The sequence below is a fragment of the Streptomyces glomeratus genome, assembly GCF_021462825.1.
GTDB lineage: Bacteria > Actinomycetota > Actinomycetes > Streptomycetales > Streptomycetaceae > Streptomyces > Streptomyces glomeratus.
This window is the reverse complement of record NZ_JAKEEB010000021.1, coordinates 1-57,671: the sequence shown is the minus strand read 5'-3', so window position 1 is coordinate 57,671 and position 57,671 is coordinate 1. Positions and strand designations below refer to the sequence as shown.

Genomic DNA, 57,671 nt, shown 5'->3' with positions numbered 1-57,671 from the left:
CGGCACCAACCCCGCGGGTCCCGCGGCCTCGCTCCAGCAGACCTCGGCCGGACAGCCCTGGACCACGCTCTACAACTGGGAGCGGGACCGCGAAGCGGTGGTGCAGACCCAGGCCCAGGAGGAGCTGCTCGACCGTCTCCGCTCTCGCCTCCGCCTCGAGACCGTGGGCAGCCTCTTCTCCAGCGGAGGCCGTGACTTCGAATCGCTCGGGCTGGGATGGCTCTGCCTGCGCGATGACCGCTCGCCAATTGAGATCGGCACGGACAGCGATCAGGCCGTGGCGCGGGCCAGTCTGCGGATTCTCGGCCTGATGCGGCGCTTCACCAGGATCCGCGGTTCTCTGCAGGGACCTCCCGCGCCCCTGAAGCGTTTTTGGAAGCAGGTCGCCGAAGGCCAAGGCACCGATCTGGAGACGATCACGGACCGGGTGCTCGGCGTCTGGAAGGACGCCGTGGTCGATTACGTGATCAAGCCGGAGAAGGTGGCGCTCCGCCCCGGCGAGAACAAGACCTGGACGTGCCGCTCCTGCCACCGTCCGCATCTTCACCCGGGCGCGGGGCTGTGCACCAAGTGCCTGACCCCGCTGCCTGCCCTACCCCAGCAGTACAGCGGCGTCCTCGAGGACGACTACTACGCCTGGAAGGCGGCCCACCGCACCGGTGACTTCCCCCTGCGCGCCGCGGAGCTGACCGGCCAGACGGACCGGCTGGAGGCCCAGCGTCGCCAGAGCCTCTTCCAGGACGTCTTCCTCAGCGACAACGACGTGCCGCAGGCTGACGGCCTGGAATTGCTCTCCGTGACCACGACCATGGAGGCCGGTGTCGACATCGGCCCCCTCAACACCGTGATCATGGCCAACATGCCGCCCACCCGTTTCAACTACCAGCAGCGGGTGGGCCGCGCAGGCCGACGGAACAGTCCGGTCGCCGTGGCACTCACCGTCTGTCGTGGCCGCAGCCACGACGAGCACTACTTCGCCCGCCCGGAAGCCATCACCAACGACCCGACCCCGCCGCCCTACCTGGTCCTCGGCATGGTCTCCGTCTTCCGGCGGGTGCTGCTCGGAGAAGTCCTGCGCCAGGCCTTTAGACCCCTGCAGCCGGACGACGTGAGGAAGGGGCCGGACATGACGACGAACGTCCACGGACAGTTCGGCCTCGCAGCCGACTGGCCGATGCACCGTGGTTTTGTCCGCCGCTGGATCGCCGAGCACCCGGAGCGCATCACGGCCGCTGCCGCTGCCCTCCAGGCCGGAACGCCGGACAACATCACCGCCATCGACCCGGTGGCCTCCCTCCACGAACTCCTCGACCAGGTCGACGAGGTGGCAGCCCGGACCGTCGGCCACTCCGACCTCAGCCAGCGTCTGGCGGAGGCTGGTCTCCTGCCCATGTTCGGCTTCCCGACCCGCTCCCGCCTCCTTTACCGGAGCATCCCGAAGAAGACCTTCCCCTGGCCGCCGGCCGACTCCGTCAACCGCGACCTGGCCGTCGCCCTCAGCAAGTTCGCGCCAGGCAGCGAGACCCCGCAGGACGGCTCACTGCTCCGCTCTATGGGCGTGGTCTCCCTCGTTCCGAGCGGCCGCGGAGTGCAGGCCGCCGCGGACCCCTTCGGTCCGGAACAACTGGTCGCCATGTGCCGGATCTGCTCCCACGTGGACCCACAGGCCGGCGTCGACCCGGAGACCGGTAGCGCCGGAACCTGCCCCGCCTGCGGTGCGGAGAGCAAGTACTACAAGGCCGTCCCCTTTCGGGAGCCTGCAGGCTTCCGGGCCGCCCCCGAAGCACGCGACTACGACGGCTACCGGGAGCTTGGCTCCAACGCTACCAGCGCACGGACCGCCACCGACCTGGAGAAGACCGCCCCGCGCATCCACCGCGCCGCCGACGACTGGATGGTCGTCCACACCGGCAGCGGCGACCGCTACATCGTCAACACCAACGCCGGCAAGCTCTTCCGGTTCGTCAAGAACCAGGGACCCTGGGGCGGGTACAAAGCCGTGGACAACCCCAAGGCGGAGGCCGACCTGGAGATCGCACTCGGCGCCACCCAGCACACCGACATGCTGTTCATCGGGGCAAAGGACGCCTTCGACAACACCCGGGGTCTGCGCTTCGACATCTCCAAGTCTCAGCAGATCGACGGCTTCCCCGAGGCGTACCACGGCCGGCGCGCCGCCTGGTACTCGCTGGCGGCCCTGCTGCGCCGTGCCGCAGCCCCGCACCTGGACGTACAGCCGGAGGAACTCCTCAGCGGCATCCACGGCTCGGACGCCCCGGTGGCCGCTCCCGTCATGGCCTACCTGGCGGACACCCTCGACAACGGCGCAGGCTTCAGCACCTACCTCGGCTCGCAGGAACACATCGAGGAGTTCCTCCAAGCAGTCGACCAGTACGTAGATGACCTGGAGGGCAACCACCATGCGCTGAACTGCCGCAGCTCCTGCTACGCCTGCCTGCGCGACTACTCCAACATGCGCCTGCACCCGTTGTACGACTGGCGGCTCGCCCGCGACCTGACCGACTCCCTGCGCGGCCTGAAACTCCCGATCGATCCAGGCGAGCACGCCGTCCTACTCAAGGGCTGGGCGGAGGAGGACACCACGGTCAACCTGGCGGAAACAGCCGCCGGACCGGTGGCGCTGTTCACCTCGGACTTCACCGGCGAACCCGTAGCAGTCGCCGTCAAACATCCGCTGGAGTCCGCCACCAAGGAGTGCACGAACGAACGACTCCAGGCCCTGCGCGAGGAGGTCCTCTCCAGCAACCTCGCCACCAAAATCGCCTTCGCTGACGCCTACAGCCTGGACCGGACCCCTGCCGCGGTGATCGAGCAGGTGCGCAGCTTCGCGGAGGACTTCTGATGACAGCAATCCCGCTGGGAGCCGGCCCGGACGAGCAGGCCCGCGTGGAGGAGCTACGGCAGCGCGAGATCGCCCGCCGCCTCGCTCTACGCCAGACCCGCACCAAGGACCGGACCGCTCCTGCACAGGCCGTGACCACCGGGCAGCTCCCGCACGTCACGGAAGCTACAAGCAGCCCTGCCCCGGCCGTTGTGCCCGAAAAGCAGCCGGAGCCGGTCCCCGAAGGGTTCGCCCACCGGGACGCCTGGGAACGCGCCAGATCCTTCGCCGAACTCGCGCTGCCCGACGTGGTGAAAACACAGTCCAGAACGCTTACCGCACAGAAGCTGGCCCGGGCCGCGGCCGATGCAGCCTCCGGGCACAACGACCCGGTCGAAGGCGTCTCACTGCTCGTCATGGCCCAAGACCATGGACTGGACGTCCTTGACGACCGGCTCGATGACCGAGCCCGCGCGCTGCTGGAGGACAAGCCGCTGCCGCTTTTGGGCGAGCCGGGCAGCATGTGGCAGATCTACCAGGACGACCGCCGCCTGATGGAGACCAACCTGCCTGTCCCTCGGCAGAAAGCTCTCCTGGCAAAGCTTCCCCGACCGCTCCTGGACGACTACATCGACGAGGAGTGGATCGGTGCCGTCCCCGATCACGACGGCACCTCCCGGGCAGCCTACTTCCGTGCCCGCCTGGACCCAGCGTCCCTCACCGATGAAGAGATAGACCTGCTGGCCTGGCCCCTGGAACGAGAACGACGCGAGGCCAGGCCGGGAACGGAGCCCGGCCCCGACTGGCCGCCGGACTGGCGCCTGCTAATAAGGCTGCAGGCAAACGACGCCCGGGCCATTGCCGAGGAGTGGACCGATCTCCTGCCGCCGACGCAAAAGCTCCTCGACGCCCTACGCGAGGTGCGGCGGACCGGAGAGGCTCCGGACGACCTCGTCACCGATGAGCGGCTGTGGGCCCTCCTGGAGCGGATCAACCCCCGGGTGCGCAGCGCAAGCAGCAAGAAGTTCAACAGCTGGATCGGCGTGCGGCTCCTGATCAGGGCCGTGCGGCAGATGCACCGTGCCTTCCTCCGCAGCGACGACGTCACTGCCGAGCAGCGCAGGAAGACGGCGCTCACCGTGGCCGCGAGACTGCGGCACCAGTCACAGCCCGTGCGCTGGGAGGCCCAGAACATCCAGGCCTACCTCAGCGTCGGCCCGGATGCGACCGAGTCCCTCAAGCTCTTGGAACAGGACGCCGAAGGCCGACCCCCGGTAAGCGAACAGCTGGGCGGAGGCGTCATGGCTGTGCTGCGCAAGAACCGCAGCTTCCTGGAGGACCGGACGCCCGGGGAACACGAGCAGCCGCTCAACCCCTACCTTGTGCTCGATGTGCCCGACGGGGCAGGCGATTGGAAGCAGGCCTGGCGCATCCTGAGGAAGAAACTCGACGACGGCGGCCGCGTCCAGATCAACCGCGCCAAGGACATGATCGAGAAGGCCGAGCGGGAACAGCAGGAAGTGCCCCGGTTCGCCGTACCGCTCGCCCGGCATCGCTGGGAAGCCCTCACCAGCACAAGCCACCGGCTGGAGCTCCCGCCCGAGCCCCTGCAAAGGCTCACCGAGCCGCCCACGGACAGCGACCGTGAGTGGTCTCGCACCCAGGCGGCCCGAGAAATAATCGCCAAGGCGACAGAACGAATTTCCCCGGCTGCTGAAGACACCGCGGCCTTTGAAGATCCAGGGAGCAGCACATCGTGACTAGCGGTCGTAGGGCGCGCGAAGCCCGGAAGAAGCGAGCATCTTTTGCAGGGCGGGAACAGTATTCCGGCAACGACGAACCCAAAACAGCTGATATGCAGCCATGGAAGTTTACCGCTAGTGATATCCCTAAGATTGCCGCGGGAGCCCTGGATGCGCCGGCGATCCTCAAGTCCATCAACGAAAAACTCCTGCCTGCAGTGGAAGAGGAACTGGAGCGCGTAGCTGAGACCTTGGGTGCCCTTCTGGAAGGAAAGGAGGCAGAGGGTGATCCTGTCGGTGCCATCCGGGCTGAGTTGATGAGGCGTGTCCTTCCTCAAATTTCCGATTCTGTACGCAGTGGTGTGATGGAGGGAATGAGGACCCGCCAAATGCACTTGGCCCAGTTGGCAGCTATTCATCGTCAGACTCTGGAGTCCAAGAGCCTGAGGGTCGTATTGGCGCGGATCGACCATGAGTTGTCGCGGGCCGGCCTGGAGATTGTCGGGAAGGCTGATGATCATTCACAGTTCAATGTGGTGGAAGATCCGCCGGGGGCGATGAGCAGTGGACCGGTTGCATATGAAGTTGCAGCGCCTGCTTATGTCGACAGGGAATCCGGGAAGCTTGTCGAGCGTGGGTGGCTCAGAGCCGTTCCCAAGAACTCGGTGCCGGTACCTGTAGCGGAAAAGATGAAGCCGGGGCAGAAGCGCAGGGCCACGCATACGGAGACGGGTGACAAGCAGAAGAAGGACCTCAATGGGGGGCCTGGTGGTTCTCCGCACAAGAAGAAGGTTCATCGAGGTCAGGCGCCCGGTGTTCAACAGGAGTCCAGCGATTTGCCAGTCCGGGAGATCGCTATACGTGACCGAGGCGAGGCCGGTGACGGGAATGTTGAGGACAGGCAGGTTGCGGAAACCAGCAGCGCGAGTTTTCACTCTGAAATGAAGAAATCAGTGGATCCGTCTCGATCGCGGCCTAGGGGTAAGGAGTCAGAGCAGGGCACCATGTCCCCTCGCTCTAAGGAAAGTAGGGATCGGCAAGTTCCCGAGGAGGGATCGCGTGGCGATTCCTCGTCTCCAACTGGTTCGCAGGATATGACGACAGGTGGCCGTGCGCAGAAGAAGACGAGTTATCGGCAGTCGTTGCGCGCTGCGGCTAGCAAGCAGATGAACCAGAGAGGCAAACGATGAGTTTTGGTATCGACTTCGGAACGAGTAACTCGGTTGTTGCTCGCTGGAACGGGCACACCACCGAGGTGCTGCCGATCGACAGTGACAACGTCCCATCCCAGTGGCGTCAGCCGGAGTTCGAGCAGCTCTTCCCCTCCGTGCTGTCCGTCCGCGACCTGCAGCGAACCCTCTGCTTCGGCTGGGAGGCGAAGACCGGCACCAGCGAGCCACTCGACGCCGTGAAGCGCATGCTCGGCACGCGCTCCAGCGCCGAGAAGGACGGTGATATCGACGGCATCGAGGTCGCAGCCCAGCTCGAGGAACACCACGTCTGGGTCGGCTCGGAAAAATTCCACAGCACGGTCGCGGCCGCCTCTCTCTTCAGCCGCATGAAGGAAGGCGTCTCCGCCCAGCTGCTCGACCTCTCCGACGCGGTCGTCACCGTCCCCGCCAACGCGACAGGCGGCGCCCGCTACCGCACCCGTGCCGCGGCAGCGCTCGGCGGTGTGAAGGTTAGGGCACTACTCAACGAGCCCACGGCAGCGGCGATCTCCTACGCCCACGACGTTCCGATCCCCGGCCGCTTCCTCGTCTTCGACTGGGGCGGCGGAACCATCGACGTCACCGTCCTTGAATACGACGACGGCCTCTTCGAGGAGCAGACCTCCCGCGGTATCACCGCCCTTGGCGGTCTGGAGTTCGACAACGCCCTGGCCACGCGGATCCAGCAGAAGATCGGCCTGACCGCGGATCGCCTCACCAAGGCCGAGCGACGCCGGTGGCGCCGGTCGGTCGAGCTGACGAAGATTGCCCTGTCCTCCGTGCCGATGGACGGCGCGCTCTTTTTCGACCTCCCCGTCGGACTCGCCTCCTCGATCTCCAAGCGCGAGGTCAAGATCACCGCGGCCGAGTACACCGACGCGATCACCCCGCTCATCACCCGCGCCCTGGAACCGGTCCAGCAGGCGCTGGAAGACCTGGCCATCACCCCGGACGACATCGACTCGGTTTTGATGATCGGCGGAACCTCGCAGATACCCCAGGTGCGTCACGCCCTGGGCGAGCTGCTCGGCCACGACCGCATCGTCGACAGCGGCCTGTGCCGACCCATGACGGCCGTCGCCCGAGGCGCGGCCATCTACGCGGCCTCCCTCGACGGCGAGCTCGGAGACGACAGCGATTTTTCCCTGGTCACCAGCTACGACCTGGGCACGGCTGTGAGCGCGGGCGAACAGACGGGTTTCCGCGCCATTATCCGGCGCAATGCCACGCTCCCCGCAGAGGGTTCGGCCACCTTCTACCCGGACACGCCGGGCGCTTCCTTCGCGCGTGCGACGGTGCTCGAGGGCGAGGTCGGCTGCTCGGCCGACAGCGACAGAGCCTTCCCTCTGGCCACCATTGAGGTGCCTCTTCCGACCCGGGAGCAGGACATCCGCCGAAACAAGATCGAGATCAAGTTCCGCTACAACGAGAGCGGCATCCTGCGCTTCACCGCCACCCATGCGGCCACCGGCAAGCTGCTCGCCGAGCGCGAGATCGACTCCTTCGGCCCCGACGGCACCCCGCTGCAGCACGGTCTCGAGGACGAACTGACTCGCCTCTTGGCCCATACCATCCGACCCTTTGCCGACGGCTCCTCCAATGTCCAGCACCTCTCGGCAGCCGAAACAGCCAACGCCCGCCCCGCACCGATCGACATGTCCGTGCGCGTAGTGGAGGCCGACCCCGCGGTAACGGTCAACGGCGAGCCGCAGGGAGTCGTGACGGGGGGACTCTGACCAGCCTCTGGCCTCGGCGGCTCGGTCGATCGACCTGAGCGCGCCGCACTGCGCCTGCACACCGGCGGCGGCTCCCCCGCCTGGCTGCTGCCCCTCGTCCTCGCCGGCGCCCAACACGACCGGGAAGCACTGACCGCACTGAGCGAACTGTCCGACGGCGAACTGGCCGCCCGATGCCACGACGCGGTGGCCGAACTCGCCGACACCGTTCCGGGCGCGGACACGGTCACCTACACCCCGGCCGACGCTCCCGTGCTCCGCGCGCTGCTGCACTGCGTGCGCGACGAAAGCGGACAGGCGGCGCTCGACGTCCTGGCCGAGCGGGAACTGGAGGACAGCGCCGCCAGCGGCGCCTACCAAACCCCCCGAGCAACTGGCCGACCTGATGGCCCGCTTGCTCACCCCGCACCCCGACGCCCCTACCCCGCCCGGGTGTTGGATCCCGCGTGCGGCAGCGGCAGCTTGCTCGCCGCAGCCGCCCGGCACGGCGCCACCGGCCTGTTCGCCCAAGACTTGCTGCCGGTCCAGGCCCAACGCACCGCCGTACGGTTGCGCCTTGCCGCTCCCGAAGCACACGTCGCGGTACGGGTCGGCGACACCCTGCGCGCGGACGCCTTCGCGGACCTGACCGCGGACGCGGTGCTGTGCAACCCGCCGTATGCGGACCGCGACTGGGGCCACGACGAACTCGCCTACGACCCACGCTGGGCCTACGGCCTGCCGCCCCGTGCGGAATCCGAACTCGCCTGGGCCCAGCACGCCTTGTCCCATCTGACCCCGGCGGCCTTCGCGGTGATGCTGCTGCCGCCCGCCACCGCCTCCCGCGCCTCCGGCCGCCGCGTGCGCGCCGAGCTGCTGCGCAGTGGCGCACTGCGCGCCGTCGTCTCGCTGCCGCCGGGAGCGGCGACACCGTTGCACATCGGACTGCACCTGTGGATCCTGCAGCGCCCCCAGCCGGGCGGCGGTGACCGGCAGACCGTCCTGTTCATCGACGCCACTGCCGAGCCGCGTCCGCACGACCCATCCACCCTGCACGGCTCCGCGAACCTCGCCACCCGGTCGCGGGGCGGAAGGGCTCCACTGGACTGGTCCGCGCTGAGCACGGCTGTGCTGGATCACTGGCAGGCGTTCGACGCGGGCCCGGCGCACTTCACCGACCAGCCCGGCACGGCGTGCGCCGTGCCCGTCGTCGAACTCCTCGACGACCTCGTCGACATCACCCCCACCCGCCAGGTCCGGGTCACCCCGCCCAGCGCCGACCCAGCTGCGGTGGCCAAGAACGCACGTCATCTCGAGGACCGCTTGAAGGAGAGCGCCCTCGCCCTGGCCGAAGCCGGCGCTCACACCGCGTGGACGACGGCCGATGAGGAATCCCGTTCCTGGCGCACGGTGACGGTCTCCGACCTCGCACGGGGCGGCGCACTGACCGTGCACCGCGCCGTGCCCGCAGCACGCGGCTCCCAAGACACCCCCCTCCCACCGGGGCAGGCGGGCCTGAGCACCCTCACCGGACGCGATCTGGCGACCGATCGAGGCGGGAGACGTTCTGATCCCGGGCATCCGCGCCCCCCAAGGCGGCCCCGCCCGCGTCGCCGACGACGAGCACGCGGGATGCCTACTCGGCCTGCACATCCACCTGATCCGGCCCGATCCCGAACGCCTCGATCCCTGGTTCCTCGCGGGCTTCCTGTCGGCCGAGGACAACGTCAACAGCGCCACCACCGGCTCCACGTCGCTGCATATCGACCCTCGGCGCCTGCGGGTCCCCCTGCTGCCGCTTGACGAGCAACGCAGGTACGGCCTGGCGTTCCGTCACCTGCACACGCTGCGGGCCCTGGCACGCGAGGTCGTGGAGCTGACCGAGGAAGCCGACGGCTTGCTCACCCAGTCCCTCACCAGCGGGGTCCTGCTACCGCCCGAAGCGGCCCCTCCGGGCTGACAACGGCAGGCGGATTCGCAGCGGTTTTTCTTGCGGCACAGGGCTCAACGGCGGCAGTAGAGGGAGGGGAGCGGTGCGCGAGCGGGTCGTCGTGAGGGGGGTGTCTGTCGTGTCGACGCTGTGCCACCACCGACACCTGGTTGCCCGACCCTGTCGATGTGAAGAATGTGCGTGCAGAGTTGGGGGGAGGCGGGGAGAACGGCTTGAAACTGTTGGTACCCTCGCCATCGATTCACTATGCACGCAGATGGCAGGGCTGCAGAGCCGCAGACGCCGGGGGACGGGGCTGAAAGTGCTGGAACCGCTCAGGGAAGCCGATCCACGCAGCATCGCCGGCTTCCGACTGACCGGCAGGCTCGGCCAGGGGGCGATGGGGGTCGTCTACCTCGGTTACCGTTCGACGCGTCCCGTCGCCGTGAAGGTCATCAAGGCCGGGCTCGCCGACGACCCGTATTTCCGCACCCGCTTCGCCCAGGAACTCGAGGCGATCCGCCGCGTCGGCGGCTTTCACACCGCAGCCCTGGTCGATGCCGACTGGAAAGCGGAGCAGCCCTGGATCGCCACCGAGTACGTTCACGCCCCCTCGCTGCTCAGCCTGATCGAGGAGCACGGAACGGTCAGCGAGCTGGGAGCGTGGTGGCTCGCGGCGGGCCTCGCCGACGCCCTGATGCACATCCACTCCGTCCGGCTGCTGCATCGCGACCTCAAGCCCGGCAACGTGCTGGTCGCGGGCCACGGAGTGCGGGTCATCGACTTCGGTATCTCGCACGTCGGAGGCGCAACCGGACTGACCACCGCCGACGCAGCCCTCGGCACGCTCGCCTACATGGCCCCCGAACAGGCAAAAGACTCACGCAAGGCCAGCGAGGCCGCCGACGTCTACAGCCTCGGGGCGACCCTGGTCCACGCGATGACCGGACATCCCCCCTTCCACGCCCAGGTGGTCGCCCAGCGGACCCTGGACGTCGCCCCAGACCTCACCGGGATGCCGCGAGGACGCCTGTATGACCTGGTCGCCCACACCTTGGCCTACGAGGCCGAGGACCGGCCGACCGCCCACGACGTCCTCGAGGAGGCGATGGAGCGGCTGCTGGAAGAGGGCATGCCCACGGGCAGCCAGGCCTACCCACCGCTGCCGAAAGCGTTCCTCACCGGCGTCCTGGAGCGGCAGGCGGCCCCGCTGGATCCGCCACCCGCCACCCCGTCGATGCCCGCGCCATCCGCACCCAGAAAGCCGGAACGCCGGCCTCTGGCACAGACACCTGCGGCGGATCCTCCGATACCGCCGCAGCAGGACGACCCCTGGAGCGAACGCTGGCGGGGCCGGATTAACAAGCGACGTGGTGACTACGGAGGCTGAGCGAGTGAAGGCATCCGCAATCAAACGGCCCAGGCCACCCAAACCGCCAAAACCTCCCACGCCGCGACAGCCACGCAAGCCGAAACGGCCACGCTGACCATCGAACCCCGCAACATCAAGGAGATCGCCGGTGACCACCGCCGTAGAGGGCGCGGCAGGCGCTGCAAAGTTCGCACCCGGCATGCAGGTCAGAGCCAGGGACGAGGACTGGCTGATCGTCGAGGTCTCCGAGACAGCCAAGGACGGAACCCGCCTCGATGTGCGCGGCACCTCCCCCCTGGTCCGTGACCAGCGCGCGGTGTTCTTCGCCCACCCCGACCTCGACCAGGTCACCCCACTGCGCCCCGAAGACACCGAACTGCGGGTCGACGACTCGCCTGAGTGCCGCCGCTCCCGGCTCTTCATCGACGCACTCATCCGCAAAACCCCGCTGCCGCTGTCCGAGCAGCGCCTCGCCACCGTCGGCACCCACCTCGTCGACGACCTCACCTACCAGCGTGAGCCCGCCAAGGCCGCACTGCGGGGCCTGCGCCCCCGGCTGCTGATCGCCGACGCGGTCGGCTTGGGCAAGACCCTGGAAGTCGGCCTGCTGCTGTCCGAGCTGATCCGCCGCGGCCGCGGCGAGCGCATCCTGGTCGTCACGCCCAAGCACATTCTGGAGCAGTTCCAGCACGAACTGTGGACCCGCTTCGCGATCCCCCTGGTGCGCCTGGACTCCGCAGGCATCGAACAGATCAAGCAGCGCATCCCGGCCGGCCGCAACCCCTTCTCCTACTACAAGCGCGCGATCATCTCGATCGACACACTCCGCTCCGACCGCTGGCGCAGCCACCTCATGCAGGTGAACTGGGACGCCGTGGTCATCGACGAGTCCCACAAGCTCATCAACACCGGGACCAAGAACAACCGCCTCGCCCAGCTCCTCGCCCCCAAAACCGACGCCCTCATCCTCGCCAGCGCCACCCCGCACAACGGCGACCGGGCGTCCTTCGGTGAGCTGCTGAGCCTGCTGGACCCCACCGCCATCCCCGACACCAGCGACTACGACGAGAAGCAGCTGGAGCACCTCTACATCCGCCGGCACAAGATGTCCCCGGACGTCTCCGCGGAGATCGGCCACAAATGGGCCACCCGCAAGAAGCCGATGTCCATCGAGTGCACGGCCTCGGCCGCCGAGCAGCACGTCTTCGACGAGCTGTACAACGTGTGGATCAACCCGCAGAACGGGCAACCCGCCCCGGTGACCGGCAAGGGCGCCCGGCTGTTCCCGTACACGCTACTGAAAGCGTTCCTCTCCTCCCACGAGGCACTCGCCGAGACCGTGCAAAACCGGATCGACTCCATCGACGGCAGCAGGAACCCTCAGGAGCGCGCCCGTGAGCGGGCCGCGCTCGTCACGCTGGGGAAGCTGGCCGCCGAGGTCAAGGTGGAGCAGGCCAGCAAGTTCCAGCAGCTGGTCAACGAGCTGAAGAACACCATTCGGGTCGGCCCGCACTCGGACACCCGCGTCGTGATCTTCTCGGAGCGCCGCGCCACCCTGCGGATGCTCCAGGACGCCCTGCCGGCCGCCCTCGGCTTCACCCAGGGCACCAAACTCACCGGCGCCGTCCGCCAGCTGCACGGCGGACTCTCCGACGACGAGCAGCAGCGCATCGTCAAGGACTTCTCCCTCGCCGGCAGCGAACTGCGGGTCCTGCTCACCGGCGACATCGCCGCAGAGGGCGTCAACCTGCACCGCCAGTGCCACCAGATGATCCACTACGACCTTCCCTGGTCGCTGATCACCATCGAGCAGCGCAACGGCCGCATCGACCGCTACGGGCAACAGCACTCCCCGGAGATCCGGGCCCTGCTTCTGCTCCTGCAGAACGAGAACCCCGACGACCCGTCGGCGGACCGCAAGGTCTCCAAGCGGCTGCTGGAGCGGGAGGACGAGGTCCACCGCACCCTCGGCGAGGCCGCCTCTATCCTCGGCCTGCGCGACGAGGAGGCTGAGAGGACCGCCATCATGGAGGGCCTCGCATCGGGGGCCTCCTTCGACACCGTGCTGCCGGATGAGACGTCCGACCCGTTCGAGCTGTTTATGGCCGAGCACACCCCAGCCGGCGACGCCGAGGACTACCGGGTGCCGCAGCTGTTCGCCTCCACACGCGCTTTCGTCGAGGAGGCGCTCGCCGAGGTCTACGGCAACCCCGAACAGAAGATCGACAAGCGCTGGGATCCCGACCACCCCGAGATGCTCGTCTTCACCCCCGACCGGGAACTGCAGCGCCGCCTGCTCGTGCTGCCCAAGTCCTACCTCGACGAGCGCGGCGTCCTCGAACAGCTCCGCCTCACCTTCGATGCGGGCTTCGCCCAGCAGCGCCTGGACCGGGCCCGCGAACTCAGCGGCAACCGGAACAAGGGCGCCATCACCAAGCAGGAACGCACCGAAACCTCCGGCTGGCCGGACGTCAGCTACCTCACCGACCAGCACCCGGTCGTGGAGTGGCTCACCGACAAGGTCCTCGTCCGCCTCGCCCGCAACACCGCACCCGTCATCACCGCGCAGGTCACCCAGCCCGTCTTCCTGATGCAGGGCATGTACTCCAACGCCAAAGGCCACCCCACCGTGCTGGCCTGGTCCTGCGTGACTGGCCTGGACACCGGAACGCCCCGCTTTGACGACGACCTGGTCGGCGTCTTGGAGCGGGCCGGAGTCAAGCCGAAGATGCTCAACAGGCCCTTCACCGGCGACCTCACCGCCCTCCAGGCACTCGTCCCGGCCGCGGTCCAGGCGATGCGCGCGCACATGGCGCAGCTGCAGGCCGTGCAGGAGGAACCGCTGGTCGAGCAGCTGGACGAGTACGAGAAGCGGCTGACGGCCTGGCGCATCGCGAGCGAGTCGACGTACGAGCAGGCGACCGGCGTCCGTCGGCGCCACGCCGAACAACGCGTACAGAAGACGGCGATAGAGGTCGAGCAGCTCATCGAGCAGCTGGCCACTCAAGGCGAATCCATGGTCCGGCTGATCGGGGTCCTGGTCCCGGCCGCCGGCACCGAGCAGAAGGGCGCGTGAACACCGTGGCATTCGAAGCGATCATCAACCGCGGTGAGTACATCTCCGCCCACTACCTCGCCGAGTTGTTCACCAGGGACCTCGCCGACCTGCGCAAGCGCTGGGCCGCTGCCGACCGGGCCGGGGCACCGTCGTCCCGGTCCGGCGTGAAGGGCCTGGGCCGGGAGTACTTCAAGGCCAAGGTCCGCATCACCGAGTCCGAAACCGCCGACAGCGCTGAACTGCGCGCCCTCAACGACCGCCTGCTGGCCGCGCTCGCCTACATCACCCGTGGCACGTCGCAGACGCAGGAGTCAGAGCCGCAGGAGGGCGCCCACACGCGCCTGCACCGCACGGTCTTCGAGGTCATCCACGCCGACAAGGCCCGCGAGGTCCCGGTCTCCTTCGCGATGACCGGCCCCGGTGGCACCGAACTGGTCGCCCTCGACGTCACCTGGAGCACAGACGCCGAACTCCTCGTCGCCGACCCCGAGGACGGCGGCGCCCTCCTGCTCGATGCGATCGCCCTCGATGGCAAGCAACAGCTCACCGGCGCCGCCGACGCCGTCACCTTCCTCTTCGGCTGCGAGGACGCCTACGCCCCCCGTTTCGTGCTGCTGCTGGCGGGCGGCTCGCTGCTGCTCGCCGACCGTACCGCCTGGCACGAAGGCCGGTTCCTCGCCGTCAGTGTGGACGAGGCCCTGGACCGTAACCTCTCCGCCGACGGCGAGGAACTGGAGGCCGTGTCCGCCCTGTTCGGCGCCGAGTCGCTGCTGACGGAGGGCGGCGTGGCCGGCTTCCTGGACGGCCTGGTGGACAAGGGCCGCAAGCACGCCGTCGGCGTGTCCAAGGAACTGCGCGAGGGCTTGCGGCGTTCGATCGAGCTGATCGCCGAGGAGATCCTCGCCCGTATCACAGAGCAGGGGGCAGACCCGGCAGAGTTGGGCGATGGCAACGAGCTTGCGACCCGGCTCTCGCGAGAGTCGCTGCGTTACCTGTACCGCATCCTCTTCCTCCTCTACGCAGAAGCCCGCCCGGAACTAGGCATCCTCCCGTCCAAGGACGACGCCTACCAGGACGGCTACGGACTGGCGCGGCTGGGAGAGCTGGTCTCCTACGACCTCCCCGAGGAGTCCCGCGACGGCTTCCACTTCTATGAGTCGTTGGATCTGCTTTTCCATCTCGTCGACCAGGGCCACCGCGCCCTGGAGGAGACCGCCCCAGCCAAGACCGTCTCGGACGTGGACGGGCTCCGCTTCGAGGCGTTGCGCAGCGACCTGTTCAAGGCCGACGCGACCCCTCTGATTGGCTCGGTCCACATCGACGGTGAGCCGATCGACACCCGGCTGCGCAACGAAGTTCTCTGGCGGGTGCTCAACCTCCTCATGCTGACCCAGGGCAAGAAGAATGGGTCGAAGGCAGGCGGTGCCACCGGCAAGGGCTTCATCTCCTACGCACAGCTCGGCATCAACCAGCTCGGCGCGGTGTATGAGGGGCTGATGTCCTACACGGGCTTCTTCGCCGCCGAGGACCTGTACGAGGTCGCCAAGCCGGACTCCGACGGGCTGGCCGGCACCTGGGTCGTGCCGGTGAAGGACGCCGACAACTACGACGAAGCGGTCTTCGTCAAGCGCCAAGACGAGCTAACAGGCGTGAGTAAGCGGGTCCTACACAAGAAGGGCTCATTTGTCTTCCGCCTGTCGGGCCGCGAACGCCAGCGTTCGGCCTCGTACTACACGCCGGAAGTCCTCACTCGCAGCACAGTCAAGCATGCCCTGGCCGAACTCCTCGACCAAGACGGCAAGACCACCACAGCTCGCGAGATCCTCGACCTGACGGTGTGCGAGCCCGCCCTGGGCTCGGGCGCGTTCCTCAACGAAGCGATCTACCAACTTGCCACGGAATACCTTCGACGGCGCATGGCCGAGGTCGGCGAGCAACTGCCGCCCGACCGGTATGAGGTGGAACTGCAGAAGACCAAGGCCTACCTGGCCCTACACAACTGCTACGGCGTCGACCTCAACCAGACCGCCGTGGAACTCGCCGAGGTCTCACTATGGCTCAATGCCATGCACGAAGGCCTAAAGGCGCCCTGGTTCGGTATGCACCTGCGGCGCGGCAACTCGTTGATCGGCGCGCGGCGAGCGGTGTTTGACGCCGCCGCGCTGAAGGGGAAGGCATGGCTGACCACCGTCCCGACCGACCGACCGTTGCGGCCCGGCGCCGAGGACGGCGCGTTCCAGGCGGGCCAGGACATCCACCACTTCCTGCTGCCGGCCAAGGGCTGGGGCGCGGTTGCCGACACTAAGCAGGCCAAGGAACTTGCCAAGGAGGAGCGCGACAAGCTTGCAGACTGGCGCAAGGAGGTGACCAAGACGCCCTCTACCGCCCAGACCAAGCGGCTGCTGGCGCTTGCCACCCGCGTTGAGCGGCTGTGGGAGCTGGCCAGCCGCCGCCTCATCGTCTCCGAACGCGAGATTCGCCGCGACATCGAGGTCTGGCAGGCCCCGGACGACCAGCTACTGCCGCGCTCGTCTGGCGCCGTGTCCCGTGAACAGATCGAAAGTGCGCTGCGGGCCCCTGGATCACCGCTCGGCCGACTGAAGTTGGTCATGGATGCCTGGTGTGCCTTGTGGTTCTGGCCGGTCGGCCAGCCGGGTACGCCGAACCCGCCGACCATGGACGAGTGGCTGGCCTTTTGCGAGGCCGTGCTGGGCGTCCCGCTGGCCAAGGCGAGGTCACGCGGCCGCCACGGCGGTGCAGCCGGGCACGACGACACGCTCGGCCTCTTCGCCGATACAGGCGACTTCGAGCAACTCGCAGTGGATGACGACAACGACCGCCTGCTCAGCCAGTGTGCTGACCTGCCGACGGTTGCCGTGAACTTCCCCTGGCTGGCTGAGATGGACGCCATCAGCCGTAGAGAGGGCTTCTTCCACTGGGAGCTGGAGTTCGCCCACATCTTCCAGCACGGTGGATTCGATTTGCAGGTAGGTAACCCACCGTGGGTGCGGCTCGATTGGGAAGATAACCTTGTCCTCGCCGAGCACGATCCGTGGTTCTCTTTGACCGAAAAGGCACCCGAGAAAGTCAGAAGTGTTCGGCGTGCATCACTGCTGTCAATACCTTCAGTCCGACTCGGATATCTCGCCGACCTGAACTCGTGGGCTGGCTTGACGGAAATCCTTGGGTCTCCAATCGAGCACCCTGTTCTTAGTGGTCTGCGAACCAACCTCTACATGAATTTTATGGAGCGAGCTTGGCGCAACCTCGGCGTAAAAGGGATTGTCGGACTCCTGCACCCGGAGACACATTTCAATGCCCCTAAGGGTGGATTGCTGCGAAGCGCAACATACCAGCACCTTCGGCGATTCATTCAATTCGCGAACAATCTTCTCCTTTTCGAGGAGATCGACAACAATATTCCGTTTGCGTTGTGTGTCTACGGAAGGCGTCGCACTGTTTCCTACCTACAAATCAGTCGATTGTCGCATCCCGAGACTGCGGATAAGTCAATCACTCATCCCGGGGGAGGGGAAATTCCCGGCGTCCAGTTTGACTCGGGTGGCTGGGACTTGAGGCCGCATAGGGATAGGGTCATCCAGGTCACCGAACCGGTACTTTCGGACTGGGCTGAACTCTTGGACGCGGAAGGAACGCCCGCATCGCAAGCTCGAATGCTCAGGCCGTTGACGCGAGGCGACAACCGGGCTCTGCGTGTCCTTTCCCGATCCCTGCATAGGCTCGGTAGCCGTTCCTTTTGGTGGACCTCGGCCCTTAATGAGAAGACGGCCAAAGAGGATGGTTTGATCAAGTGGCAGACGGACACCCCGTCTGACTTGGATCAAGTTGTATTGCAGGGGCCTCATTTTACCGTCGGTAGCCCCTTCTATAAGCAGCCGAACCCTGGCTGTAAGTCCAACAAGGATTACACCGTATGGAATCTAGAGCAACTTCCTGAACTCGTTATCCCGCGAACAAATTATGCTCGCGCATGCTCGCCTCGAGATTTCGCGAATGCAATCAAGGATTGGGGCGGAAGGGCGGCTAACGAATATTTCCGAATTGCGTGGCGAGATATGACGAGCCTTAAAAACGAACGTTCTCACCATGCGGCAATAATTCCTCCGGGCCCGACTCATATTCACACTGTTCACACCATTGCGCTCCAAGATAATCGCCAGACATCATGTCTTGGTGGGATTTGGACTTCGCTGCCTTTCGACTATCTGGTCAAGGTCTCCGGGGTGTCCAATGTCAGCGTTGAGCTGGTTAGAAACTTTCCTGCGCCGCTCGAGCACCCTCTCGCTCGGCCCCTCCTCCTACGTGTGCTTCGTTTGAACTGTCTAACTCGCGATTACGCCCCTCTCTGGGAGGAGCTTTTCGACCCAGCCTGGTTCTTGGACCGTTGGACCAACCCGTCGTCCATCCGACCAGCGATCCAGGACGTCGAGCCGACCTGGTCGATGGCCACGCCGCTCCGCACAGAGCACGACCGCCGGATGGCCTTGGTGGAGATCGATGCGCTCGTCGCCGTCATGCTCGGCCTAACGGCTGAGCAGTTGTGCGCGATGTACCGCTCGCAGTTTGCCGTGCTGCGTAAGTACGAGTGGGAGATGTTCTTTGCGCCGGACGGTCACAAGATCGGCGCTGCGACGCACAACGTCGGTATCCGTCAGACCAAGGAGGAGACCGAGTACGTCAAGGCGTGGGTCAAGGCGGCCCGCAACGGCGACGCCACCCCTGTCTTCCCAGAGGGCTGGGTGAAACCCAATCGTGAGGCCGAGATGACCCGCGCTCATGCGGACTTCACCGCGCGTCTTCTGACTGGTGAGTACGGCGACTATGCCGCATACGCCGCCGAGTACGGAGACCACGGCAATCTCCTCGCCATCGACTCGCTCCCCACCTACGCCGTCCCGGAAAGCAGGTAACGAGCCGCCATGCTTCCCTCTTTGGCCGTCGAGGATCTGCGTCGTGCTCTCGCCGCGTACCTGACGACGAGTTTCGCGCTCGCCGACGACGACGTCCGCTACGAGCTTGAGGCGTTCCTCGAACGGCCGGAGAGCCGCCTCTTCCGCGGCCCCTACCTCCGCGTGCGCACGCCGTTCCGCGAGGCCACGCCGGGCTGGGAGCGGGCTCTGGACTGGTGGCCCAAGGGCTTCAAGCCCTACACCCACCAGGCCACCGCCTGGCAGCGCCTCTCGACCAAGGGCGGCCACACGCCCGAGCCGACGATCGTCACCACGGGTACCGGCTCGGGTAAGACTGAGTCGTTCCTTATCCCGATCCTGGACCACTGCGCTCGCGCCCGCGCCGCTGGCCAGAAGGGCGTCAAGGCCCTGCTCCTCTATCCGATGAACGCTCTGGCCGATGACCAGGCACGGCGTATCGACGAACTCCTCACCGAGAACGCCGCCCTGAAGGACGTCACCGCCGGCATCTACATCGGCGGCACCTCCGGTCGCCGCGCCGCTGATGAGGATGGGAGCGACTCCGCTTCGTACGGGCGCGATGCTGGCTCCACGACGCTCGCCGGTGACACGTCCATCACCCGTTTGATCACCGACCGCGAGGCGATCCGCGCTGATCCGCCGGACATCCTGCTCACCAACTACAAGATGCTGGACCTTCTCCTCCAGCGGATCCCGGATGTCCCGCTGTGGCAGACAGAGTCCCTCATGTACGTCGTCCTGGATGAGTTCCACACCTATGACGGCGCCCAGGGCACCGACGTGGCCATGCTGCTACGCCGTCTCGGTGCGGCCACACGAGCCGCCCGCCCCGAGCGTCCCCTCGGCTCGATCACGCCCGTCGCCACGTCCGCCACGCTCGGCGGCAGCCCGTCTGCCAGCGAGGCGACGCTGGATGGTCCAGAGAAGTCGGACCGGGAACTGCTCCTAGAGTTCGCGGAGAAGGTCTTCGGCACACCGTTTCCCGACAGTGCGCTGATCGGTGAGGACCGGCAGACCCCTACCGAGTTCGTCACCGAACCGGACTTCCTCCTACCGCTCCCCGCCCCGGCGGACCTCGCGGCCGTCCCCGACCCCCTCGACGATCGCTCCGCGCTGGACGAGCTGGCTCGCCTGGTCGTGGGCCTGGACCATGCAGACCCCGTTGCCCTCGGTCTGGCGCTGCGTAAGCACAACCTCATCAAGGCCCTGCTGGACGTCGCTGGTGTGACCCCGGTCACCGTCCCGGACATCGCCAGGGAGTTCGCCAAGCGTGGCGGTGGTGCCGCTTGGGACGAGGCGGCCCGCGCCGATATGCCGCTGGTCGCGATCGGCTTGGCCCGCCTGCTCGCCTTGGTGTCCGAGGCGCGCATCCTGGATGCGGATACCGGTCGGCTGATGCCGTTCCTGCGTGTGGACGCCCAGTTGTGGGTGCGTGAGGTACGGCGTGTCATCCGGGCGGCGACGCCCGAGCCGCACTTTCGTTGGTTCGACGACGACGGCCCCACCGGCGACACCCCGCCCAACGCTGCGAACCTCGCCGTCTATCCGCCGGCCGAGGTCGATGCCGCGGCCGACGTGGCGACCTTGGGCGGCAGCGCGTCTGGGGTTGTCGCGCCGGCTTACCGGGCCCACCTCCCCGCGGTCTACTGTCGCCACTGCGGGCGCTCGGGATGGGCTGCGCTGTCCACAGATCTGGAGTGGCAGCAGCTGAAGATCAAGCCGCTGGAGATCTACCGGGCTTCCGCCCAGGGCAACCGGGCCGTGCGCTGGATGCTGCGTGCTCGGCCAGGGGAACAGGCCGTGGTCCACCTCCATGCGGAGGACCAGGCGCTGCGCACCGTCCCCACCGACGAGACCGTCCCCGTCATCACCCCGCTCGGCCCCCTGCCGGCCGGGACTGGTGACCGTTGCCCGTCGTGCGGGCTGGACGACGGTATGCGGTTCCTGGGTGCGGGCACCGCCACGTTGGCGTCCGTGACCACTACCCAGCTGTTCTCCGATCGGGGCCTTGCCGGCGACGAGCGCAAGCTGCTGGTCTTCACCGACTCGGTGCAGGACGCCACCCACCGGGCCGCATTCATCGCCAACCGCAGCTTCGGCTTCACTTTCCGCGGTCTACTCACCGCGCAGCTCAAGCCTGGTGCGCCCGTCGCCGTGCACGATTTGGCCGCCGACGCCGCCGATGCCGTGGTCAAGGCCGCAGGGCAGGGCGAGAGGGCGCAACTGGCCTCCATCGTGCCGCCGGACCTGCGCGACAACCCGGAGATCCGCACCCTCCTCGACGGCTCCGACAGCTTCAGCGAGGCGGGGGAGGAGATGTTGCACGGCCGGATGGTCTTCCAAACGCTCCTGGAGTTCGGCCTGCGGTCCCGTCTGGGCCGCACCATGGAGTTGACCCGCACCGCCGCCGCGGAGGTGTACCTGCCTGAACCCGAGACGCTGTGCGCCCTGCTGCGGGAAATGCACCAGCGCCTGCCAGGGCAGATCACCCTGCCCGCCGACGACGCCGATTACCTGGTCCTCGTACGCGGCTTGCTGGAGCGGCTGCGGCTGCGCGGCGCCCTGTACCACCCGTGGCTGAGCACGTACATCGAGCAGGCGGGCGCTCGGCGTTGGCCGATCTGGGGCGGCCGTCCGGTCGGCATGCCGGCCTTCCCGCGCGGCCTGGCGGCACCCACCTTCGCGATCTCGGGGAAGACCGGACGGACCGATTTCGACTCCCTCAACCGCGACGGCACCTGGTTCGCCGACTGGGGGCATCGGGTGCTCGGCTGCGACCGCAAGGAAGCGCGAGCCGTCGTCGCTGCGGCGATGAAGCTCCTGGCTCAGCGTGAGGTGCTGGCCACCTACCCGGCCGACGGCGGGGCCACCGTCTATGCGCTGCGGCCCCGTCACGTCCTCATCCACAGCCTCACCGATGAGGCAACCGCCACCAGCACCGGGAGCCCGGGCGTCAACGCCTGCGGGGTGCGCTGCGACACCTGCACCTGGCGGCAGACCGTACCGCCTGGCCGTCAGGCCGATTGGCTGAGCACGCCCTGCCTGCGTTTCCAGTGCAGCGGACGTTTCGTGCCCGACGACCGCGACTACACCCAGGACTACTACCGGCACCTGTATTCGGTCGACCGGCCGGGCGACGTGCTCACGGCTGAGCACACCGGGGCGCTCACCCGCACACGCCGCGAGGAGGTCGAGCAGGCGTTCAAACACCGGGCCTCCGCCTTCGACCCGAACGTGCTCACCTGCACGCCCACCCTGGAACTCGGTATCGACATCGGCGACCTGTCCTCGGTCCTGCTGGCCTCCCTGCCGCCCGCGCCCGCGAACTACGCGCAGCGCATCGGCCGGGCCGGCCGCCGCACCGGCAACTCGCTCGCCGTCACCTTCGTGCCGCGCGGCGCCCGCAACCAGTACTACCTGCACGCCCCCGAGCAGATGCTGGCCGGGCGGATCATTCCGCCCGACTGCTACCTGGACGCCTCCGAGATCCTGCACCGCCAGTACCTGGCCTTCCTACTGGACCGGGCCGCCGACCGCAGCCTGTGGCACGCAACCGCCATCCCCGAGCGGCCCATGCCGCCCCGGATCGGGGAACTGTTCCGACGCGGTCTCGCGGAGGACGGCTGGTTCCGCCGCTTCCTGGACGTCGCCCAGGCCCGGCACGCTGAACTCGCCGATGCCTTCACCTCGCTCTTCCCCGCCATGACGCCGGTGGCGAAGCAGGGGGTTGAGGTCTTCGCCGCCAGCGGGCTGGAACAGGCCGTCGCCACCGCCGCAACCGCCTGGCGCAAGCGCGTGGACGCCCTGGCCGCCCGGCTGCGGCATATCGGCCGGGCCTTCGACGAACTCGCCACCGCCACGGGGGATGCCAACCGTGATGCGCAGCGCCGCCAGCTGTACGCCGAGCAGACGTCGGTGCGCAGGCGCCGCGATGCGCTGATCGCCGAGAACTCCATCAACGCGATGGTTCGTCTTGGTCTGCTGCCCAACTACACCCTGCACGACGACGCCACGTTGTTGGACGCCACGTTGTGGTGGAGGGACAGCGACGGCGAGTTCAAGGAGCAGCTGACCGAGTACGGGCGTGGCGCCCGGCTGGCCCTCGCCGAGCTGGCTCCCGGCAACTTCTTCCACACCGACGGCTACAAGTACATCGTCAACGGCCTCGACCTCGGCTCGTCCGCCGGCGAGGGCCAGACCGCTTACGCTCAGTGGCGGCTGTGCCCGGAATGCGGCTTCGTCGCCACCGAGGAGACCGGCCTGGCCGTGACCGCCTGCCCGCGATGCCGCACCCCGCGGATCGCCGACCCCGGCGCGGTCCACCACGTCCTCGTCCCCGAGCGTGTCACCGCCCGTGAGCGGCGCGAGGACGCCCGGCTCACCGACGAACGCGACGAGCGCGAGCAGCGCCGCTTCACCACGGTCACCCTGGTGGACATCGACCCGGACCAGCCGCAGGGCCTGCGTGCCTGGCGACGCAGGGGAAGCGTGCCCTTCGGCGTGGAGTTCGCCCGCGTCGCCACCATCCGCACGCTCAACCTCGGCCCCGCCACCAGCTCCGGACCCGAGCACACCATCGCGGGCAACGAAGAACAGGTCCCCGGCTTCGAGACCTGCCCGGAGTGCGGCGCCGTACGCGGCGCGCATCCCCAGGCCTGGGACCCCGTCGCCGAGCGGATCGGTACACGCCACAGCGGCTGGTGCAGTCACCGGGACGACGGCATCACGGCCGAACCGGTGGTCCGCCTGGTGCTGGCCCATGAGCTGACCACCCAGGCACTGCGCATCCTGCTGCCGTTCTCCGCCATGGACCTGGACACCAAGCTCGCCTCCTTCAAAGCCGCCCTGCTGCTGGGCATCACCCAGCACTTCGGCGGAGCACCCGACCACATCCGGATCGTCGAGGACTCCATGCCCTCCGGTACCGAGGACCTGCGCCGCCGGTTTTTGGTGCTGCACGACTCCATGCCCGGCGGCACTGGCTATCTCGAGCACCTCGCCGACCCGGCCGTGCTGCACCGCGTGCTTACCCTCGCCTACGCCGCGCTGCGTGACTGTCCCTGCCAAAAGGAGGGGCAGCGCACGCCCTGCCACCGCTGCCTGCTGCCGCACGCCTCCAGCAGCGAACACCCGCACGTCTCCCTGCGGGTTGCCAAGGAACTGCTGGAGGAACTGCTGCAGGAGTGGGCCACCGACCGCGTCGACACCCTGTCCGGTGTGCGTATCGACCAGCTCGCCGACAGCGAGCTGGAGGCACAGTTCGTGCGCACCCTCGTCAAATGGGGCAGCCGGCCCGAGGAGTGCGGCTCCGTGACACCGCGGGCGGGGGAGCGGGGCCTGGAGTACGAGCTGCGTTTCACCGGGCCCGAGGGCGCCACGACCCGCTGGCTGCTGCAGGACCACGTCCGGCAGCACACCACCGAGCCCAGCGAACCCGACTACCTACTCACCCGCACCGACGGGCCGGCCACCCGCATCGCTGTCTTCCTGGACGGGTATGCCTACCACGCCAGCACGCACATCAACCGGATCGCAGACGATGCGGCCAAGCGGACCGCGCTGCGCGCCGAGGGCACGTACGTGTGGCAGTTCACCTGGGAAGACGTCAAGGCATGGACCGAAGCGGTCGACAAAGCCGCCCCCGGACGCCAAGCCCAAGCCGCATCCACGCCCCTGGTCGGCAACACGCTGCTCACCACAGCCCAGAAGGTGCACCAGCAGGTGCTCGGAGCGACCGGCGCCGACGACATACTCGAGCCCGCACTGCGCAATCCCCTAGAAACTCTGCTGGCCTTCCTCGCCGACCCCACACCCTCCCGGTGGTCACGGCGCGCGGCAGCGCTGCTGGCCGGTTACGCGACGGCCTCGCGACAACCGGTCACTCGGGCGCAGCTGGGCGAACTGCTGCCCGGGATCCTGACCGGCGCGACCCCACTGCCCACCCAGACGGCTGGAGACGCCGGCGCGATCGACGTCCGCACCACCGGCGGACTGCGCATCGTCGGCTTCCTCGATTACCGCCCCGAACCAACGATCAAGCGGCCCAGCATGCATGCCTGGTCAGCGTTCACCGTGCTGGACGACCGTGCCGACGCCCTCACCGATCCGGACCACCGCGCCCGGTGGGCGGACTGGCTGCGCTGGTCCAACCTGCTGCAACTACTCTCCCCCAGCGGCGTCGACGAATTGCCGCGCTTCTTCCAGCAGGTCGCCCTCTCCACCGCCGACCAGGTCGACCCCCACACAGTCGCCCTCTTCGCCGGGGCACTGCCCACCACCGCAGGCGCTGCCGAGAAGCTGCCGGAAGCATGGGCCCAGGCCATGGAGTACGCCTCGCCCCATGTGCAGGAACTGCTGGCCGACCTCGCCAAGAAGGCGCACCGGCACTGCATCGACATACCGGAAGTCGGCTACGAGTGGGACGACGGAACCTTCCAGGCCGAACTGGCCTGGCCCGACTGCAAGGTGGCGGTCTTCGTCGACGAAGATGCGCACCGCGACGCCGCCTTCACGGCGGCAGGATGGCACGTGGCGCACGCGCAGAGCGTGACAGCGGATGAGTTGAGCGAGCGTTTGGAGAGATGCTGATGTCCGGGGCAACAGTGATCATGGCGGACACCTTCGGCAAGTCCTACGACGCGCTCGACGGATCGGTCCAGCCTCTGGTGCTGCAGTTCATCATGAAGATGCAGCAGAACAAGGACACCAAGGGGCTCAACCTCAAGCCCCCGAAGGGCGCCAAGGACGCGCGGGTGCGCACCGCACGGGTCAACGACAACTACCGAGCCGTGCTGATGCACCACTCGCAGAAGATCTACTACCTCGTGGCGGTCAAGCCCCACGACGAGGCCTACGACCTCGCCTCCAATATCATCTTCGACATCAACAAGGTCACCGGCGGCATCGAGGTGATCAACCTCGGCAGCCTCACTGGCACCCTCAGCGGCCAACCCGCCCCCACGGCAGCGGAACAGACGCCCTCCGTCTTCGCCGACGTCTCCGACGCCGACTTCGACAAACTCGGCGTCAACCCGGCCATCATCCCGGCCCTGCGCGAGATCCACAGCGAAGAGGCAATCCTCGGCTTCGTCGAGCACCTGCCCAAACTCGCCCGCGACGTCATCCTGTGCCTCGCCGACGGCTGGAGCGTGCAGAAGGTCTGGGAGCAGATCAGCGCCCCCGCCGCCACCCCGGACGAGGTCGACACGCAGGACTACGAGGCCGCCAACGAACGCCCCGCCACCAAGGAGGCCTTCGTCGTTACCGGCGACGTCGCCGCCCTCAGCCGCATCATGACCGAACCGCTGTCCGCCTGGCGCGTCTTCCTGCACCCCGCACAGCGCGCCCTCGCCGAACGCAAGGCCCCCTACAAGGGCCCCGTACGCGTCACCGGAGGCCCCGGAACCGGCAAGACCGTCGTCGCCCTCCACCGCGTGAAGGCCCTCGCCGACCGACTGCCCCCCGGCCAGGCCATCCTGCTCACCACCTACACCACCACCCTCGCCGACCTCCTGCGCTCCCTCCTGGAGGACCTCGGCGGCACCCAGCTCACCGCCCGGGTCGACGTCCGCAACATCGACAAGGTCGCCTACGGCACGGTCAAGGACGCCTTTGGCGCCAAGAGCTTCCACACCCTCAACGACGCCGACATCCGCAAACGCTGGGAGGAACTCGCAGACGAACACGACGAGCTCGGCTGGGACGGCCGGTTCCTGGACGCCGAGTGGAAGCAGGTGGTCTTGGCCCAGGACGTCCGCAGCCGCGACCAGTACTTCACCGCCAGCAGGGCCGGACGCGGCCGACGCCTCAACCGGATCCAACGCGCCCAGGTGTGGAGCCTCATCGAGGAGTTCGAGCGCCGCCTGGACCGCGACAAGGCCGTCGGCATCACCCAACTCGCCGCCCAGGCCGCCCGGATAGCCTCCGGCTGGAACGACGACGCCCGCCCCTACCGGCACATCGTCGTCGACGAAGCCCAAGACCTCCACCCGGCACACTGGAAACTGCTGCGCGCCCTCGTCCCGGCCAGCGAAGACGACCTGTTCATCGTCGGAGACGCGCACCAGCGCATCTACGACAACAAGACCTCGCTGCGCAGCCACGGCATCGACGTCGTCGGCCGCTCCAAGCGTCTCACCCTCAACTACCGCACCACCCGCCAGATCCTCGCCGCCTCGCTGCGGCTTCTCGGCGGTGAGGACTTCGACAACCTCGACGACGGTACCGAGGACCTCGGCGGCTACCGCTCCGTCCTGCAGGGAGCCACCCCCGAGCTCGCCGGTCACCCGACGCAGACCGCCGAACTCCAGGCCCTCGCCGCGCGCATCGAGGGCTGGAAGCAGGAGGACATCCAGGACCACGAAATCGCCGTGGTGGCCCGCACCAACGCCCTTGCCGAGGCCGCCGCCCAGGCCTTGGCCCACGCAGGCATCCGCGCGGTACGCGTCCAGTCCCGGCAGGCCCCCGCGGCCGACGCAGGCGTCCACGTCCTGACCATGCACCGCATCAAGGGCCTGGAGTACCGGGCCGTGGCCATCGTCGGTGTCAGCACCGATCACGTCCCCCAACCCAACGCCGTCATCGACAAGGACGAGGACCGCCTGCAGTACGCCCGTGACCTCCAGCGTGAGCGCTCCCTGCTGTTCGTCTCCGCCACCCGCGCCCGCGAACAACTCGCCATCACCTGGACCGGCCAGCCCAGCCCGTTCCTCGCCGTGGCCGACTGAACCCCACGGCAAACCGCAAAACAACCCGCTCCGCAGCCCCCGTCCTTGCCGCGCCAAAGGAGGCCCTGCCGATGGCCACCGTGCTGTTCAAAGACACCACCCACCAGGTGGCCGACCTGATCACCGACATCCGACGCGGCGAAATCGCTCTACCCGACCTGCAACGACCCTACGTATGGGAGCCGGCCAAGGCGCGGGAACTGTTCGACTCCATGTACAAGGGATTCCCGGTCGGCTACCTGCTCTTCTGGGAGACCGGAGTCGAAGCCGGCGCCCGGCAGATCGGCGAAGGAAACAAACCCGAGGCCGCTCGCCGGCTCATCGTCGACGGCCAGCAGCGCCTCACCTCACTCTTCGCAGTCATGACCGGAACCCCGGTCCTGAGGGAGGACTACCGCTCCACCCGTATCCGCCTCGCCTTCCGCCCCGCCGACGCCACCTTCGCCGTCACCGATGCGGCGATCGAGAAGGACCCCGAATACCTCCCCGACATCAGCGTCCTGTGGGACAGCGCCACGGGCCGCCGCAAGGTCATCCGTGACTTCCTCGCCCGCCTGAACAGCAAGCGCCCCCTTCTCGAGGCGGAAGAAGACCAGATCCAGGACGCCCTCGACCACCTTCACGACCTTGAGAGCTACCCCTTCAAAGGAGTCGTGCTCTCGTCCGACATCGACGAAGAACAAGTCGCCGAGATCTTCGTCCGGATCAACAGCGAGGGCGTCAAGCTCGACCAGGCAGACTTCATCCTCACGCTCACCTCCGTGTTCTGGGACGAGGGCCGCCGCGCGCTGGAGGACTTCTGCCGCGCGTCACGGCTCCCCTCCCTCCACGCCGCGTCACCCTTCAACTGGTACATCAAGCCCAAGCCACCCCAACTGCTGCGCGTGGTCGCCGCCGTCGGCCTAGACTCCGCGGTACTCAAGCAGGTGTATGCCGCCCTACGAGGCCGCGACACCACCGGCAAACTGTCCCCGGCACGGCGCGAAGAACGCTTCGCACGGTTGCAGCAAGCACAAGAACACGTCCTCGACCTCAAACACTGGCACGAGTTCTTCCTCTGCCTGGAGCACGCCGGCTTCCGCGGCGAGAAGATGATCTCCAGTCAGAACACGCTCCTCTACAGCTACGCGCTCTGGCTCATCGGCCGCGTCCACTACGCCGTCCCCATCGACCAGCTGCGGTCGACCATCGCGCGCTGGTTCTTCATGGCACAGCTCACGGGCCGCTACTCCGGTTCCGTGGAAACCCAGATGGAGCAGGATCTGGCCCTGCTGCGGGACTTGAAGCCCGGCGACACGCGCGGTTTCACCACGGCCCTGGACCGGGTGGTCCGGGAGACCCTCACCTCCGACTTCTGGAGCATCACGCTGCCCAACGCGCTCAACAGCTCCGCCGCGAAGTCCCCTGCCCTGCTCGCCTACATCGCGGCTTTGAACATCCTGGACGCAGACGTCCTGCTGTCCACCACCAAGGTGCGCACCCGACTCGACCCGGCCATCCTCGCCCGCAAGGGCGTCGAACGCCACCACCTCTTCCCCCGCAAGTACCTGCAAAAGGCCCTCGGCATCACCCACACCGCGCGCATCAACCAGATCGCCAACATGGCACTGCTGGAATGGACCGACAACATCGCCATCTCCGACCAGGCGCCAACGGACTACTGGCCTCAGCAGTTGGCCGCTAAAAGGATTCCCCCCGAGGCCCTGGCTCGCCAGCTCTACCTGCACGCCTTGCCGGAGGACTGGTCATCGATGGGGTTCGAATCCTTCCTCTCCGCCCGCCGCACCCTCATGGCGCAGGTCATTCGGGACGCCTTCTTGCAGCTGGAAAACGCCGCCTACCGCCCCGTGTACCAGGTGACGGCAACCGTGCCCACGCAACGCTCTACAAGCGCAGTCCCCTCCCGCAGAGTCAAGCTGTCGGAGCTGTTGGACGCCGGCTTGATCAACGAAGGCACCGTCCTCACTCCCGCCTGGGAGGACTACGACCAGACCGCTGTTGTCGACGACCAGGGACGCATCATCATCGACGGCCAAGCCCACGACACGCCCTCCGGAGCCGCCAACGCAGTCGGTGCTGGAGCCAATGGCTGGACGTTTTGGCTGGCGGATACACCAGAGGGCCAAGTCCCCCTGGACGCCCTGCGCGCTTCGCTCTCCGAAGAGAGCTGAAGGAAGCCGGCTCAGGCCTGGCGGGGCTTGCCAGGAGAACCATGCCAGCGCTGGCCTGGCCGGCGACCACGAACCGACCACCGGATGCACCTACCTGATGTGAGCATCAGCGAGAGCTTGGCCGAAAGCCCGTCTCGCTGCGGCGTGACCTGTATAGCCGAGAACCTTGTTCAGACGTCAAGAGGGGACATGGGGGCTATGGGAAGCGATTCCAATCGGGATTGGCTTACGAGGGAACTACGCAGGCTCGAGAATGCGGGGCTGGGCGGGCCGGGGAGGGCAACCGTGTTGGAGGTCCTCGGGCTTGCGGATCTCGAGCGACACCATCAGAAAATGATCGCTTGGCTCCTCGACCCTTCGCAGCCCCACCAGCTCGGAGAACGGCTGCTCACCTCCATGCTGAAGCGGGCCGGGCACGGGGATCTGCCGGCGCAGGCACTGGCCGAGGCGGAGGTTCTACAGGAAGTGGAGCAGCCGACCGGCACCCGGGCAGACATTGTGATCAGAACCGAGGCGTGCACCCTGGTCATCGAACTTAAAGTGCACGCGATGGAAGGAGTCCACCAAACAGAGCGGCTGGCCGACGGCTACGCCCACGAGGTGACACCGGTGTTCGTGTTCCTCACGCTGCACGGCAGTCGTCCTCTCTCGAAGCGATTCCATCCGATGACCTTGAGCCAGTTCGCCGACGACCTGGGAGCATCCCTGCACGGCGCGCCGCACCTTGGCAGCGCCCACGGTCACACAGCGCGGACTGCAGCCCGTGACTACCTAGCGACGCTGCAAAGGATGAATCGGATGAGTGCGCTGGACGATGATGCGGCACGTCTGTGGCTGACGCACGGAATGGCCATGAAGGAAGCCGAAGCAGCCTCTGCACGGGTCCTGGAAAGCCTGACGAAGGCTCTGCCAGGCCGCCTGGAGCAGGTCGCGGCGCAGTTGGGCGCCGAGGTGGTGGTTCGGCAGGAGACGTACGCGTATCAATCGGAAAGGTATCCGGGCAGGCCGCCTTACCCGGAGCAGGCAGCGGTCCTGGCACGGCGGGACTGGCTCAGTGCGGACGGCAGGCTAAGGGCTGGTGTCGGGTTTGGCTATCGTCTACGCAAGGCGGGTGAGCCCCAGCCGGCCATCGACGTCTTCAAGACCGAACTTCGGCCCTTTGTCGGCGTATTCGTTCCCGATCAAGCCGTGTACGCCACTCTCAGCCCGCTCTCGGGCAAGGCCTGGGCGAACAAATGGCTCTACCTGCAGTACGCCGAACTCGCTCCGCCACCCGGCGGCGGGAATCTCGTCGAACGCCTCACCGAAGGCGTCCTCGATCAGTTGCTCGCATCATGGAGGGAGCTCAGCGGCCTGATCGACACCGCGGTTCGCGACTGAGGCCGGGCGAGGGCGGATCACGGCCGTCGTTATGACGGCCCCCGCTGGCACTGGAAGGTCGCTGTCCGGTCTCGTCGACTCCGCGGACTTTGGCCGGGGACCCGGGGTAGCGGTTCCACCAGTGGGGGTCCCAGCCGAGGGTGTACTCGCTGTCGCTGGGGGAGTCGGTGAGCTGGCGCGGGGGTCGAGGGCCCAGGCCAGCTTGCGGCGGCCGGAGATGCGCCTGTCAGGAGCCCGGCAGCAATGCCATGACTATGGACTGGACGAGCTGGGTCGCGACGACGAGACCTGGGATGCCGTCGCGCGCCTTGTCGACGGCCTCGTTGGCGACGTGGTTGGTCTGGGTGGCGTTCTCGGAGGACGAGCCCAGACAGCCTCTTCGACCTATGACCGGACATAGAAAAGGGGTACGAGGCTGGCCAGGGCAAGAACGGTGTGCCACGGGAAAGTCGTCCCATTCGTCGCCGCCACCCGCGCCGCGAGGCCTCCACCAACTTTTGGCATGCGCCCCGAGCCCATGCCTGCACCGCCTTGCGTCCCGGACCGGCCACGGTGGACCGGGTGTATCCTCCGCCTGAGGCCGGACAGGGTTACGGCACACCACTTCCCAACGGCAAGGGGGCAGGGGGCCACCGGTGGACGATCCCGACTGGTATGTCGCGGACCTTTCCGTAGAGGACGTCATCTGGGAGCCGGTGGAGAAGTGGGGTGACACCGTCTACGGCCGCGGTACGACCAAAGAAGACGGCGCTCTCGCCGTCGTCGTGCGGTACCCGGGAGAAGACCGGGTCATGATCGCGCCCAACGAGTGGTGGGCCACCGACTGCTTCAACCTCTGGCTCGCCGACGACATGCTCAGCGAACCGGGCGAACGGGCCTGGACATTCGGCGTCGCCCATGTCCGCGTGAGTGCCTACACCGGCGCCTTCTACGTCCTGATCGAACGGGACGAGTGCAACTACGTCCTCGAGCAAGTCGACAACTACCCATCCGCGGTAGTCCAGGCCGCCAGCCACAATCTCAGTAAGCTACGAGAAGATTGGCCGGACGACGCAGTCCCCCTCCAAGACGCTCAGCAACACATCGGCGTGGCCCTACGGCAGTTGTTGACCGAGGGGCTTATCGCCGCCTCGAGCACCGCCACGGCTGTCGGGCAGCACCAGGTCGCTGAGGCACTGGAAATAGACAGGCCCCTACTCAGCCAGGTCCTCGCCGGTCAGGCATGGGTGTGACCCCCTGGCCTTCGGGCGCCTGGCTGTGAATCGCCTCGGGATTGCCTCTGCCATGACGGAGGTCCGGGCCGCATCGCAACGCAGCTCTTTCTAAAGTCCGGTGTTGCGCAGGATCCACTTCGCGATGGCTGCACTGATGTCCTGCCGATGCCAGCCGCTGACGATGCGGACAGGTCTGCGGTGCCCGGCGCACAGCCGTGCGAGTCGTTGTGCCTGCTCGGTGACGAGCTCTGCTCCGCTCTTGCCGGATGGCAGTGATCGTTTCGCAACAGAGGGCCCTCTCCGGCGCAAGGTTGGTGACCCCGTAGACAGTGATCGTGTACGGGAGCCAGCGCGGCGGTCGTTGTCAGTGGCGTACGCCATGCTGCCTTCCTCGCAAACGGAGGAGGGGGCACAGGGTGGATGAGACGGTGGCGGACCGTCCGGAGCTTGCGGCGGAGCCGGCTGAGGAGGCGGGCCCGGCACATCTCGTGTCGTTGCGGCGCCGGGGGAAAGTGGCATGGGTGTGCCCGCGGGGCGCGGATCACCGGTGGGAGGCGTCTCCATACAACCGGGGCGTGCTGGGGCATGGTTGTCCGTATTGCGCCGGGAAGCGGCCGAGCGCCGGCCGTAACCTTGCCGTGCTGCACCCGGCTGTCGCGACGGAGCTCGATGGCAGGCTCAACGATGGGTTGCGGGCGGAGGAAGTGCTGCCGGGCAGTCACACACGCGTGTGGTGGCGCTGCGCTGCCGATCCTGCGCATGTGTGGCAGGCGGCGGTGCACACCCGCACGAAGACGAAGCCGCGGCCTGCGGGTTGTCCGTGGTGTTCTGGCAATCGGCTCGATCCCATGTCACGTTCGCTGGCGGTAACGCACCCGCAGGTGGCGGCGGAGTTCGACGTCGACCGCAACGAGGGTGTTGATCCCAGGCAGGTCTCTTACGGCTCCAAGCGCGTGGTGTGGTGGCATTGCTCCGCTGGCCCGGACCACCGGTGGCAGGCCGCCGTCTGTGCTCGGACCAGCGCATCGAATCCAACGGGCTGCCCCTGCTGTTCCGGGTACCAGTTGTCGGTCACCAACAGTCTGGCCGCGCGCCACCCCGAGCTTGCCGCCGAACTCGATCCGGCACTCAACGATGGACTGACGCCCGAGGAAGTCCTCGCCGGGACGCGCCAGGTCGTCACCTGGCGTTGTCCGGAGGGTCCCGATCATGCCTGGTCTTCACCTGTGGTGCACCGCACGGCCACAGGTAACGGCTGTCCCTTCTGCGCTGGCCGACGGGCGTCAGTCACCCACCGTCTATCCCTGTATCCCGACGTCGATGCCCAGTTCGACCTGGAGCGCAATGCTCCGCTGACCCCCGGCAAGGTCTCCGGCCGGTCACGCGCCAAAGTCTGGTGGGCGTGTCCCGCAGGCCCGGACCACCGATGGCAAGCCGCGCCGTCTGCCCGCACCCCCCTTGGCACGGGGTGCCCTTACTGCGCCGGCCATCTGGTCTCGGTTACCTACGCGCTAGCGGCCCGCGCCCCGGATGTTGCTGCCGAACTCGATCCGAGTCTCAACGACGGCCTCACATCGTGGCAGGTCACCGTGTCCAGCAGCCGCAACGTCGCCTGGCGCTGCCGTCGAAATTCTCTGCACGTGTGGACCACCTCCTGCTCTGCCCGGACCGGCCCATTGCGCTCAGGCTGCCCCCACTGCCGCCTTTCTCGGGTGTCCCGCCCTCGCCCGGTGTACCTTCGGGCCGGAGCGGGCCGCCGATCAGGCCGAGCCCATTCACAGGAGGGGGCAATCGCCGCATGGAGACTGCGGACGAAGCACGCACACGACTCGCCGCACGCCAACGCGAACTGCTCGCCGAACTGGAACAGGTCGAACAGCACCTCGCCCAACTCGACAAAAGCGTGCTCGTCTCCGGATGGTGGCAGAACCCCAGCGGGCCAGGCAGCAGAGGAACCGCCTACCACACGGGAAAGGACCACCGCTGCCGGCCGGGATACGGGGCGGTCGAGATGACCCTGTATGAGGCGCTGCGGGCCGGACTGAACCCGTGCGGAAGGTGCAAGCCACCGACAGCGCCGATGCCCGCACTCGCCCATTAGAAGGACCCGCCCATGCAATCCGCAGAACCCCACGCCACAGGCACCGGCGTACAGGCGATCGTGGTCGCCTTTGGGATGTTCATTTTCACGACGGTGATCGCCACCGCCCTGTACGGCCCCGCAGAGAACAGCGAACGGGCGTTCCGGCTGCTCAACCTGTGGAAGCGAGACCCAGAGCCCGCGCCTCCTGCCCAGCGCCGTGCTGAGCGGACAAAGCGTCAATGATCGCCTGTACCTATGCCTCTGCCGACGGCTGAAACCGGCAGCGCACTGTCGGTGCGCCCTGGCAGGATCAGCGCATGCTCGTAACCCCCAGGCCCGGCGCCGACCGCAGAAACATCCGCGACGCGCTCCGCGATGCCCACACGACGGCCGGCAGCCTCCGGTGCGCCGGACCCGAAACGGCATTCTCCGGGCTCATGCGCTACCTCAACTGGGCCACCGACACCGCTGGCTTCCTCCGCCACCAGATCAGCGACAAGGACATCGACGACCTGATCCTCACCCGCCGCTATCACGCCCTCCTCGGTAGCTGCGGCACCCTCGCCGGCAGCGCTCAGGAACGTCTCGTCAACGGGCTGATCAACCTCGAGGTGGACGAACGCATCCAAGCCTTCGAAGACGCCCTCGAAGCCCTCAACAGGCAGATAGAACGCTGGTCGGGTCGCGAGATGTTCGTCGTAGCCGACTCCAGCTTCTACATCCAGAGCCCCGACAGGCTCGAAGTCGTCGACCTCCACCAAGTCCTCGGCGTACCCCCGAACGACGACGTCCGGCTCCTCTTCCCGATCGCCGTGGTCGATGAACTCGACGGCTTGAAGGACGCCGGCAAGCACCAGGCGCGCTGGCGGGCAACCCACACCCTTGGCCTGCTGGATGGCACCCTGCGCGGGGAGAAGATCGGCGTCCTGCGCCACGCGGACAGGAACGGGGAACCGGCCACATGGCGCGGCGAGGTGATCGTCGAGATCGTGCTGGACCAGCCCGGACACGTGCGGCTCCCCATCACCGACGACGAGATCATCGACCGTGCCGTAGCCATCCAGGCCCTCGCCGCCCGCGACGTGCGGCTGCTGACGTGCGACACCGGGCAGCACACCCGCGGCCGCGCGGCTGGACTGAAGGTGACGAAGGTGCTGGCGAAGGACCCGGGCCCGGAGCCGGACTGGGAGGCGCAAGATAAGCCCGGCAACGGCACCCGTGCCAAGCGCCGCGAGCGGCAGGCCGCACCGCAAGCGGCCACCGCGAAGTAGGTCGTCAGAGTCCGTTGCCGATCAGGGCGTTGTCCTGCTCGTTGCACTGGTCAACGATCTGCAGATAGCCGTCCAGCACCTTCGACCTCGCCTTGTGGCCGGTGATGGCGGCGATGGCCTTGCGGTCCTTGCCCCTGCGGCGCGCCTCGGTGGCCATACCCGAGCGGACGAGGGTCTTGCCGCTCGCGTAGTGCCTATCCCACTCCTCGGACGTGGTGTGTCCCACGGGTATGTCTCCTTGCCTGGTCGGGGGCGGTCAAGGAAGGCGTTGGTGCGCAGGGTGCGTTCGAGGAGTTCCGGGTCGCCGTGGGCGCGGTTTGATGGTCAGCGATCACTGGACAAGGCCAGGAGTTCGGCGAATGTCCCGCCGGCGTGGACGAGGTCGTCGTAGCGCCCCTGCTCGGTGATGCGGCCTTCCTCGAGGACCACGATGTGGTCAGCGAGTTTGGTGTTCTCCAGGCGGTGGGTGACGACGATGGTGATGCGGTCGGCGGCGATGGCCTTGATGCGTTCGAAGATCTGATGTTCGCCGCGGGGGTCCATCTGGGAGGTGGGCTCGTCGAGGATCAGCAGGGCGGGTTGCCGGTAGAGGGCGCGGGAGCAGGCGATGCGTTGCCATTGCCCGCCGGAGAGTTCCGCGCCGCCGAAGATCTCGCGGGCGAGGAGGGTGTCCAGGCCGGTGGGGAGATCGTCGATGGCCTCGCGCATGCCGACCGCGTCGACGGCTTCCCAGACGGGTTCGTCGTGGTGGGTGCGGGGCTGTCCGAGGGTGATGTTCTCCCGTACCCGCAGGGGCCACTGCGCGAACAGTTGCGGGACCAGTCCGGTCTTCTGCCACACGGTGGCCGGGTCGACGTCGGCGAGGTCCATGCCGTTCCAGATGACGCGGCCTTTGTCGGCGAGGTAGATCCCGGTGATCAGGCGGGTGAGCGTGGACTTTCCGGAGCCGTTGGCGCCGACGATGGCGAGGATGTTACCGCGGCGCAGGGTAAGTGAGACGCCGGCGATGGCTGGCTTGTCCTTGCCCGGGTACTGGTAGACGACCTCGTCCAGGCGGATCTCGTCCACCGGCCCGCTGACCTGCAGGGGTCCCCGCTTGGGTGCGCGGGCGGTGGCGTCGTCGAGGAAGGTCTGCATGTCAGTCAGGTACAGGCTGGTGTGGAAGAGCGCGGCCCCGTTGGTGATCACTTGGGAGAGCGCGGCCAACGTGGTCTGCACGGCGACGACAGCGGTCGCGGCGAGCGCGAGCGCGATCCGTCCCGTCACCGCCAGCCAGGCCAGCGCTCCCCACGTGGCGAGGAGGAACATCCCGGCGGCCAGGGAGGAGAGCAGCCCGATGCGCAGGGTGCGCGGGGCTGCGGCCAGGGTGCGGGCATCGCAGCGCTGGGACAGCGACCGGTACCAGAAGACGAGATAGTCGGTCATCGAGTTCGCGCGGACCTCGTCGCCGTACTTGGGGGTCGTGGACCACCAGCGCATCATGCCGCGCACGTTGCGGTCGGCGATGTTGGCGTAGTGGATGGCGTAGTCCACGCGGGCGGTGAGGACGGCGCCGACGCCGGCGGGGAGCACGGCGAGCAGGAGCAGCGGCAGCAGCAGCGGGTTGAGCACGGAGATCGCTGCTGAGGCTGTGACCATCCTGATGAGGGCGGACAAGAACCGCTGGGCGTCGGTGACCATGACCTGGGTGCGGATCACCCCCATCTCCGCGGCCTCCTGACGGTCGGAGAAGCCGTCGACGGCGTGCGCGCAGGCCTCGACGCGGCAGACCGCTTCCACCAGCGCGGTGTCCGTTTCGGTGGTCAGGCGCGGGGTGATCCGCCGTTCGGCATAGGTCGCCACGACGCCGGCGGTGCGGGCCAGGCCCGCGGCGATTCCGACGACCACGAGCGCTGGCAGAGCCTGGTGAAGGCGGTCGGTGACGGTGCCCCCGGACAGGAGGGGACGCATGGCCCGGGCGGTCGCCGCCAGCAGTACGGCGGCGGCGATACCGGTGAGCACCGGGCAGGCCAGCAGCCAGACGACGGCCCGGCGGTCGATGCGCCAGGCCATGCGGATGATGCGGCCAAGCACCGTGGGGATCTGTGCGCTGAGTTTGCCAAACGATGCCTGGCCGAGCGGGTTGACGGAGTACTCACCGCTGTATGTGATCTCCGCGGGCGGCGGTGGAGGGATGCTGCCGACCTGGTTGTTTGTGGTTTCTGCCGAGGTCAAATTGAGCTCCTCCGGGTCGGTGTCGCGGGTGTGCTGCGGCGACATCGAGGTCAACGAAGCCGACCGCCGCCTCGAACACACGTGTTTCGGACGGCGTGAAATCCGCAGGGCCACGCGAGGAACGGCTCGTGTAAGCGCCATGGACCGTTGATCCGTCGGGGGTCCCCGCATGCGGGTTTGGCCGAAACGCCGGAGCAGATACGCATGGGGCCAGTGTGGTTGTGGAGACACTCCCTTGAGCCGGTGGCCGACAGAGCGCGGACCGTTGCAGGGCGCGCCGCGGCCGACGTCTCACCGTGCCGCGAGCGGTGCCGCCGAGGGCCACAGCCCACCGGCATCCTCGGCGATGCGGCAGGCACAGCGGCCGGCACAGAGACATTGTTCGAAAGCCCATACAGGTACGGGGACTTGGTGGGGTGCGGGCGCCGGTCGGGCGGCTGGTTGTCGGGGTCTGGTGCCGGGCCGCGTGGGGGAGGGGTGGGGCGGCCCGGCACCAGGGGGGACCCGCCCCCTGCCTTTGCGTCGGGGGAGCGTTGAGGCAAGGGACGGGGACTTGAGGAGTCGCCAGGTCAGGGGTCGGGGAGGTCGTCCAGGGTGATGACGGTGTAGGCGCGGAGCCTGCGGACCATCTGTGAGGCGAGGTACCAGCGCAGTCCCGGATGCCCGTACGGCAGCGCCTCGTCGGTGGCGGGCAGCGCCTGGAGCCCTCCGTTGCCGTACTGGTAGGGGGTGCCGATCACTCCGTACAGCGGGGCGCTCTGCACCAGGAACACGGTCGGTCGGCCGTCCAGATGGGGACACTGCTCCGCGGCCGGGCGGGCGTGCTTGAGGCAGACCGGGGGCTGCGCAGTGCGCACCACCGCCTGCTCGGGCTGCATCTCACCCGGTCCGGCGAGGAAGATGATGCCGTGGCGGGTACGAGCGCTCTGGGCGCAGACCTGGCAGCGCAGCTGCTCCATGCATTCGCGTTGCCGGGAGGGGTGGACCATCCGCCACTGCGGCCGACCGGAGGGCAGGCCGTCGGCGCCGATCGTTTGGGAGCAGCGGCCCCACAGCACACCGCGCAGGTCGCGGTCCTCGCGGAGTTCGTCCCAGTAGCCGAGTTGCAGGTGCCCGTCGGGGCCGTGTGTGCCGCGCAGCGATAACAGCAAGTCGGGGTGTTCGCCTTCGCGGCTGGTGATGTAGGGCACGAGCCGGCTCAAGATGGGGCTTGAAGGGCTGGTGGGGTGGGCGGTCATCGGCTGATCTTCCATCGGTATGCGGTTACGGGTGGGAGTGGGCGGCAGTCGCCGTGGCGCCGCTGGAGGCGTTCCAGCGACTGGTGCGGTTCGTCCAGCCACGGGGCCGACTCGCGTAGGTGTCATGACCCGAGCCGGCTGGCGTCCCGCGGCCATCTGCTGTCCGCAGGGCCCCGGTCGCCGGGGGCCCAGGAGCGCTCATCAGCGGCAGCGACGGCGTCCAGTGCGGGAACACTGCGCGTGGATGCGGCCCGCGCAGGCGGCACCACGGGAGGAACTGACCTGGCCGTACGGCACCGAGTCCTCGCCGTCTCTGATCGGCTTGTCACACACCAGGCACATCGCCACGCCGGTCAGCGCCTCGTAGTGGTCACACAAGGCCATGAGGGAGCGGGCCAGTTTCCGGGCGTGGGCCGCAGCCCTGTGCGGCCCGGCGCCGGCTGTGGCCCGGAGCTTCGCGCGGGCCTCGCCGATGCAGGCGAGCGCGCAGTACCGGGGCACGTCATCCTCCGGCAGCTTCCCGGCCGCTCGCTCGATCTCCGGGATGAGCAACTGCATGTGGCCGCGCATCTGACCGGTCAGCCAGGCCAACTTCTCGCCTTCCAGCGATGCGGTGCGCGGCCCGATCAGCCGGCTGGTGCTCTCCCGCATCATCTCCACGTCCACCGGTTGCGTTCCAGCCTGCGCACCCGGGATGGCGTTCACCGGGCAGCACCTGCCGTGCGGTGCAGGGGGCATGCGCAGGGCGGCAGTTGGGCGTTCAGTAACTCGCGTGCGGGCTTGAAACCGTAGGGCACGGTCACCGTGGCGCGCGGCGGCGCCACGATGCCTTCGCGTGTGACGGTGTAGACGCGGAGCACCATTTTGGCGCGTGCCGGGCGCTCCAGGGGGCGGGCAGTACCGTTCGTCATGTCCATGCTCCTTACAGCGTTGGCCACGCCCCGGGACCGTCGTGAGCGGTCGCCGGGGCCTTGTGGCCTTCGACCGTAGAAGCGGCGATGGGAGGGGAGGGGCACAGATTGTGCCCCTGACCGTCATGCAGCCAAGAGGCCTAGCCTTACCGCAAGTTCGGATGCCCGTCGGCGCCGGGCCGGGTTCTTCGACTCGGCTTCTTCAAGGACGATTCGCTTCGCGTAGCCGTTGTACTTGATTGTCTCGGGAGCTGCCTCGTGCGCTTGGTTCAACGTGGCGAGCGCGGCGTCCGGTTGTCCGTCGAGGTGGTAGCCGCGAGCCTCCTCGATGCGATGTCGGGCTCGGCGCGGCCTGGACGGGATCGTGGCAGCATCCGCCGCAGCGGCCTGGCGCACGGACTCGCCGCCCTGGTGGAGCTCCACAGCCACCGTGACGGCGTGCGCGCCCATAATGGCCCGGGAGAAGGAGGTGACAGGGTGGTAGTAGTCCTCAGGTAGCCGGGCTGCCATCTCACGTGCCTGGTCCCAGTACCGCCACGCCGTGCCGGTCTCACCGCGCCGGGCCGCTGTGTAGCCGGCCTCGAAGGTCAGCGCACCGGTGATCGCCAGAATCTCGTGGGAAGCCTCGGGCAGGAGCGGTTCAAGATAGGCAAGCGTTTCGAGGTTCACCGCGTCCGCAGCCTCAAAGTGCCCTGGCCCCGCATCCCGGTGCGCCTGGCCCGCCAGCCAAGCGGCAACCCCGATCGCGTGCGCGTCCTCCGACTCCTGCGCAGCGACCAGCCCGCGCTCCGCCACCCGCCACAACAAGGCAGCATCGGGCTGGTAGGCCACGAAGAACTGGGTCAGCGAATAGACCTCGGCGAGCACGGCTTGCGCAGCTCTACGGTCCGCGCCGGTCTCGGCCTGCCGCACGGCCAGCTGCGCATCGCCGATCAGGCCCGGCAGAAGTGCTCCGATCACCTCGCGGTGGTTCGGCGCCGAGTGTCGCGCCGACCAGGCCCGTGCAAGACGTGCCTGAAGGTGCGCGGCCGGCGGCGCCGCGCGCTGCGTGGTCACCGGAAAGGCGTCGACCGCAGCCTTCACAGCGGGGAGCCGTGGGTGGCCGGGGCCGGTGAACAGGTGCGTGTGCATGGACTGGCTGCCGGTGAGATCCGCCAGATCCCTCACGCGCAGCACTTCGGCGACGCGCAGGATCATGTCGAGCTTGGGTGTCCCCAAGCGACCGGTCTCGACGCCCTTGACCCATGAACCGGACTTACCGACCAGCCCACCGAGCTGTTCTCGGGTGATACCCCTGCGCGTGCGCAGGATCTGCAGGCGTTGGCCGAACACCAACGGGTCAGCGAACGGGTCCGGGGATGCATCTTGAGACATCACGGCTTTGCCCCTCCTAGCACCTTTGTCACTGCCAGCGTAGGGGCCAGGTCCGGTCTCGGGTGAGATTCCCTACAGGCGCTCCTCACCCGCACGTGATCGCGTAGGTCGCATGGCGCGTTTCGTGCACGACGACGCTTTTCGTTGATCTGGGTTGCGGGCGGCAGGCGAGGCCGAGTGCAGGGAGTTTGGGAACGTGGCGGTCGTGTGCCAGCGGCGATGGCCGGTTCCGCGAAGCCGTGCGGCTCCGCGGCGGAGAGGTGGCTGACCTCTCCATACCGGCCACCGTGCGGCGTCTGGCCCGCCGGGAGTTCGTCAATCCCTTCAACCAGAGGCCGCGGTCTTACGGTATCCCGCCTGCGCGCGGTGGTGCGCGCTGCAGTCAGGACGTTGAGGAGCGGCGGGCGGCCAGTTCCTCGAGGCGGGAGCGTTTCCAGCGCTGCTGACGCGGACGGCCGGCGCTGCCGCGCCGGTACTCGTAACCGTCGGGCTGCTCGAGGTCGGGTAGGAGGCCGTGCCCGAGCGCACTGATGAAGCTGTCGGCGTTGCTGTATCCGAGGATCCGGGCCGCTTCCGCGGCGCCGACCAGGTCCTCGTCGTTGTTCTGCTCGGCGGCCGGCAGTACACCGCGCTTGCGGGCGGCAGCGACGACGGTCGCCCGACGCCACTTCTTGCGGCCCGGGCCACGGCTGCCTTTCTCCTTCACCAGGGCGTCCGGCTCGGGCAGTTCGGGGATGCGCCCCTGGTAGAGGGCGCTGGAGAAGGAGGCCGTGCTGCCGTAGCCGAGCAGGCTGGCGACCTCGGATGTGCCGAGGAGCTCGTGGGGATCCCCATCGGCCGAAACCGCAGGCAGCGTTGCCGTCGGGGCGGAGCTGCGCCGGCCCTTGCCGGGGCGGTTGGTCGCCCAGGCGACGATCGTGCCGCGGCGCCACAACGGGGCGTCGACGTCCTGGTCGGGCTCGGGGAAGTACCCCGGCCGGTCACGGAAGTAGGCGTCGATGGTCGACGTGCGGGTGTAGCCGAGGAGCTGGGCCACCTCGCGTTTGGTCAGCAGTTCGTCCTGGTCGGCCTCGATTACGGCGGCGGGCAGCGTGCGCTTCTTCGGGGCACGCTGCGCGAAGAATGCCGCGACCTCGTCGTGGCGCCACAACCGCTTGCGTCCCTCGGTGTGCGCGACCGCGGGGAAACCGCTGGTCGGATCGTTGCTCCACTCGCTGATCCGGGACTTGCTCGTGCCGAAGTCCGCCACGATCTGCGCGGTGTCAACGAGCCGCTCGGCGGAAGACATCAGGGTCCCTTCAAAAGGGTCAGCCAGGCGGTGCCGACGCCCGGACGAGTGTGACAGGTTCGATAATGCCAAATGTGGTGCTTTGCTGTCCAGCCTGACGCCACAACGGCCTACAGCACTTCCTCGCCCAGCAGGCACACCCCGAAGCGCGCCGCACGCTCCTCCAGCTCCGTGTAGGCCATCGCGGCCGGCGCGGCATCCCACGTCACGAAAGCGAGCCCGGAGACCGCCTCCCTGCGCGTCATCGCCTCCTCCCACGGCGCGCCCGCAGCTGCGCACCGCTCGGCGAGCTGGGCGTCGGACAGGCTCGCGGTCTCCCGGGCAACGCCGGCCTGGACGTCGGCGACGCCCTCGCACCAGGCGCGGTGGCCCGCACACAGCAAGTCGCGCAGCGTGTCCGGGTCGCTCACACGCAGGGCCTGGGCAGCGAGTTCGAGCAGGAGGGCGGTGGGGTTCGTCTCCATGGTCATCTCCTCCATCCACTGTAGGGGGCGCCGCTGCGCCGCAGAGCACAGCGGGCGGCGGTCATCAGCTATGCACGGTGCAGCCGTCGCACAATGCGCGGCCGGCGAGGCGGGCCAGTTCGGGTTCCTTGCGAGGCTTCTTCTGCAGGGCCGCGAGGCCCGGGTCGAGCGTGCCGCACTGCTCGGCGTGCCGGATCAGGTCGGTGATGCGCCAGTCCGCGCGGAAGCTGTCGCCCCGCACCCGCTCAACCTCGGCGTACAGGTCGGCCAGCCGCGGCCGCCGGCGGATGGAGAGCAGTATGTCGCGCTTGGAGGCGAAGACGCACAGCGAGCACGAGCATGTCGGGAAGTACCGGACCAGTCGCCGACGCCGGGCACGGAGTCGCACGCCCAGGCGTACGGCACCGGCGTATCGGTGTGCCACTCCTTGACGGCGGCGGTCGACCAGTCCTTGACGGGCAGCCACTCGTCCAGAATCCGCATCCCGGTGACCTGCACCGTTCGGAAGGCCAGGTGCTGGCGGTCGGGGCCCTCGTCGCTGCGCAGGCCCATGACCTTGAGAATTCGCACAGGCCGGCCGAGCTCGCGCTTCCGGCGGTCGACGATCGGCGTCCAGGCGGCGGAGACCACGCTGTCCTTGGTGCTCTTGCGGCAGCACGGGCTGCCCATGCGCGGGAACCGCCCGTAGGCCGCGGTCTCGGTGAGCAGACTCCGGCCGGTTCCCGAGGTCTCGTCTGTTCGGTTGGTGCCTCTGTCCCGGGGAGCCCGGGCCGCCCCATGTCGTGTCCGCCCTCCGGCGAGTCTCGCGATGCGGTTGGCCTCGTCGGGCCTGATCAGCCCTGCGATCGCCGAAAGGAGCGGCCAGGGTGCCCTCTGCCGACGAAGGGGGCGGAAGTGCAGGAAGAGCTGCAGGCGTCCGAGTGATCGTTGTGCTCGGACAGGGTGGGCTCGCGTATCGTCCGTGGGGTGATTGATGCCACCGTGGCGACCCGAAGCGATATCGCTGAGAGCGTGCTCGGAGAGTTGATCGATGCCTTCGGCCTCGGAGAGGTACAGGAGCGCCGCTATCTCGCTGACGGGCTGATGAACGCGAACTGGAAGCTGGACACCTCCGCCGGGAGGTTCGCTTTGAAGCGGGTCACGGATGTCTCGCTGGAGCGGTTGCAGCGCAATCTCGGCGTGCTGGCGGCTCTGGGCGCTGACGGTGTCCCGGTGAGTGCCCCCGTCCCCACGGTCTCGGGGTCGCTGGTGGCGCAGGTCAATGGTGGCGCCTGGTGCCTGTTCCCGTGGGTGGCTGGCTCGCATGTCCGGGGTGTTGATCTCACCTTGGCCCGGGTGAGCGCACTGGGCGCCCACCTGGGGCGTCTGCACACGAGCCTGGGCAGGGCTTGCGGTCGAGGGCTGCTGTCCGGTGTGCCAGAGACGATCACCGCAGACGTCACGTCGCCGGAGCGAGCGGTGGAGAAGGCTGAGCGGCTGTCCGCAGCCGTACGCGACAAGGGAAACGGCAGCGACTTCGACCGAGCAGCCGCTGCCGCCTTGGAGCATCGGCGGGCCCTCGTCTGCAAGCACGCCGATCATCGTCCGCGATCCGCGACGCCTGAGGGTGACCACGGATGGACGCACGGCGACGTGCAGTACCGAAATCTGCTCTGGGAAGGCGAGGATCTTGCCGCCATCCTGGACTGGGACCGGATCGCGGTGCGCCCGTACGCGGAAGAGGTCGCACGGACGGCGCAGGTGCAGTTCGGCGTGGGCGGGGTGTTCGACCTTGCGCGGGTGTCTGCCTTCGTCGAGGGCTACCGGTCCGTGGTGCCGCTGGAACCGTCTGCGCTGGTGGATGGTGCTCGGCGGCTGTGGTGGAAGCGGATGACGGATTTCTGGCAGCTGGAGTTCCACTACGACCGCGGTGACATCTCCTTCGACGATCTGTTCACCGCTGACGAGGCGCTCCTGCACTGGTGGACGGATCGGCTCGATCAGGTCGAGGACGCATTCGCCGCAGGGTAGATCCCGATGCGTTCGAGGTCCGGCAGACGGGGGCGGGTGAAGGCGGTCGCTCGTTGCCGAGCCTGCTTTCCCAGGCTGTGCTGATCAGCGGTGCTTATGGCCTCCGCCCACTCTTCCACTCCGGCCTCGGAGGGAAGCACGATGCCCGCGTCGCCTATGGCTTCGGGGATGCCGCCCCTGTCGGTGCCGACGCTCGGAGTCCCGTGCAGCGCGGCTTCGATGATGACGCGGGGGAAGGCGTCCTGCACCGTCGACGGCACGAGCAGGAGGCGGTGGCTGCGGTAGAGGGGGCTCATGTCGTACACCCGCGGCACGTAGGTTACGTTGGGGTACCGGGCGAACTGTTCGGCGGTGTTCCACCAGCCTTCGACCAGGGTGAAGTGCTGTTCGGGCATGCGGCGGATGAGCTGATGCAGGAGGTCGGCGCCTTTCGCCGGGATGGGGTTGACCATGAGCACGGCGCTGGTCCGCTCGCGGCGGCGCTGACCCGGCCTCGGTGGTGTGAAGGGCGGGTACAGGACGGACAGCCGGGTGCCGTCGGTCCGGGGTGCGCAACGGAGAACGAAGTCCGAGACGGCCAGTCCATGGTGCGGACGCCCATCGATGACCCCCAGTCCGGTCCTGGACACCGAGTGCAGGATGCCTGCGACGAGGGCGTCGGGCCTGGCTTGGGCGGCGATGTCGGCCGCGCCTTCCTGTGCGGTGAACACCACGTCCGGCCGCACCCGGGCCACAAGGCGCTGCAGAACTGACATGATCTTCTGCTGCGGCACTGCGATGCAGTCCACTCCGTTCCACCTGTAGCGCAGTTCCTCCTGGGACTCCTCGTATGCGGTGTCGTGCTCGTCGAGGAAGGTCCGTACCTTGGCGATCTGTGGGGTCTGGTCCCAGGGGGCTTGGTGGGAGCCGAGGTAGGCGGTTCGCCATCCGGCTGCCGCGAGCTCCTCGGCGAGGAGTTGTTGGGTGACCTCGGCTCCGCCGATGAGGAACGGAGGCGGGGTGCGCCGCCAGGCGAAGAGGGCTGTGGGCATCGGCCGGTCACCTGGTCCAGTACGTGACGAGGGCCTCCACCGCGTGCGCGACCGCGTCCGGGCTGGTGTCGGCTGGGATGACGGTCACTTCCCGCGACACCGGTGGCTGCGCTGCGGAGACGAAGTAGTCCCGCGTGTGGGTGAGGAACGCTGGCTCGTGGAGGAAGTATTCGGACTCGGCTGCTGTGTGCCCGGCCTCCTTGCGGCGCATAGCCAGTTCTTCGGCCGGCACGTCGAGGTAGAGGGTGTGGTGGGGGCGCAGGAACGGCAGCTCCTGGAGGCGGTCGCGGAGGCGGTGGTGGACGTCGTAGCCGAACAGGGCGTCGAGCGCGAGGGCGTGGGCGAGGAGGGTGTCCACCGAGCGGTCGAGGAGGACGACGGGCTTGGCGCTGGTGAGCGCCCGGCGCACGCGAGCGCCTTCGATGCCCATGAATGTCTCGAACGCGGCGAGCTGTTCGGTGGCGGATGCGGTGCGGGCGGGCGGGATGTCGGTGCGACGGGCGATGTGCTGGACGTAGCAGTCCGAGACGAAGGCGCGTTCCTCGATGCCGCGTGTGCGCAGGTGGCGAATGGCGGTGGACTTCCCGGCGTACGAGGGCCCTTCGAGCGCGATGATCTTCACAGCGACTCCGTCCGGTAGAAGCGTTCGGCGAAGGTTCCCGTGCCGCTCAGGAGGTCGGCCGCCGTGGTCCACGCGTGCCGGATCGGTCGGTACATCTTCCGAGCGGGGTGCATCTGCGAGCCGTGCATGTGCAGGACCGTGACCTTGTCGAGCACGACGGGGGTGATGTCGACGAGTTCAGGGGCCAGGGCGTGACCGGTGCGTGCTCGGAAGAGGTGCTGGTCGCAGCCGGCCAGGGCGTAGGTGGGCCAGAAAGCGAGGTCTTCCCAGAACCAGCGACATCCGTGTCGTACTGCTGCGGCGTGCACGAGAAGGTGGTCGGGGTGGCGGGTGACGGCAGCCGGGGCGAGGAGTTCGGCGTCGGGGTGGGCTTCGATGATCTCGCGGAGTTCGTCCGTGATCCGGTCCAGGCGGTGCGGGTCGAAGGGGCGGTACGGGGGTTGGGCGTCCTTGTGGCCGAGGAGGATGCGGTTGGCAGCGAGGGGTGCCAGGGCGGCGGTGCCTTCCCGGTTACGCAGGTCGGATACGACGGTCTCGGTGTGGTAGGTGTCCTCCAGGGCCGGGTGGACGCTGGTGGAGCGTGTGAACACCGTGGCGACGGTGAGCGGTCGGGGATGAGCGAGGAAGGTTCCGGAGGCAGACAGGACGAAGTCGTCGTGGTGCGGCTCGATGGCGAGCACCGGGCGGCCGGCCGGGCGCCGCATCTCGATGAAGTAGCGGTTCCCGCTGTGCGGCGCCTTGAGCTCGATGATCCGGTGGTCATGGGCGCGGTGGCGTTCTGCCAGGCGCTCGGTCCACTTGTGGTGGGCGTGCATGAGGTCGTCGGGGAAGGTGTAGATCCCTTCCGCGTCCGGTACGGGCAGCGTCACGGTCATGGCGGGCTCCGAGGTCATCGGACGGTGGTCTGGTACCAGTGGCGCCACATGCGCGGGGAGTTGAGCCGCAGCCGGGCGGTGACGGGGTTCTGCCACCACAGCATCCGGAGGCTGGACCACTGGTCGTAGCGGCGGGTGGAGGGGCGTACGCGCAGCTCGTCGAGAATCACGACCGGTGCGTTCTTGGTGCGGCCATGTGTCGTGAGGCGGTGGAAGAACTCGACGTCCTCGCTCATGAACAGGTCGTCGCGGTATCCGCTGACCGCGTGGAAGGCCGCTGCGGTGGCGAACTGGGCGACGCCCTGTGCGCCGCCGTGGTTGGTGCGGTAGTGATCCCAGTAGGCGCACAGCAGCCGCGCGCCGAGCCGCTCGGGGGTGTAGAGGGGCGGGATGGCACCGCCGACGGCGCCGTTGTCCATGGCGGTGGCCGCGGCGGTGATCGCCTCCATGGGCAGGGCGACGTCGGCGTCTGTGAAGAACAGCCTGCTTCCCTCGGCGGCAGCCGCGCCGGTGTTGCGTACCCGGCCGATGTTGCGGACGGTCTCGCTGATCACCCGGACGCCGAAGGAGGCGGCCATGTCGGCGGTGGCGTCGGTGGAGGCGTTGTCCACCACGATCACCTCCCCTCGTTCGCCGCTCGTCACCTGCCAGCGTTCGAGGGAGGCGAGGACGGTGGGCAGGTAGCGGGGCAGGTAGGCGGCTTCGTTGTGGGCAGGAATGACCACCGTCAGTCCAGGGCTGGTCATCGGGGTGTCCCTTCGCTACGTGGCGTGCGGAAGAGGTGCGGTGTCTGATGGGTCAGGTCGGCCAGGCGGTCCGACCACAAGCGGCGGCTGGTACCGGGCGGGGCGTGAACCCAGCAGCGCGCTGTGTGGACGACCATCCACGCCGAGAGCCGGGTGTCGTTCAGGGGCGCCGCGTACGCGTCGAGCAGCGTGCGGCGGTCCCACGGAGCGTGGGCCGCGGTCATGACGAGGGCGTGAGCGACGTCCGCCTCCCGCAGGCCCGGGGCGGCGTCGGTGAAGTCGACCAGGTAGCGCGTGCCGCGCGGGCCGGAGAGGACGACGTTGTCGAAGTGGATGTCGCCGTGGCACCACACGGTGGGTGCTCGCTCCGGCGTGTCGGCGATGACGGCGAGGGCGGGGCCGATCCCGTTCAGCAGGTCGGGTGGGCAGCGGCGGGCCAGGGAGGAGACCGAGTCGAAGAACGGGCGGCGGGGCACCGCCTGCTCGACCGGTGCTCGATGTAGGCGTGCGAGGAGGCTACCGAGGTCTTTGAGGGCTTGGGCATGCGGGATGTGCCCGGAGCGAACGGCGGCACCCAGTGTGTGTCCATCGAGGTCAGAGGTGATGAGCGCGGTGGCCCCCTCGTGGGAGATGGTGCCGCTGCCGAGCAACTGCGGGACAGGCACGGCAACGCCGGCCGCGCGGATGGCAGCGGCCTCGGTCAGCGCGTTGCGGCGGGCGGTGTGGTCGTACAGCTTCACGATCACGCCTCGGCCGTTTCGGGGGCCGACCCGGAACACAGCCGTCCGGGAGCCCGCCGACAGGCGCTCCGCGGTCCGGGCGGGTGTTCCGAGGAGGGTGCCGCACGCGCGGGAGACCATGGCAGGCGGCGTGGTCATCGAAGCCCCGCCGGCTCGGGATGGGCGGCGCCCAGCGCACGGACGTGCCGCAGGGTCCGCTTCAGAAGAGTGCGGTACTCCCGCACGTCGTCCGTACCGGGACACGCCGCCTGCCAGGGCTTCTCCGGGCCAACGAAGTGGATGAGGCGGGCGGCCGGGTCCGGCCGCAGGGGGCGAGTGACGACGCGGCGTACCCAGTCGCCGCGTTCGAGGTACCGGCCCACCTCGAACCGGTTGTACGCGGCGTCGGCCGCCCGCACGCGGCCGGTGCGGAGGAGCCACAGGTTCAGGGCGTCCTGGTCGTTGTGGAGGATGTGCTGCCGGCATCTGGCTAGGGCCTGCTCGACGCCGTGGCGAATACGTGGCAGATCGGCGGTGTGAGCCCACAGGAGACCGGCGTTGTAGTAGGGGCGGTCCTTCAGATGCGGCCAGCGTTCCGTGGCACCCGGCAGGGCAGGACAGCGGCCGACCGCCGGGTTGAACTCATCACGTACGGCGCCGACCTCGCCGGGGCGGAGAGCGTGGAGCGGGGTGGTCAGGTCGTCGCGGACCAGGACGTCGGCGTCCACGTAGATCAGGTATGGGCGGCGGACGAACTCGGGAGCGAACTCGAAGCGCAGATAGGTGGTGACCGTGATGTACGAGGTGTCCGCCATCCGCGCGGAGCGGAGCGGGGAGCGGCGGGTCAGGGCGAAGGAGCCGAAGCCGACCCGTTTGGCGAGGTGGGCCAGGAGCTGCACCTGGGGCGCTCTGAGGTCGAAGGTGAGGAAGCGCAGCGCTGCGGCCTTGCGGGCGCGGGGGCTGAGGCTGTCCGCCAGGGAGGTGATCGTGGCGAGGCCGGGGGTGAGGTAGTGCCGGTCGATGCAGATGCCGAATGCGTACACGGCGGGTCCGCCTTCCGGGCGTCGTGGAAGGAAGTGATCTGGTGATGAGCTGTGAGGCGTGAGCTCCCGCCCGCCCAGCGGCTGAGCTGGCAGCGAAGCGCAGGGGCTAGAACGCGCGGTCGGCCGCGTCCGGGCCGGCGTCCGGTTGGCTGACAGTCGGCCGCTGGCCGGCGGCGAGGTCCTGATGGTCGTTGGCTATCAGCGTGCCGAGCGTGACTGCGGCAGCGAGGTGGCCGGTGAACCACACGCTGACGCAGAACCGCTCGACGGACTCGACGGCCCCGCCACGGGCCTTGTGGCGGCTGCGCATCAGATGGTCTTCTCTCGGCTCAGGCGTTCCGTGCGCGTCTCGATGACGTGGAGGGTGTCGGGCTCGTCCGTCTCCCACTGAGCCGTGAGGCTGCCCGACTCCGGACGCAGGATCCAGTTGGTGCCCTGCCTGATGTCGGTCACGATGGCGTGACTTCCGTTAGCGTCCGAGACCAGGTCACCGACCTCCGCCCGTGCCCGGGTCACGAGACGGCTCCCGGCACGAGGTCTCCCCACAGCCACCAGCCCGAGGAGGCTTCGAGCAAGATACGGCGGCGTTCGTGCTGCCCCGGGGTCTGGCGGGCCGACGGCGACGTCGCCTCGGCGAGGAAGCCGCCCCGGTCACGGATAAGGACGCCGAGCACAGCGAACTGACCGGCGTCTTCAGCGAGGTGGGAGATTCCGGCGACGACGATGCCGCGGATCAGACCGGAGGACAGTGCGCTCGTGACAGCCGCCCAAGCCGGGCGGGCGCCCAAGGGCACGCTCGGGTCGTCATCGGACCAGGTGCCAGCCACATGCCAGTGCCGGGCCTCGGCGTAATGGCGTGCACGCCGCTCGGCCTGGCGGACAGCGGCCGACTCGGCCGCACAGGAGTAGACGGCAACCGGCACGTGTCCGATGCCGCCGGAGGGGGATTTCGGCATGTGCTCAGCGTGCTGTCGATCCTGTGCGCGGGACAGGCACGACTCGTGGCGGCGCCAGCAAGTCCTGTGGCCATGGGCTGCCACGTCCCGCGCTGCTGCGCTGTCGTCCTGCGGCAGGACTGCCATGGAGCGTAGCAGTGGGGCTGATGGGGGCTCCGGGGCTGCTACGGGGCCTGGCAGTGGCCGTCAGCGGACGGCGAGGGGCACACCGGCCGCATGGGCGAGCCCGCGGAGCCGCGCGACGGAGACTCCGGCGAGGCGAGAGATGATCACTCCGGGCAGCATTTGGTGCCGCACCCAACCCGGCGCCATGCCGCAGACGTTTTCCAGGGTGTCGGCAGCCTGATCCCACCTACGGCACTCCACGTGCGTCAACGCCACGTCGAGGCCGTACCGGGCCCGCGTGGCCAGGGGCACGGTGTCGTCCAGCCGGATCGTGTCCATGAGCCGGAGGGCACCGCCGCCGTCGCCGAGAGCAACGGCGATACTCATCGCCTGCGTGGCGGCGTAGAGCGGCCCGAAGGGCTGGGCATGCCGACCACGAGCATGCTCCGTACCGAGGCGGGCGCCGACGGCATGCGCCTGCGAGAGGTACTCTCGCGCGGTGTCCGGCGCGGCGCCACCCCGCGACGCCGCAACAGCAGCGTTCGTGACCAGCTGCCCGTACACCGACAGCCGGTCCGGATCGTGCTCAGACATCTTCGGCTCGATCCGGTCGGCCCGGGCCGCAGCGAGCGCGAAGCCCTGCGCGGTCCGCCCGTCGCGGAGATTCACCCACGCCGTGGTGGCGGCCAGGTGGGCATCCCGCAGATCGTCGCCGGCCTGCACGGCGATCTGCCGGCCGTAGGTGAGCGCCGCATAGGCCAAGTCCCGTGAACCCCACACGTTGGCAGCCATCCCGGCAGTCTGGAAGACATCGGCCAGGACGCCGGCCGCGGCCTCCCGCTCGCCAGCGTCCGCAGCGTCGTACCGAGCGCGGGCCTCGGGCAGCAAGGCAGCGAGCAGCGCACCCAGTTCGGTATAACGGCCCGTCCAATAGGCCGCATCAGCACGCCGAACGACAGCACGCAGCTCCTCCACGGTGCCCGGCTCACTGTCGGTGGGAATGCCGATAGCGGCGTCGTGCGTGGCAGCAGACAGCGCGCGCAGCGCTGCGCGCTCGTCACGGTCCATGGCGCGACGGGGCGCTTGCTGGCCGAGAAGGACGGCGATGTCCGTCCCGAGGGCGGAGGCGATGGACAGCAGCGAAGGAAGGGAAGCGGTGCCACCCCGTTCCAGCTTCCGCACGACACCCACGGAGACGTCGGCAGCTTCTGCCAACTGCTCCTGCGTCATGGGGCCGCGCAGCCTCTTGATGCGTTCAGCGGTGCTGTACTCGGACCACTGCATGGCAGTAACTCCTCCCCGACCGGCCAGGCACGGACCGTACCCACTGCTTTACGACCGGCAACACCCATGAGCACCGCCGGCACAATGAGTTGGCTGGAAGTCGCCGCTAGACGGAAAGCGTGGCGCTCACTCCGAGCAATGCCTCAAGCTCGGCCACCGCTGCGGCTTCATCCGTCGCGAGGACGGTAGTCATACCCAGGGCTTCGGCAGGTGGCAGATTCCGAGGGTGGTCATCGACGAACACGCACGCCTGCGCAGGAAGCCCGAGACGCTCCAACGTCAGCTCATAGATGGCAGGATCGGGCTTCGCTACGCGGACCTGCTCGGAGATGACGTGCACATCGAACAGGTCCCAAATCCCTGCCTGCGCGTACGGGTTGAATGGGTCTGTGCCGAAGCTGTTCGACAGGAGAGCGAGACGGTACCCCGCGCTCTTGGCAGCTCGTGCGAGCGCGGCCATGCGCCGAGCCGGGGGCACCGCGGCCCAGGCGCGCCCCATCAGGTTGCCCGGTGCGACATGCGCACCGAGAAGGGCTGCCGTGCGCTTGTTCCACTCCTCCTGGCCGATCACACCGATCTCCAGTGCCGCGTAAAGCCGCCGGCCTTCGGGGTCATCGTTGAGGGTGGCGCGCCATGCTTCCGCGGGAAGCCCTTCCGACTCGCACCAGGCGCGGTGCACGGCGCGCGGATCGGCGGTCAGCACCCCAGCGAAGTCCAGGATGAGCCCTTGCTTGGCTTGACGGTCCGCGGACTCCACGGGCTGCGGCATGCTGCGTGCTCCCTCTCGCTCGGCCTCCATGAAGACGCTACCGCGCGCCGGGCGCAACGATGTTGTACAAGCCGTGGGGGCTTGTACAACATGGCGGGCGTCGGCTACCTGGTCCGATGGACCGTGCATGGTATTGGCCAAGGTGATGGAAACGCCGCAGAGCGGGGATCAGATCGCAGTGGCCGAACCACGTGCAAGGCAGGAGGCACAGGGGGCGGTCGGTGATGGTGCCGTGGTGGGTGGCGCGGCTCCCGATGAACAACCGGGGGGTGGGCGGGGTCTCAGGCATGGGCGGCCTGCCATGCCTTCGTGTTCCACTCGCGGGTCAGTTCGTCGGAGTCGCGACGTCGCGCGCGGCCACGACCAGGACGCTGCCCCGGATCTGGTCCGCGCGGCGCTGGGCGGCGGCGGCCTGCTCCTGGCGCTCGGCCTCCTCCTCCGGCACGCGCCGCACGAGGAAGATCCGCTCGTCGCTGGTGAAGATCACGAGGTAGCGGCGGAAGTCCTCGATACGCGAGGGGCGGGCCGGGCCGGTCGTGGTGTCGGCCAGCGTGGCGCGGGCCTGGTCCAGCAGTTTCGCCACTTCCTCGGTCGCCTTCACACCCGTGTCCCGCTGGTGCTGGTTGCGGCCGTAGTAGACGCGGGCCTTGTCGTGGACGGGGGCGAACTCCACCGGGGCGTAGATGCTGATCATCCGGCGGCCTAGTTGTCGCGCTGGTCCCGCTCGGCCTGGGCGGCGCGCGCGGTGTCGGTCACCTTGCCGCGCGTCCAGCCCAGCGCGATAGCGGCGCACGACGTGCCGTAGTACACGACGTCTTCGGCGGTGCCGTCCTCTTTCCCGTCGGCGTCCAGCGGCATGAACGCGACGGTGCGCTTGAGTCCGCGGCGGCCGCAGCAACCGCACGTGTCGTAGTCGTCGACGATGCCTTTGATCGTCCACTTCGGGATGGGCATGGATGGCTTTCCGTGGGGCGGTGGGTGGGCGATGGGTGTCGAGCTTGGGCGTCCGCCGGCGCGGCCTGGACGCAGCGAGGGGCGGACGTGTTCTTGGCGCGGCGGGCTGCTCCGCAGACGCGACGCGCTTCCGCTACGCGGCAGGGGACGGCGGGCAGCGCTCCGCGCTCCTGATGCCGGTTTGAGCGCTCCGCGCTCGGGGGCGGGTGCGGCCACTGCTGACCGGTAGGGGCCGGGCGGGCACCCCATGGGGGGATTCGGGGTGCCCACCCGGCGGTCAGGGGGTCAGACCGTGGTGAGGGCGAACGCCTTCTCCATCAGGTCGTTCGCCGCTCCGCTGATGACCCGCTCGGCGCGGGCGGCGGCCTTCTCGGCGTCGGTCTTGCCCTGGGCCGGGGCGACGTGGTTGGCGTATTCGGTGAGCGCGTTGTATCCGGCCCACCGCGTGCCCCGGATACCGGCCTGGGTGTCGGCGTGCTCGAACAGATTCGAGATCGCCCCCCACCGGTTGCGCTGGTTGGTCTTCTTACGGGGGCTGTCGTTGTCCCTGACCGGCCACAGTTCGTCCACGACCGAGCGCAGCTCGCTGAGCGTCATCTCTTCCTGAATCATGCGCTGTGCGGCCTTCTCGAACTCCTCGGCGTACCGGAACGTCAGACCGAGGGCGGAACGGGCCTGGGCGATCCGGGCCTTGGCTCCGGCGGTGTGCCGCACCACGAACGAGGAACGGGCCCCGTGGATGGCCGCGCGCATGGTGTTTGCGCACACGACCCGTACCGGCGTCACCACGATGCGGAACGCGCTGCCTCCGTCGTGGCTGTTGAAGGCTGCGATGTACAGGTCGACGTCGTCATTCCCGCCGATCGTGAGGGTCTGCGGCATCTTCATGGTGAGGAACACCTGACGGCCGTTCTTGAGCGATCCGGCGGTCTCGAAGTGCGCGCCGGACTCGTCGGCCAGCAGGTTCAGGAACTCGGCGTGTTCCTCGTTCTGCACGGGGTGGTAGTCGCTGCCGACCACTCCGAGCGCCTGGGTGCGGCCGGTCTTCGGGTGCGTGCGCGCTGTCGCGTAGTGCTGCGGGACCTCCACCGGCGTGGTGCCGGCAGCCGTGATCTCGGTCGCGGTCAGGGGCAGCAGCCGCACGTTCCAGCCAGACAGAGACGCGATGCGCATGGCCTCCTCGGCGGTCATCGCGCCGTCCGTGACGGTGCCCAGCTTGTGCCAGGCGCTCGTGTCGGCGGACGCGAAAGCGGCGGTGCCGTCGGTGAACTGCTCGATCTCGTGAGCCACTTGGGCTTCCCTTCTGGGTGACGAACTTTCGGCGGGTCCGGGAGGGAGCCAACCCTCCCCGAACTGGTTCCATAATACCTAATTTCGGGGGTGGGGCAAGCGATTAAATCTCCGGCTCACCCCACCCCGGGGCGACGCTCTGACCTTCCTCTGCGATGCGGCGGCTTGTGCCGTGTCAGGTTGGCCGGGCGGGGTGTATCCCGCCGTCCGGGCCTACCTCTGCCAGTGCTGGGGCAGTGCCGTGACGCTCCACGTGTGGACTCCGGTCAGTGCGGTGACGAACGCGCCGTTTCTGTACTCGCTGAGGCGGTAGAGCACGGACTCTCGCCCGCGGGAGTCCAGTTCGCAGGCAACACCGGTCACCCAGTACCGCCCGTGCGCACGCTCATGCGACCCGTGGTAGCTGACCAACTGCCCGACGCTGGGGCCCGTCTCCGCGTCCATGGCTGCGGACAGACTGGACAGGGCCGTAGCGAACGTGTGCGGCGGCAAGGGCACGTCGGCCAGCGCAGGCCCGGTGTTCCCGGTCCGCACCCCAGAGATCCATCCGACCTCGAACAGGGGCCGCGCCAGCTCGCGCACACTGTGCGGGAAACCAGTGTTCGGGGGGAGTTGCTCCAGCGCGGCCCGGAAAGCGGCCTCCATCTGCTCTCGCTCACCCTCGCTGGCCGGAACGGCGCGGCGGGCGGGCTCAATACTCGTCATGCTCACAGTGACTGTCCCTCCGGTTGGTGTAGCTGCTGAGGCTGTCCCGGGAGCCCGGCGGACCGGGCCCCGAAATTGCCGCTTACTTCAGCCCGCGCGTCCGCAGGAATTCACTGATGCGGAATGCGACAGCACGCACCGAAAGGGACGCGCCCCGGAAGGAGCCGAGAATGCGGGGCCCGGTGTCACTGTCGTGGATGATGTAGAACTCGAAGCCCTGGGCGACGGGCAGAAGAACTCGGATGGGCCCGGCCGCGGTGTCGAACCGAATGGACGTGGTGTTGTCGTCCTGGTTGTGAACGATGACAGCGTCTCGGAGGAGTTCCGGGCGCGGGAGGAAATTGGCGATCCGGCGGGCCTTTGCGGCCTGAGGGGTCGTGATCCCATCCGCACCGGAGGCCACCTTGCCTCGGCTGATGACGATTTCCACGCTTACGCCTCTCTGTTGACGAACGTTCGGCGGTGTCGGCAGGGAGCCACCCGCGACATGTTCCATAATACTGTCATCGGGATCTGCTGCACCACCCCATGCGCAAACTCCTGCACTATCTCTTGCGCCATCTGCTGACCATGCCCGGCAGCCGGCCCCCGGTCGTCCCAGGTCAGACGGCTCTCCCGCCATGGTCGGGGAGCTGACATCCCCTCTGCTGCCGCTCTCCCTGCTCGAATGAGAGATAGTGGTGGAGGCGGGCACGGGCGGCGCGACGGCATCGGGGATCGGGGCCGAGGGCGTGGGTCGCGCGTCGGCGGGCCTCCGCGCTCGGGCGGCTGGCGCCGTCCTGAGGTAGCGAGTTTTCCACGAGCCGCCGAGGCGATAGGCGTCATGCGTTTTTCACTACCGGGCTCCCTTGAAGTTACGTTGGTCATTTGCCGGTAAGTGAGCTTCCATGCCGTCAGTTCCGTGAAACGCTACGCCGTTTCGCGAGTGAATCGGGGCGAGAGTGCGCCCTGAATCGATCCGGAGTAGGGGCCGTTTCCAGACTTGATCCAGAACTATTTTTGAAGAACCCTGAGTGGGCGGCCTGTTTTCGCCAAACCTACATGCTGCATCAGCTGATGCACCGCCAGCCCAGCTCCTGCCTCAACCTGAGTCCACACCAGCCGCGCCCCTGTCCTGTTGCCGCCCGGGGCCGATAGGCCCCGCTCGGGTTCCGCGCGAAGCGGGGGACCCGTTGCGAGGGCGGCGCGGAGTGCCGCCCGAACTTGCCCCGCAAAGCGGGGCGTTGCTCTTAGTGAGGCTGGAGCGCAGCGGAAGCCTCACTGGTTCGGGCAGAGCCCGAACTCGGGCCGCGCAGCGGCACGTTGAGCGAGCGAAGCGAGCGCGCTGAACCGCGGAGCGGTTCAGCAACTGCCCTGCGAAGCAGGGCAGTTCGCTGGCTCCGGGCGCAGCCCGGAGGGACCCGCTC

Annotated in this window: 42 protein-coding genes and 1 pseudogene (1 of these 43 running past the window's edge); 18 read left to right on the top strand and 25 right to left on the bottom strand. The window is 68.2% G+C overall.

All coding sequences use genetic code 11. The annotated features are described in order from the left end of the window. The 17 genes and pseudogenes from LZ604_RS22995 to LZ604_RS22915 form a co-directional block, all read left to right on the top strand. Positions 1 to 2,863, top strand: partial view of a DEAD/DEAH box helicase gene (locus tag LZ604_RS22995; RefSeq protein ID WP_234517328.1) — the 3' portion only. Its footprint begins 2,603 nt before the window's first position; the window shows 2,863 of its 5,466 coding nt (coding positions 2,604-5,466); its start codon lies off the left edge, out of view; its stop codon occupies positions 2,861 to 2,863. Beyond that, positions 2,863 to 4,602, top strand: a complete 1,740-nt coding sequence (locus LZ604_RS22990) for a hypothetical protein (protein ID WP_234517327.1) — start codon at positions 2,863 to 2,865, stop codon at positions 4,600 to 4,602. The genes LZ604_RS22995 and LZ604_RS22990 overlap by 1 nt, the downstream gene beginning before the upstream one ends. After that, a complete protein-coding gene (locus tag LZ604_RS22985) occupies positions 4,599 to 5,774 on the top strand; it encodes a hypothetical protein (RefSeq protein ID WP_234517326.1) in 1,176 nt (391 codons plus the stop codon). The genes LZ604_RS22990 and LZ604_RS22985 overlap by 4 nt, the downstream gene beginning before the upstream one ends. Then, positions 5,771 to 7,531 (top strand): Hsp70 family protein, encoded by a 1,761-nt coding sequence (locus LZ604_RS22980; protein ID WP_234517325.1) that lies wholly within the window; start codon positions 5,771 to 5,773, stop codon positions 7,529 to 7,531. The genes LZ604_RS22985 and LZ604_RS22980 overlap by 4 nt, the downstream gene beginning before the upstream one ends. A 186-nt stretch (positions 7,532 to 7,717) precedes the next feature. Further along, complete coding sequence (locus LZ604_RS22975; protein WP_234517324.1) at positions 7,718 to 9,313, top strand: HsdM family class I SAM-dependent methyltransferase; 1,596 nt, start codon at positions 7,718 to 7,720, stop codon at positions 9,311 to 9,313. 404 nt (positions 9,314 to 9,717) lie between these two features. Next, a complete protein-coding gene (locus tag LZ604_RS22970) occupies positions 9,718 to 10,830 on the top strand; it encodes a serine/threonine-protein kinase (RefSeq protein ID WP_234517323.1) in 1,113 nt (370 codons plus the stop codon). Between the two features lie 130 nt (positions 10,831 to 10,960). Beyond that, on the top strand, positions 10,961 to 13,888 hold the full coding sequence (locus LZ604_RS22965) for a DEAD/DEAH box helicase (RefSeq protein WP_234517322.1): 2,928 nt from the start codon (positions 10,961 to 10,963) through the stop codon (positions 13,886 to 13,888). Further along, entirely contained in the window at positions 13,885 to 18,801 is a 4,917-nt protein-coding gene (locus LZ604_RS22960; RefSeq protein ID WP_234517321.1) for an Eco57I restriction-modification methylase domain-containing protein, read from the top strand. Before LZ604_RS22965 ends, LZ604_RS22960 begins: the two co-directional genes overlap by 4 nt. 9 nt (positions 18,802 to 18,810) lie before the next feature. After that, positions 18,811 to 25,410, top strand: a complete 6,600-nt coding sequence (locus LZ604_RS35785) for a DEAD/DEAH box helicase (protein ID WP_267971700.1) — start codon at positions 18,811 to 18,813, stop codon at positions 25,408 to 25,410. Then, positions 25,410 to 27,548 (top strand): UvrD-helicase domain-containing protein, encoded by a 2,139-nt coding sequence (locus LZ604_RS22945; protein WP_234517320.1) that lies wholly within the window; start codon positions 25,410 to 25,412, stop codon positions 27,546 to 27,548. Before LZ604_RS35785 ends, LZ604_RS22945 begins: the two co-directional genes overlap by 1 nt. Positions 27,549 to 27,619: 71 nt before the next feature. Continuing rightward, the gene (locus tag LZ604_RS22940) at positions 27,620 to 29,719 is read left to right on the top strand and encodes a GmrSD restriction endonuclease domain-containing protein (protein ID WP_234517319.1); all 2,100 of its coding nucleotides are present in this window, start codon (positions 27,620 to 27,622) and stop codon (positions 29,717 to 29,719) included. 285 nt (positions 29,720 to 30,004) lie between these two features. Further along, entirely contained in the window at positions 30,005 to 31,099 is a 1,095-nt protein-coding gene (locus LZ604_RS22935) for a PD-(D/E)XK nuclease family protein (protein WP_234517318.1), read from the top strand. A 635-nt stretch (positions 31,100 to 31,734) separates the two neighbouring features. After that, positions 31,735 to 32,331, top strand: a complete 597-nt coding sequence (locus LZ604_RS22930; protein ID WP_234517317.1) for a hypothetical protein — start codon at positions 31,735 to 31,737, stop codon at positions 32,329 to 32,331. Positions 32,332 to 32,642: 311 nt separating this feature from the next. Then, positions 32,643 to 34,004 (top strand): annotated as a pseudogene (locus LZ604_RS36310) (zinc-ribbon domain-containing protein); the annotation flags it as partial. 107 nt (positions 34,005 to 34,111) lie between these two features. Further along, a complete protein-coding gene (locus LZ604_RS22925; protein WP_234517316.1) occupies positions 34,112 to 34,414 on the top strand; it encodes a hypothetical protein in 303 nt (100 codons plus the stop codon). Between the two features lie 12 nt (positions 34,415 to 34,426). After that, positions 34,427 to 34,639 carry a hypothetical protein gene (locus LZ604_RS22920; protein WP_234517315.1) on the top strand — a complete coding sequence of 71 codons (213 nt, stop codon included), beginning with the start codon at positions 34,427 to 34,429 and terminating at the stop codon, positions 34,637 to 34,639. Between the two features lie 74 nt (positions 34,640 to 34,713). Then, a complete protein-coding gene (locus LZ604_RS22915) occupies positions 34,714 to 35,667 on the top strand; it encodes a PIN domain-containing protein (RefSeq protein WP_234517314.1) in 954 nt (317 codons plus the stop codon). 4 nt (positions 35,668 to 35,671) lie between these two features. Here the strand turns inward: LZ604_RS22915 and LZ604_RS22910 are convergent, their stop codons facing one another. From LZ604_RS22910 to LZ604_RS22870, 9 genes are all read right to left on the bottom strand, one after another. Further along, positions 35,672 to 35,893: a site-specific integrase gene (locus LZ604_RS22910; protein ID WP_234517313.1), complete on the bottom strand. Its 222-nt coding sequence runs from the start codon at positions 35,891 to 35,893 to the stop codon at positions 35,672 to 35,674. Between the two features lie 98 nt (positions 35,894 to 35,991). Continuing rightward, complete coding sequence (locus LZ604_RS22905) at positions 35,992 to 37,881, bottom strand: ATP-binding cassette domain-containing protein (RefSeq protein WP_234517312.1); 1,890 nt, start codon at positions 37,879 to 37,881, stop codon at positions 35,992 to 35,994. A gap of 569 nt (positions 37,882 to 38,450) precedes the next feature. Beyond that, a complete protein-coding gene (locus LZ604_RS22900; RefSeq protein WP_234517311.1) occupies positions 38,451 to 39,119 on the bottom strand; it encodes a hypothetical protein in 669 nt (222 codons plus the stop codon). A gap of 201 nt (positions 39,120 to 39,320) precedes the next feature. After that, the gene (locus LZ604_RS22895) at positions 39,321 to 39,824 is read right to left on the bottom strand and encodes a DUF6415 family natural product biosynthesis protein (protein WP_234517310.1); all 504 of its coding nucleotides are present in this window, start codon (positions 39,822 to 39,824) and stop codon (positions 39,321 to 39,323) included. Continuing rightward, on the bottom strand, positions 39,821 to 40,030 hold the full coding sequence (locus tag LZ604_RS22890; RefSeq protein WP_234517309.1) for a hypothetical protein: 210 nt from the start codon (positions 40,028 to 40,030) through the stop codon (positions 39,821 to 39,823). The genes LZ604_RS22895 and LZ604_RS22890 overlap by 4 nt, the downstream gene beginning before the upstream one ends. 123 nt (positions 40,031 to 40,153) lie before the next feature. Then, a complete protein-coding gene (locus LZ604_RS22885; protein WP_234517375.1) occupies positions 40,154 to 41,404 on the bottom strand; it encodes a helix-turn-helix domain-containing protein in 1,251 nt (416 codons plus the stop codon). A gap of 382 nt (positions 41,405 to 41,786) precedes the next feature. Beyond that, positions 41,787 to 42,692, bottom strand: coding sequence for a helix-turn-helix transcriptional regulator (locus LZ604_RS22880; RefSeq protein WP_234517308.1), 906 nt, complete (start codon positions 42,690 to 42,692; stop codon positions 41,787 to 41,789). A gap of 110 nt (positions 42,693 to 42,802) precedes the next feature. Then, positions 42,803 to 43,156 (bottom strand): hypothetical protein, encoded by a 354-nt coding sequence (locus LZ604_RS22875; RefSeq protein ID WP_234517307.1) that lies wholly within the window; start codon positions 43,154 to 43,156, stop codon positions 42,803 to 42,805. Positions 43,157 to 43,220: 64 nt separating this feature from the next. Next, positions 43,221 to 43,580, bottom strand: a complete 360-nt coding sequence (locus LZ604_RS22870) for a hypothetical protein (RefSeq protein ID WP_234517306.1) — start codon at positions 43,578 to 43,580, stop codon at positions 43,221 to 43,223. A gap of 542 nt (positions 43,581 to 44,122) precedes the next feature. Between LZ604_RS22870 and LZ604_RS22865 the strand changes: the two genes are divergently transcribed. Next, complete coding sequence (locus LZ604_RS22865; RefSeq protein WP_234517305.1) at positions 44,123 to 45,166, top strand: phosphotransferase; 1,044 nt, start codon at positions 44,123 to 44,125, stop codon at positions 45,164 to 45,166. Here the strand turns inward: LZ604_RS22865 and LZ604_RS22860 are convergent. The 16 genes from LZ604_RS22860 to LZ604_RS22785 all read right to left on the bottom strand — a co-directional run bounded on the left by LZ604_RS22860 (position 45,136) and on the right by LZ604_RS22785 (position 56,695). After that, positions 45,136 to 46,197, bottom strand: coding sequence for a glycosyltransferase (locus LZ604_RS22860; protein WP_234517304.1), 1,062 nt, complete (start codon positions 46,195 to 46,197; stop codon positions 45,136 to 45,138). The two genes, LZ604_RS22865 and LZ604_RS22860, sit on opposite strands and share 31 nt — an antisense overlap. Positions 46,198 to 46,204: 7 nt before the next feature. After that, entirely contained in the window at positions 46,205 to 46,819 is a 615-nt protein-coding gene (locus LZ604_RS22855) for a hypothetical protein (protein WP_234517303.1), read from the bottom strand. Next, on the bottom strand, positions 46,816 to 47,712 hold the full coding sequence (locus LZ604_RS22850) for a PIG-L deacetylase family protein (protein WP_234517302.1): 897 nt from the start codon (positions 47,710 to 47,712) through the stop codon (positions 46,816 to 46,818). Before LZ604_RS22850 ends, LZ604_RS22855 begins: the two co-directional genes overlap by 4 nt. Next, complete coding sequence (locus tag LZ604_RS22845) at positions 47,709 to 48,440, bottom strand: glycosyltransferase (RefSeq protein ID WP_234517301.1); 732 nt, start codon at positions 48,438 to 48,440, stop codon at positions 47,709 to 47,711. Before LZ604_RS22845 ends, LZ604_RS22850 begins: the two co-directional genes overlap by 4 nt. After that, positions 48,437 to 49,318, bottom strand: a complete 882-nt coding sequence (locus tag LZ604_RS22840; RefSeq protein ID WP_234517300.1) for a phosphotransferase family protein — start codon at positions 49,316 to 49,318, stop codon at positions 48,437 to 48,439. Before LZ604_RS22840 ends, LZ604_RS22845 begins: the two co-directional genes overlap by 4 nt. Then, positions 49,315 to 50,202: a glycosyltransferase family 8 protein gene (locus LZ604_RS22835; RefSeq protein ID WP_234517299.1), complete on the bottom strand. Its 888-nt coding sequence runs from the start codon at positions 50,200 to 50,202 to the stop codon at positions 49,315 to 49,317. The genes LZ604_RS22840 and LZ604_RS22835 overlap by 4 nt, the downstream gene beginning before the upstream one ends. Positions 50,203 to 50,308: 106 nt before the next feature. Beyond that, complete coding sequence (locus LZ604_RS22830; protein ID WP_234517298.1) at positions 50,309 to 50,512, bottom strand: hypothetical protein; 204 nt, start codon at positions 50,510 to 50,512, stop codon at positions 50,309 to 50,311. Beyond that, a complete protein-coding gene (locus tag LZ604_RS22825; protein ID WP_234517297.1) occupies positions 50,512 to 50,718 on the bottom strand; it encodes a hypothetical protein in 207 nt (68 codons plus the stop codon). Before LZ604_RS22825 ends, LZ604_RS22830 begins: the two co-directional genes overlap by 1 nt. Continuing rightward, positions 50,715 to 51,158, bottom strand: coding sequence for a recombinase family protein (locus LZ604_RS22820; RefSeq protein ID WP_234517296.1), 444 nt, complete (start codon positions 51,156 to 51,158; stop codon positions 50,715 to 50,717). The genes LZ604_RS22825 and LZ604_RS22820 overlap by 4 nt, the downstream gene beginning before the upstream one ends. A 186-nt stretch (positions 51,159 to 51,344) precedes the next feature. Next, positions 51,345 to 52,547 carry a helix-turn-helix domain-containing protein gene (locus LZ604_RS22815; RefSeq protein ID WP_234517295.1) on the bottom strand — a complete coding sequence of 401 codons (1,203 nt, stop codon included), beginning with the start codon at positions 52,545 to 52,547 and terminating at the stop codon, positions 51,345 to 51,347. A 106-nt stretch (positions 52,548 to 52,653) separates the two neighbouring features. Further along, positions 52,654 to 53,316: an HAD-IA family hydrolase gene (locus LZ604_RS22810; protein ID WP_234517294.1), complete on the bottom strand. Its 663-nt coding sequence runs from the start codon at positions 53,314 to 53,316 to the stop codon at positions 52,654 to 52,656. A gap of 325 nt (positions 53,317 to 53,641) precedes the next feature. Continuing rightward, positions 53,642 to 54,010, bottom strand: a complete 369-nt coding sequence (locus LZ604_RS22805; protein WP_234517293.1) for a hypothetical protein — start codon at positions 54,008 to 54,010, stop codon at positions 53,642 to 53,644. An 8-nt stretch (positions 54,011 to 54,018) separates the two neighbouring features. Next, on the bottom strand, positions 54,019 to 54,270 hold the full coding sequence (locus LZ604_RS22800; RefSeq protein ID WP_234517292.1) for a hypothetical protein: 252 nt from the start codon (positions 54,268 to 54,270) through the stop codon (positions 54,019 to 54,021). Positions 54,271 to 54,555: 285 nt separating this feature from the next. Further along, on the bottom strand, positions 54,556 to 55,560 hold the full coding sequence (locus LZ604_RS22795) for a DUF932 domain-containing protein (protein WP_234517291.1): 1,005 nt from the start codon (positions 55,558 to 55,560) through the stop codon (positions 54,556 to 54,558). 213 nt (positions 55,561 to 55,773) lie between these two features. Further along, positions 55,774 to 56,265 carry a hypothetical protein gene (locus LZ604_RS22790; RefSeq protein WP_234517290.1) on the bottom strand — a complete coding sequence of 164 codons (492 nt, stop codon included), beginning with the start codon at positions 56,263 to 56,265 and terminating at the stop codon, positions 55,774 to 55,776. A gap of 82 nt (positions 56,266 to 56,347) precedes the next feature. Further along, a complete protein-coding gene (locus LZ604_RS22785; RefSeq protein WP_234517289.1) occupies positions 56,348 to 56,695 on the bottom strand; it encodes a hypothetical protein in 348 nt (115 codons plus the stop codon). Between the last annotated feature and the right edge of the window lie 976 nt (positions 56,696 to 57,671).

What these genes read in the sequence shown, in the direction of transcription:
- LZ604_RS22800 (WP_234517292.1), bottom strand. Translation starts at nt 54,270, where the DNA reads ATGCCCATCCCGAAGTGGACGATCAAAGGCATCGTCGACGACTACGAC.
- LZ604_RS22790 (WP_234517290.1), bottom strand. Translation starts at nt 56,265, where the DNA reads ATGACGAGTATTGAGCCCGCCCGCCGCGCCGTTCCGGCCAGCGAGGGT.
- LZ604_RS22840 (WP_234517300.1), bottom strand. Translation starts at nt 49,318, where the DNA reads ATGACCACGCCGCCTGCCATGGTCTCCCGCGCGTGCGGCACCCTCCTC.
- LZ604_RS22810 (WP_234517294.1), bottom strand. Translation starts at nt 53,316, where the DNA reads ATGCCGCAGCCCGTGGAGTCCGCGGACCGTCAAGCCAAGCAAGGGCTC.
- LZ604_RS22845 (WP_234517301.1), bottom strand. Translation starts at nt 48,440, where the DNA reads ATGACCAGCCCTGGACTGACGGTGGTCATTCCTGCCCACAACGAAGCC.
- LZ604_RS22860 (WP_234517304.1), bottom strand. Translation starts at nt 46,197, where the DNA reads ATGCCCACAGCCCTCTTCGCCTGGCGGCGCACCCCGCCTCCGTTCCTC.
- LZ604_RS22915 (WP_234517314.1), top strand. Translation starts at nt 34,714, where the DNA reads ATGCTCGTAACCCCCAGGCCCGGCGCCGACCGCAGAAACATCCGCGAC.
- LZ604_RS22890 (WP_234517309.1), bottom strand. Translation starts at nt 40,030, where the DNA reads ATGACGAACGGTACTGCCCGCCCCCTGGAGCGCCCGGCACGCGCCAAA.
- LZ604_RS22980 (WP_234517325.1), top strand. Translation starts at nt 5,771, where the DNA reads ATGAGTTTTGGTATCGACTTCGGAACGAGTAACTCGGTTGTTGCTCGC.
- LZ604_RS22945 (WP_234517320.1), top strand. Translation starts at nt 25,410, where the DNA reads ATGTCCGGGGCAACAGTGATCATGGCGGACACCTTCGGCAAGTCCTAC.
- LZ604_RS22940 (WP_234517319.1), top strand. Translation starts at nt 27,620, where the DNA reads ATGGCCACCGTGCTGTTCAAAGACACCACCCACCAGGTGGCCGACCTG.
- LZ604_RS22990 (WP_234517327.1), top strand. Translation starts at nt 2,863, where the DNA reads ATGACAGCAATCCCGCTGGGAGCCGGCCCGGACGAGCAGGCCCGCGTG.
- LZ604_RS35785 (WP_267971700.1), top strand. Translation starts at nt 18,811, where the DNA reads ATGCTTCCCTCTTTGGCCGTCGAGGATCTGCGTCGTGCTCTCGCCGCG.
- LZ604_RS22920 (WP_234517315.1), top strand. Translation starts at nt 34,427, where the DNA reads ATGCAATCCGCAGAACCCCACGCCACAGGCACCGGCGTACAGGCGATC.
- LZ604_RS22900 (WP_234517311.1), bottom strand. Translation starts at nt 39,119, where the DNA reads ATGACCGCCCACCCCACCAGCCCTTCAAGCCCCATCTTGAGCCGGCTC.
- LZ604_RS22805 (WP_234517293.1), bottom strand. Translation starts at nt 54,010, where the DNA reads ATGATCAGCATCTACGCCCCGGTGGAGTTCGCCCCCGTCCACGACAAG.
- LZ604_RS22970 (WP_234517323.1), top strand. Translation starts at nt 9,718, where the DNA reads ATGGCAGGGCTGCAGAGCCGCAGACGCCGGGGGACGGGGCTGAAAGTG.
- LZ604_RS22815 (WP_234517295.1), bottom strand. Translation starts at nt 52,547, where the DNA reads ATGCAGTGGTCCGAGTACAGCACCGCTGAACGCATCAAGAGGCTGCGC.
- LZ604_RS22850 (WP_234517302.1), bottom strand. Translation starts at nt 47,712, where the DNA reads ATGACCTCGGAGCCCGCCATGACCGTGACGCTGCCCGTACCGGACGCG.
- LZ604_RS22885 (WP_234517375.1), bottom strand. Translation starts at nt 41,404, where the DNA reads ATGTCTCAAGATGCATCCCCGGACCCGTTCGCTGACCCGTTGGTGTTC.
- LZ604_RS22830 (WP_234517298.1), bottom strand. Translation starts at nt 50,512, where the DNA reads ATGCGCAGCCGCCACAAGGCCCGTGGCGGGGCCGTCGAGTCCGTCGAG.
- LZ604_RS22875 (WP_234517307.1), bottom strand. Translation starts at nt 43,156, where the DNA reads ATGGAGACGAACCCCACCGCCCTCCTGCTCGAACTCGCTGCCCAGGCC.
- LZ604_RS22880 (WP_234517308.1), bottom strand. Translation starts at nt 42,692, where the DNA reads ATGTCTTCCGCCGAGCGGCTCGTTGACACCGCGCAGATCGTGGCGGAC.
- LZ604_RS22820 (WP_234517296.1), bottom strand. Translation starts at nt 51,158, where the DNA reads ATGCCGAAATCCCCCTCCGGCGGCATCGGACACGTGCCGGTTGCCGTC.
- LZ604_RS22925 (WP_234517316.1), top strand. Translation starts at nt 34,112, where the DNA reads ATGGAGACTGCGGACGAAGCACGCACACGACTCGCCGCACGCCAACGC.